Source organism: Sphingomonas sp. T1, assembly GCF_902506585.1.
GTDB classification, from domain to species: domain Bacteria; phylum Pseudomonadota; class Alphaproteobacteria; order Sphingomonadales; family Sphingomonadaceae; genus Sphingomonas; species Sphingomonas aerolata.
Genome location: NZ_LR733875.1, coordinates 2,961,331 through 3,016,197 on the forward strand (window position 1 = coordinate 2,961,331; position 54,867 = coordinate 3,016,197).

Annotated in this window: 57 protein-coding genes and 2 tRNA genes (2 of these 59 cut by a window edge); 26 read left to right on the forward strand and 33 right to left on the reverse strand. The window is 66.1% G+C overall.

Going from position 1 to position 54,867, the window contains the following annotated elements; translation table 11 throughout:
- Window positions 1–730 carry the 3' portion of a metalloprotease TldD gene (gene tldD / locus GV027_RS13445; protein WP_056673054.1) on the forward strand. It extends 701 nt beyond the left edge of the window, so only the last 730 of its 1,431 coding nucleotides appear in the window; its start codon lies off the left edge, out of view; it ends in the stop codon at window positions 728–730.
- A 24-nt stretch (window positions 731–754) separates the two neighbouring features.
- On the opposite strand, the gene GV027_RS13450 is transcribed toward tldD, so the two are convergent.
- Window positions 755–1,957: a phospholipase D-like domain-containing protein gene (locus tag GV027_RS13450; protein ID WP_159512916.1), complete on the reverse strand. Its 1,203-nt coding sequence runs from the start codon at window positions 1,955–1,957 to the stop codon at window positions 755–757.
- A gap of 164 nt (window positions 1,958–2,121) precedes the next feature.
- Between GV027_RS13450 and rpoZ the strand changes: the two genes are divergently transcribed.
- The gene (gene rpoZ / locus GV027_RS13455) at window positions 2,122–2,466 is read left to right on the forward strand and encodes a DNA-directed RNA polymerase subunit omega (protein WP_031439727.1); all 345 of its coding nucleotides are present in this window, start codon (window positions 2,122–2,124) and stop codon (window positions 2,464–2,466) included.
- Window positions 2,467–3,000: 534 nt separating this feature from the next.
- Here rpoZ and GV027_RS13460 read toward each other — a convergent pair.
- Both GV027_RS13460 and GV027_RS13465 read right to left on the reverse strand, forming a co-directional pair.
- Window positions 3,001–3,681 (reverse strand): RlmE family RNA methyltransferase, encoded by a 681-nt coding sequence (locus GV027_RS13460; RefSeq protein WP_031393473.1) that lies wholly within the window; start codon window positions 3,679–3,681, stop codon window positions 3,001–3,003.
- The gene (locus GV027_RS13465) at window positions 3,678–4,697 is read right to left on the reverse strand and encodes a Ppx/GppA phosphatase family protein (RefSeq protein ID WP_159512184.1); all 1,020 of its coding nucleotides are present in this window, start codon (window positions 4,695–4,697) and stop codon (window positions 3,678–3,680) included. Before GV027_RS13465 ends, GV027_RS13460 begins: the two co-directional genes overlap by 4 nt.
- A gap of 185 nt (window positions 4,698–4,882) precedes the next feature.
- Between GV027_RS13465 and GV027_RS13470 the strand changes: the two genes are divergently transcribed.
- Window positions 4,883–4,956, forward strand: a tRNA-Gln gene (locus tag GV027_RS13470).
- A gap of 445 nt (window positions 4,957–5,401) precedes the next feature.
- On the opposite strand, the gene GV027_RS13475 is transcribed toward GV027_RS13470, so the two are convergent.
- Complete coding sequence (locus tag GV027_RS13475; protein ID WP_159512185.1) at window positions 5,402–5,872, reverse strand: GFA family protein; 471 nt, start codon at window positions 5,870–5,872, stop codon at window positions 5,402–5,404.
- Between the two features lie 241 nt (window positions 5,873–6,113).
- On the opposite strand from GV027_RS13475, the gene GV027_RS13480 reads away from it, so the two are divergent.
- The 4 genes from GV027_RS13480 to hisN all read left to right on the forward strand — a co-directional run bounded on the left by GV027_RS13480 (window position 6,114) and on the right by hisN (window position 9,443).
- On the forward strand, window positions 6,114–6,548 hold the full coding sequence (locus tag GV027_RS13480; protein ID WP_159512186.1) for a VOC family protein: 435 nt from the start codon (window positions 6,114–6,116) through the stop codon (window positions 6,546–6,548).
- A gap of 171 nt (window positions 6,549–6,719) precedes the next feature.
- Window positions 6,720–7,511 (forward strand): DeoR/GlpR family DNA-binding transcription regulator, encoded by a 792-nt coding sequence (locus GV027_RS13485; RefSeq protein WP_159512187.1) that lies wholly within the window; start codon window positions 6,720–6,722, stop codon window positions 7,509–7,511.
- 22 nt (window positions 7,512–7,533) lie between these two features.
- Complete coding sequence (locus tag GV027_RS13490; protein ID WP_159512917.1) at window positions 7,534–8,670, forward strand: MFS transporter; 1,137 nt, start codon at window positions 7,534–7,536, stop codon at window positions 8,668–8,670.
- Complete coding sequence (hisN, locus tag GV027_RS13495) at window positions 8,667–9,443, forward strand: histidinol-phosphatase (RefSeq protein WP_159512188.1); 777 nt, start codon at window positions 8,667–8,669, stop codon at window positions 9,441–9,443. Before GV027_RS13490 ends, hisN begins: the two co-directional genes overlap by 4 nt.
- A gap of 23 nt (window positions 9,444–9,466) precedes the next feature.
- On the opposite strand, the gene GV027_RS13500 is transcribed toward hisN, so the two are convergent.
- Complete coding sequence (locus tag GV027_RS13500; RefSeq protein WP_159512189.1) at window positions 9,467–10,357, reverse strand: SDR family oxidoreductase; 891 nt, start codon at window positions 10,355–10,357, stop codon at window positions 9,467–9,469.
- A gap of 95 nt (window positions 10,358–10,452) precedes the next feature.
- Here GV027_RS13500 and GV027_RS13505 point away from each other — a divergent pair, with 95 nt between their 5' ends.
- The gene (locus GV027_RS13505; protein ID WP_159512190.1) at window positions 10,453–11,274 is read left to right on the forward strand and encodes a helix-turn-helix transcriptional regulator; all 822 of its coding nucleotides are present in this window, start codon (window positions 10,453–10,455) and stop codon (window positions 11,272–11,274) included.
- A gap of 192 nt (window positions 11,275–11,466) precedes the next feature.
- Here the strand turns inward: GV027_RS13505 and GV027_RS13510 are convergent, their stop codons facing one another.
- Complete coding sequence (locus GV027_RS13510) at window positions 11,467–12,102, reverse strand: TlpA family protein disulfide reductase (protein WP_236559217.1); 636 nt, start codon at window positions 12,100–12,102, stop codon at window positions 11,467–11,469.
- Window positions 12,103–12,118: 16 nt separating this feature from the next.
- On the opposite strand from GV027_RS13510, the gene argH reads away from it, so the two are divergent.
- The 5 genes from argH to GV027_RS13535 are packed head-to-tail and all read left to right on the forward strand — an operon-like array spanning window position 12,119 to window position 16,726.
- Entirely contained in the window at window positions 12,119–13,486 is a 1,368-nt protein-coding gene (gene argH / locus GV027_RS13515; RefSeq protein ID WP_159512918.1) for an argininosuccinate lyase, read from the forward strand.
- Entirely contained in the window at window positions 13,483–13,734 is a 252-nt protein-coding gene (locus tag GV027_RS13520) for a hypothetical protein (RefSeq protein WP_031394336.1), read from the forward strand. The genes argH and GV027_RS13520 overlap by 4 nt, the downstream gene beginning before the upstream one ends.
- A gap of 12 nt (window positions 13,735–13,746) precedes the next feature.
- Window positions 13,747–15,009: a diaminopimelate decarboxylase gene (gene lysA, locus GV027_RS13525; protein WP_159512192.1), complete on the forward strand. Its 1,263-nt coding sequence runs from the start codon at window positions 13,747–13,749 to the stop codon at window positions 15,007–15,009.
- Window positions 15,006–15,776 (forward strand): precorrin-2 dehydrogenase/sirohydrochlorin ferrochelatase family protein, encoded by a 771-nt coding sequence (locus GV027_RS13530; protein ID WP_159512919.1) that lies wholly within the window; start codon window positions 15,006–15,008, stop codon window positions 15,774–15,776. The genes lysA and GV027_RS13530 overlap by 4 nt, the downstream gene beginning before the upstream one ends.
- On the forward strand, window positions 15,773–16,726 hold the full coding sequence (locus GV027_RS13535; protein WP_159512193.1) for a zinc transporter ZntB: 954 nt from the start codon (window positions 15,773–15,775) through the stop codon (window positions 16,724–16,726). Before GV027_RS13530 ends, GV027_RS13535 begins: the two co-directional genes overlap by 4 nt.
- Window positions 16,727–16,730: 4 nt before the next feature.
- Here GV027_RS13535 and GV027_RS13540 read toward each other — a convergent pair whose 3' ends face one another.
- From GV027_RS13540 to GV027_RS13590, 11 genes are all read right to left on the reverse strand, one after another.
- A complete protein-coding gene (locus GV027_RS13540) occupies window positions 16,731–17,123 on the reverse strand; it encodes a flagellar export chaperone FliS (RefSeq protein WP_037528697.1) in 393 nt (130 codons plus the stop codon).
- Window positions 17,123–18,637 carry a flagellar filament capping protein FliD gene (gene fliD / locus GV027_RS13545; protein WP_159512194.1) on the reverse strand — a complete coding sequence of 505 codons (1,515 nt, stop codon included), beginning with the start codon at window positions 18,635–18,637 and terminating at the stop codon, window positions 17,123–17,125. Before fliD ends, GV027_RS13540 begins: the two co-directional genes overlap by 1 nt.
- A gap of 51 nt (window positions 18,638–18,688) precedes the next feature.
- Window positions 18,689–19,828: a flagellar type III secretion system protein FlhB gene (gene flhB / locus GV027_RS13550; RefSeq protein WP_159512195.1), complete on the reverse strand. Its 1,140-nt coding sequence runs from the start codon at window positions 19,826–19,828 to the stop codon at window positions 18,689–18,691.
- A complete protein-coding gene (fliR, locus tag GV027_RS13555) occupies window positions 19,828–20,601 on the reverse strand; it encodes a flagellar biosynthetic protein FliR (protein ID WP_159512196.1) in 774 nt (257 codons plus the stop codon). Before fliR ends, flhB begins: the two co-directional genes overlap by 1 nt.
- Before the next feature lie 4 nt (window positions 20,602–20,605).
- Window positions 20,606–20,875, reverse strand: a complete 270-nt coding sequence (fliQ, locus tag GV027_RS13560; RefSeq protein ID WP_031395965.1) for a flagellar biosynthesis protein FliQ — start codon at window positions 20,873–20,875, stop codon at window positions 20,606–20,608.
- Between the two features lie 103 nt (window positions 20,876–20,978).
- Window positions 20,979–21,854 (reverse strand): flagellar type III secretion system pore protein FliP, encoded by an 876-nt coding sequence (gene fliP / locus GV027_RS13565; RefSeq protein WP_159512197.1) that lies wholly within the window; start codon window positions 21,852–21,854, stop codon window positions 20,979–20,981.
- Window positions 21,851–22,105 carry a flagellar biosynthetic protein FliO gene (locus tag GV027_RS13570; protein WP_031394023.1) on the reverse strand — a complete coding sequence of 85 codons (255 nt, stop codon included), beginning with the start codon at window positions 22,103–22,105 and terminating at the stop codon, window positions 21,851–21,853. The genes fliP and GV027_RS13570 overlap by 4 nt, the downstream gene beginning before the upstream one ends.
- A gap of 4 nt (window positions 22,106–22,109) precedes the next feature.
- Window positions 22,110–22,412: a flagellar motor switch protein FliN gene (gene fliN / locus GV027_RS13575; RefSeq protein WP_031394024.1), complete on the reverse strand. Its 303-nt coding sequence runs from the start codon at window positions 22,410–22,412 to the stop codon at window positions 22,110–22,112.
- Window positions 22,409–23,359, reverse strand: a complete 951-nt coding sequence (locus GV027_RS13580; RefSeq protein ID WP_031441299.1) for a flagellar motor switch protein FliM — start codon at window positions 23,357–23,359, stop codon at window positions 22,409–22,411. Before GV027_RS13580 ends, fliN begins: the two co-directional genes overlap by 4 nt.
- Window positions 23,360–23,362: 3 nt before the next feature.
- Window positions 23,363–23,989, reverse strand: coding sequence for a flagellar basal body-associated FliL family protein (locus GV027_RS13585; RefSeq protein ID WP_159512198.1), 627 nt, complete (start codon window positions 23,987–23,989; stop codon window positions 23,363–23,365).
- A 17-nt stretch (window positions 23,990–24,006) separates the two neighbouring features.
- Entirely contained in the window at window positions 24,007–24,807 is an 801-nt protein-coding gene (locus tag GV027_RS13590; RefSeq protein ID WP_159512199.1) for a flagellar hook-length control protein FliK, read from the reverse strand.
- 68 nt (window positions 24,808–24,875) lie between these two features.
- Here GV027_RS13590 and GV027_RS13595 point away from each other — a divergent pair, with 68 nt between their 5' ends.
- From GV027_RS13595 to GV027_RS13605, 3 genes are all read left to right on the forward strand, one after another.
- Window positions 24,876–25,985, forward strand: a complete 1,110-nt coding sequence (locus GV027_RS13595; protein WP_201302684.1) for a sensor histidine kinase — start codon at window positions 24,876–24,878, stop codon at window positions 25,983–25,985.
- Window positions 25,982–26,779: a LytR/AlgR family response regulator transcription factor gene (locus GV027_RS13600; protein WP_031393111.1), complete on the forward strand. Its 798-nt coding sequence runs from the start codon at window positions 25,982–25,984 to the stop codon at window positions 26,777–26,779. The genes GV027_RS13595 and GV027_RS13600 overlap by 4 nt, the downstream gene beginning before the upstream one ends.
- Before the next feature lie 163 nt (window positions 26,780–26,942).
- Window positions 26,943–28,811 carry an ABC-F family ATP-binding cassette domain-containing protein gene (locus tag GV027_RS13605; protein ID WP_159512920.1) on the forward strand — a complete coding sequence of 623 codons (1,869 nt, stop codon included), beginning with the start codon at window positions 26,943–26,945 and terminating at the stop codon, window positions 28,809–28,811.
- A gap of 122 nt (window positions 28,812–28,933) precedes the next feature.
- Here GV027_RS13605 and GV027_RS13610 read toward each other — a convergent pair whose 3' ends face one another.
- From GV027_RS13610 to GV027_RS13625, 4 genes are all read right to left on the reverse strand, one after another.
- The gene (locus GV027_RS13610) at window positions 28,934–29,212 is read right to left on the reverse strand and encodes a DUF3297 family protein (RefSeq protein ID WP_159512200.1); all 279 of its coding nucleotides are present in this window, start codon (window positions 29,210–29,212) and stop codon (window positions 28,934–28,936) included.
- Between the two features lie 89 nt (window positions 29,213–29,301).
- Window positions 29,302–29,676, reverse strand: coding sequence for a hypothetical protein (locus tag GV027_RS13615; RefSeq protein WP_031393114.1), 375 nt, complete (start codon window positions 29,674–29,676; stop codon window positions 29,302–29,304).
- A gap of 155 nt (window positions 29,677–29,831) precedes the next feature.
- A complete protein-coding gene (locus GV027_RS13620) occupies window positions 29,832–30,545 on the reverse strand; it encodes a hypothetical protein (RefSeq protein ID WP_159512201.1) in 714 nt (237 codons plus the stop codon).
- Between the two features lie 3 nt (window positions 30,546–30,548).
- Entirely contained in the window at window positions 30,549–31,760 is a 1,212-nt protein-coding gene (locus GV027_RS13625) for a toxic anion resistance protein (protein ID WP_031441242.1), read from the reverse strand.
- A gap of 260 nt (window positions 31,761–32,020) precedes the next feature.
- Between GV027_RS13625 and typA the strand changes: the two genes are divergently transcribed.
- On the forward strand, window positions 32,021–33,865 hold the full coding sequence (typA, locus tag GV027_RS13630; protein ID WP_056674093.1) for a translational GTPase TypA: 1,845 nt from the start codon (window positions 32,021–32,023) through the stop codon (window positions 33,863–33,865).
- Window positions 33,866–34,016: 151 nt separating this feature from the next.
- On the opposite strand, the gene GV027_RS13635 is transcribed toward typA, so the two are convergent.
- The 3 genes from GV027_RS13635 to ubiA are packed head-to-tail and all read right to left on the reverse strand — an operon-like array spanning window position 34,017 to window position 37,092.
- Window positions 34,017–34,814: a 3'(2'),5'-bisphosphate nucleotidase CysQ gene (locus GV027_RS13635; RefSeq protein ID WP_268893568.1), complete on the reverse strand. Its 798-nt coding sequence runs from the start codon at window positions 34,812–34,814 to the stop codon at window positions 34,017–34,019.
- Complete coding sequence (locus GV027_RS13640; protein ID WP_159512202.1) at window positions 34,807–36,153, reverse strand: TldD/PmbA family protein; 1,347 nt, start codon at window positions 36,151–36,153, stop codon at window positions 34,807–34,809. Before GV027_RS13640 ends, GV027_RS13635 begins: the two co-directional genes overlap by 8 nt.
- A gap of 15 nt (window positions 36,154–36,168) precedes the next feature.
- Window positions 36,169–37,092 (reverse strand): 4-hydroxybenzoate octaprenyltransferase, encoded by a 924-nt coding sequence (gene ubiA, locus GV027_RS13645; RefSeq protein ID WP_159512203.1) that lies wholly within the window; start codon window positions 37,090–37,092, stop codon window positions 36,169–36,171.
- Window positions 37,093–37,176: 84 nt separating this feature from the next.
- Here ubiA and GV027_RS21280 point away from each other — a divergent pair, with 84 nt between their 5' ends.
- From GV027_RS21280 to GV027_RS13655, 3 genes are all read left to right on the forward strand, one after another.
- Window positions 37,177–37,332, forward strand: coding sequence for a hypothetical protein (locus GV027_RS21280; RefSeq protein ID WP_166746254.1), 156 nt, complete (start codon window positions 37,177–37,179; stop codon window positions 37,330–37,332).
- A gap of 79 nt (window positions 37,333–37,411) precedes the next feature.
- Window positions 37,412–38,185 carry a 16S rRNA (uracil(1498)-N(3))-methyltransferase gene (locus tag GV027_RS13650; protein ID WP_159512204.1) on the forward strand — a complete coding sequence of 258 codons (774 nt, stop codon included), beginning with the start codon at window positions 37,412–37,414 and terminating at the stop codon, window positions 38,183–38,185.
- Between the two features lie 64 nt (window positions 38,186–38,249).
- Window positions 38,250–39,638 (forward strand): glutamate--cysteine ligase, encoded by a 1,389-nt coding sequence (locus tag GV027_RS13655; protein WP_159512205.1) that lies wholly within the window; start codon window positions 38,250–38,252, stop codon window positions 39,636–39,638.
- On the opposite strand, the gene GV027_RS13660 is transcribed toward GV027_RS13655, so the two are convergent.
- Window positions 39,635–40,954, reverse strand: a complete 1,320-nt coding sequence (locus GV027_RS13660) for a methyltransferase family protein (protein WP_159512206.1) — start codon at window positions 40,952–40,954, stop codon at window positions 39,635–39,637. The two genes, GV027_RS13655 and GV027_RS13660, sit on opposite strands and share 4 nt — an antisense overlap.
- A 160-nt stretch (window positions 40,955–41,114) precedes the next feature.
- Between GV027_RS13660 and GV027_RS13665 the strand changes: the two genes are divergently transcribed.
- Window positions 41,115–41,188 (forward strand) — tRNA-Gly (locus tag GV027_RS13665).
- A gap of 515 nt (window positions 41,189–41,703) precedes the next feature.
- On the forward strand, window positions 41,704–42,546 hold the full coding sequence (locus GV027_RS13670) for a glycosyltransferase family 4 protein (protein WP_159512207.1): 843 nt from the start codon (window positions 41,704–41,706) through the stop codon (window positions 42,544–42,546).
- 169 nt (window positions 42,547–42,715) lie between these two features.
- On the opposite strand, the gene mqo is transcribed toward GV027_RS13670, so the two are convergent.
- From mqo to GV027_RS13700, 6 genes are all read right to left on the reverse strand, one after another.
- Entirely contained in the window at window positions 42,716–44,449 is a 1,734-nt protein-coding gene (mqo, locus tag GV027_RS13675) for a malate dehydrogenase (quinone) (protein ID WP_236559219.1), read from the reverse strand.
- Window positions 44,450–44,853: 404 nt separating this feature from the next.
- A complete protein-coding gene (locus GV027_RS13680; RefSeq protein ID WP_042467029.1) occupies window positions 44,854–45,246 on the reverse strand; it encodes a hypothetical protein in 393 nt (130 codons plus the stop codon).
- A 41-nt stretch (window positions 45,247–45,287) separates the two neighbouring features.
- Window positions 45,288–45,746, reverse strand: a complete 459-nt coding sequence (locus tag GV027_RS13685; RefSeq protein WP_042467030.1) for a hypothetical protein — start codon at window positions 45,744–45,746, stop codon at window positions 45,288–45,290.
- Window positions 45,747–45,779: 33 nt separating this feature from the next.
- A complete protein-coding gene (locus tag GV027_RS13690) occupies window positions 45,780–46,793 on the reverse strand; it encodes a sigma factor-like helix-turn-helix DNA-binding protein (protein WP_159512208.1) in 1,014 nt (337 codons plus the stop codon).
- A gap of 285 nt (window positions 46,794–47,078) precedes the next feature.
- Complete coding sequence (locus GV027_RS13695; protein WP_159512209.1) at window positions 47,079–47,327, reverse strand: helix-turn-helix transcriptional regulator; 249 nt, start codon at window positions 47,325–47,327, stop codon at window positions 47,079–47,081.
- Complete coding sequence (locus GV027_RS13700) at window positions 47,324–48,145, reverse strand: baseplate assembly protein (RefSeq protein WP_159512210.1); 822 nt, start codon at window positions 48,143–48,145, stop codon at window positions 47,324–47,326. The genes GV027_RS13695 and GV027_RS13700 overlap by 4 nt, the downstream gene beginning before the upstream one ends.
- Window positions 48,146–48,551: 406 nt before the next feature.
- On the opposite strand from GV027_RS13700, the gene GV027_RS13705 reads away from it, so the two are divergent.
- Together GV027_RS13705 and GV027_RS13710 are read left to right on the forward strand one after the other, a co-directional pair.
- Window positions 48,552–49,649: a biotin carboxylase gene (locus GV027_RS13705; protein ID WP_159512211.1), complete on the forward strand. Its 1,098-nt coding sequence runs from the start codon at window positions 48,552–48,554 to the stop codon at window positions 49,647–49,649.
- 276 nt (window positions 49,650–49,925) lie between these two features.
- Window positions 49,926–51,167, forward strand: coding sequence for a multidrug effflux MFS transporter (locus GV027_RS13710; protein WP_236559220.1), 1,242 nt, complete (start codon window positions 49,926–49,928; stop codon window positions 51,165–51,167).
- A 43-nt stretch (window positions 51,168–51,210) separates the two neighbouring features.
- On the opposite strand, the gene GV027_RS13715 is transcribed toward GV027_RS13710, so the two are convergent.
- Together GV027_RS13715 and GV027_RS13720 are read right to left on the reverse strand one after the other, a co-directional pair.
- Complete coding sequence (locus tag GV027_RS13715) at window positions 51,211–52,188, reverse strand: glycoside hydrolase family 43 protein (RefSeq protein WP_051916219.1); 978 nt, start codon at window positions 52,186–52,188, stop codon at window positions 51,211–51,213.
- Between the two features lie 125 nt (window positions 52,189–52,313).
- Window positions 52,314–52,901, reverse strand: a complete 588-nt coding sequence (locus GV027_RS13720; protein ID WP_031393126.1) for a PEPxxWA-CTERM sorting domain-containing protein — start codon at window positions 52,899–52,901, stop codon at window positions 52,314–52,316.
- 585 nt (window positions 52,902–53,486) lie between these two features.
- On the opposite strand from GV027_RS13720, the gene GV027_RS13725 reads away from it, so the two are divergent.
- Both GV027_RS13725 and GV027_RS13730 read left to right on the forward strand, forming a co-directional pair.
- Window positions 53,487–53,720 (forward strand): hypothetical protein, encoded by a 234-nt coding sequence (locus tag GV027_RS13725; protein ID WP_159512212.1) that lies wholly within the window; start codon window positions 53,487–53,489, stop codon window positions 53,718–53,720.
- Window positions 53,721–54,086: 366 nt separating this feature from the next.
- Window positions 54,087–54,867, forward strand: partial view of an alpha/beta hydrolase gene (locus tag GV027_RS13730; protein ID WP_107045535.1) — the 5' portion only. 83 nt of this gene lie beyond the right edge of the window; the window shows 781 of its 864 coding nt (coding positions 1–781); its start codon is at window positions 54,087–54,089; its stop codon lies beyond the right edge, outside the window.

Genomic DNA, 54,867 nt, shown 5'->3' on the forward strand with positions numbered 1-54,867 from the left:
CGCAGCGCCCGCCGGCGAGATGACCGTGCTGCTCGGCAATGGCTGGCCCGGCATTCTGTTGCACGAAGCAATCGGCCACGGGCTCGAGGGCGATTTCAACCGCAAGGGCACGTCGGCCTTTTCGGGCCGGATCGGCGAGCGCGTCGCGGCCGAGGGCGTGACCGTGGTCGACGACGGATCTCTTCAAGATCGCCGCGGCTCGCTGACGATCGACGACGAGGGCACGCCGACGCGCGAAACCGTGCTGATCGAGGACGGCATCCTCAAGGGTTATATGCAGGACAGGCTCAACGCGCGGCTGATGGGCGTCGAGGCGACCGGCAATGGCCGCCGCGAAAGCTATGCGCACGCGCCGATGCCGCGGATGACCAACACCTTCATGAAGGCGGGCAATGACGATCCCGCCGAGCTGTTGAGCCGCGTCAAGAAGGGCATCTTTGCCAAGGCGTTCGGCGGCGGGCAGGTCGATATCGTGTCGGGCAAGTTCGTGTTCAGCTGCACCGAGGCGTATCTGGTCGAGGACGGCAAGCTGGGCGCGCCGATCAAGGGCGCGACGCTGATCGGCGACGGCCCCAGCTCGCTGACCAAGGTGCGCGGGATCGGCAACGACTTCGCGCTCGACGAGGGCATCGGCATGTGCGGCAAGGGCGGGCAGTCGGTGCCGGCGGGTGTCGGCCAGCCGACGCTGCTGGTCGACGGGCTGACGGTCGGCGGCACGGCGGCGCAGTAACGGGCGTCGCCGTTTAGCGGCGTCCTAGTCCTCGATCCCGAAGTTCAATCCGCGCGAGACATTGGGGTCGACGACCGCGACCAAAAAATAGGCGCCGAACTGCTTCACGCGCTGCAGCCAACCGGTCTTTGCTTTGTAGAGCGCCGGCGTGATCTCGGTCGAGGCGGCGATTTCGGCGTCGACATAGCGGCGGACATGCGCGGCGAAACCGGGATCCTCGATCCGGATCATCAGCTCCATGTTGATGAACAGGCTGCGCATGTCGAAATTGGCGGAGCCGATATGGACCGCGTCGTCGATGACATACAGTTTGGTGTGCAGCTTGGTCGGCTGATATTCGAAGACGTGCACGCCCTTGCGCAACAGTCCGGCATAGGTGAACCGCGCGGCGGCGATTGTCGCGTTGTTGTCCGATTTCGCGGCGGTGACGATGCGCACGCGGTCGGTGCGGCGCCCGGCACGATCGAGCCTGCGCAACATTGTCGGGCTCGGCGTGAAATAGCCGGCGATGATGTCGATCCGCGTCGCGCGGCGCATGTCGTCGCGGACCGCCCGCGCCCAGGGTGACAGCCGTCGCGTCGGTCCGCCGATCAGCCAGCGTGTCGGCCCCTGCGTCTCGCTATAGCGGCGCAGCGCGTGGTTCAGTTTGCGCAGCTTGCCCTTGGGCTGGTGGATCCAGTTGCTCAGCGCATCGAAATAGCCCGTCAGCCGCCCCGCGGCCGGGCCTTCGATCAACAGGCCGAGATCGCGCCAGGCATTGTCGGCGACGGTGCCGAAATAGTCATCCTCGACGTTGAAGCCGCCGACGATGATCCGCGCGTCGTCCTGTTCGCCGTCCGCCAGCGCGAGCTTCTGGTGATTGCGCAGCAGATATCGCCGGCCGAATCGCGCGGAGAACCGGCACACCGCGATTCCCGCGGCTTCGAGCGGGTCGAAGAAATCGGCGCTCGCCGCATCGTCGCTGCCAAAGCCGTCGACGATCAGCGCGACCGTCACGCCGCGTTTCGCCGCCGCGATCATCGCCGCGTTCACGCGCTGGCCGGCATCGTCGTCGGCATAGATGTAATAGAGGATGCGCAGCGACTGCCGCGCGCCGTCGATCAGCCCGATCAGTGCCGTCAGGCGTTCAGGGCCCGCCTCGAGCAGCGTCAGCCGGTTGCCATCGACGGTGAAGACCGACTCCGCCGCCTGCGGGGTCGTGATGCGATCGAGCTCGGGGGCGGGCATGGTCATGGCCGGGGGTAGTGGACATAGCATCGGGCCGATGCAACCTCGTGGCGGCGCGACACGGGGTGGCGCGCGACGCCCCGCCGGCAAAATCTTGACTTTGTGGTAGGGTGTGGGTAGGCGCCCATGTTCTCCCTATCGGTGTTTGTTGCGAAGGAAGCGTCATGGCGCGCGTTACCGTCGAAGATTGTGTCGACAAGATCCCCAACCGGTTCGACCTGGTGCTGTTCGCAGCGCAGCGTGCGCGGCAGATCTCGGGCGGCGCCGAACTGACGCTCGACCGCGATCGCGACAAGAACCCGGTGGTCGCGCTGCGCGAGATCGCGGACGAGAACGTCAAGCCGGCGCATCTCAAGGAATCGGTCATTCAGGGCCTGCAGAAGGTTCGTGTCGACGATGACGACGAGGTCGATGCCGTCGGCAGCCTCGCGGCATCGGCAGAGGCGCTGCGCCTCACCGCCGCCGCCCCGCCGCGCAACCAGAATCTGGGTGCCGATTACGAGGGTTGATCGCACGCATGTGGTGTGGCGCGAGCCGGACCATATTGTGATCCGACCCTGATCGGTTTCCGGCGAACGATGCTGCGGCATCGCTTTGCTGGTGTGATTGAAAGGCTCGTGGACCTGAAGGTCCGCGGGCCTTTTCTTTGCTTGGGTGTCGTTGGGGGTGAGGCGGGGGGTAGCGGGGGCGGTTCGCATTCGCCGTCACGGTGGCCACCGGACGCTACCCTCATACCGGCCGCCACCCCGACACCGGTCGCCATCCCACACCGTGCGTCACCCCCACGCCGTTCAACACCCGCACACCGTTCGCCACCGCCGTACCGTTCGCCCTGAGCGTAGTCGAAGGGCATGGGACTAAAGGTGCTTCGACTGCGCTCAGCACGAACGGGGGGAGGGGGCGGGCTACCGGGCTTAGTCTGAAGGGCTCAACGCAAGCGCGCCCCCGGCCATGCCGCGGCCATCATGCCTAAAACCACCCCTCCGCGGCAAAGCCGCGTCGTCAGGAGCTGCACAGCGGCGTTGGCCGCGTCGATCGGTGGATCAGCGCTCCCGATCGACCGATCGCCCCTTGAACCCCTGCGCCACCACGAACCACTCGACCGACCCCTTGCGGCTCGCCGGCGGCTTGGCGTGCTTCACGCTGGTGAAGTTGCGCTTCATCTCGGCGACCAGCGCGGAATCGGCGCCCCCCGCGAACACCTTCGACACGAAGGTCCCGCCCTTTTCCAGCACGTCGCAGGCGAAATCGAGTGCCGCCTCGACCAGCGCCATCGTGCGAAGCGCATCGGTCTGTGGATGGCCGACGGTGTTCGCGGCCATGTCCGACAGCACCAGATCGGGCGCGCCGCCGAGCGCGTCGATCAGCATCGCGGGCGCCGCGTCGTCCATGAAATCCATCTGGAAGATCGTCACGCCGTCGATCGGATCGACCGGCAACAGGTCGATCCCGACCACCGCCGCCTTGGGCAGGCGCCGTTTGATTACCTGTGCCCAGCCACCCGGCGCGATGCCGAGATCGATGACGCGCTTTGACCCCTTGATGACCTCGAACCGTTCGTCGAGCTCGGTCAGCTTGTACGCCGCGCGGCTGCGATAGCCCTCCGCCTTGGCGCGCTTGACGTACGGGTCGTTCAGCTGGCGTTCGAGCCAGCGCGTCGACTGCGCGGTCCGCTTGCGTGCGGTGAGGACGCGGGTGTGCCCGCCCGAGCCGCCGCGACTCATGGCCTGGGGCTCCCCATCAGGCGGCGCAATATGCCCTCGCGAATGCCGCGGTCGGCGATGCCGAGCCGTTCGGCGGGCCAGATGTCCATGATCGTCTCCAATATCGCGCAGCCCGCGACCACCAGGTCGGCACGCTCGTTTCCGATGCAGGCGAGCTTTGCCCGCTCCTCGATCGCCATGTGCGACAGGCCCGCGCTGATCCGCCGCATCGCGCTGGCGGGCACGATCAGCCCGTCGACTTCCGACCGGTCGTAATGGCTGAGCCCCAGATGCACACTGCCCAGCGTCGTCACGGTGCCGCTGGTACCAAGCAGCCGGGGGCGCTCGACGTTGAGCGGCAGCCGCGCGGCGAACGGCGCGATGCTGTCCGCGACGACCTGGCGCATCCGTGCATAGGCCGCGCGTCGGCCCGCCTCGCCCTTGCCGCCGCCCGCATGTTCGGTCAGCGACACGACGCCCCAGGGGGCGGAATGCCAGTCGAGCACGGTCGGGATCGGCGTCGACGTATCGACCAGCACGAGCTCGGTCGAACCGCCGCCGATGTCGAAGATCAGTGCGGGGTCGTTCCCAGGTTCGATCAGCGCATGGCAGCCGAGCACGGCCAGCCGCGCCTCTTCCTCCGCGGTGATGATGTCGAGATGGATGCCCGTTTCGGCAAGCGCGCGGGCGATGAAGGCGGGGCCGTTGCGCGCCTGGCGACAGGCTTCGGTTGCGACCGAGCGCGCCAGCGTGACGTTGCGGCGCTTCAGCTTGTCCGAACACACGCGCAGCGCGGCGATCGTGCGCTCGATCGCGGCGTCGCTCAGCTGCCCGGTGGATGCGAGCCCTTCGCCGAGCCGGACGATCCGCGAGAACGCGTCGATCACCGCGAATCCGCCGGCCTGCGGGCGCGCGATCAGCAATCTGCAATTGTTGGTGCCGAGATCCAGCGCGGCAAACGCCTGCGCATCGGCCCACCGCCCTCGACCGGGCCGGGTCGCCGCCGGACGGGCAGGACCAGCCTGCCGGGACGGCATTCGGGCGGAAACATCCCCCATCGCCGTAAAACTCACTATCTATATCTGCCGCCGCGGGAAAATACCCGCCCGGTGCTTGGCGACGAATGTAGCGCAGCGCGGCGATTACGCAAGCGACGTGGCGAATTGGCACCATCAGGGCGTTGACACGGCGCAAACCCCCGCTTAGATCGCGCCCTCGCTGATGCCCCGTCGTCTAATGGTAAGACTGCGGTTTCTGATACCGCCTATTGAGGTTCGAATCCTCACGGGGCATCCAGCGCTTCACCCTTCGACGCCGAGACCGAACCTCTATGACAGAGGTATGCGACGGCGTGCCGTCCTTTGGGATCGGCCGGGTGCAGTTCTGCCGCATAGTTGCTGATGCCCCATTTGTGGGTTTGGACCATCGCTGCGGACTCAGCGGTGGTCTGGCTTTGCAGTCTTTGGGCGTTCCGTAGCGGCTCTGTCGGTGTTCGGGCGACACAGGCGGGTCAGAGGCTGGCACGCTATGCCCGGGCTCGAGCAACGCTGCTTGCCATCGGTCGTCGTGCAGGCGCGGCATTCGCGGCGTGTATCGATGCATCCTTGCGGTGCTGCGAGCAGGAGCGCGAACATGAGAACCATCATCTTGTCCTTACATCGCGGGAAGTGTCAGCAGATTGCAGGCGCATGCTCTGCTGCGTCAAGCGACGGATCGGAGCCGCAAGAAAGTGGACTGCGGTCTATGTCTTCGGTGGCCACGCAACGGTATCATGGTCAGGATGCTGAAGGGATCTAATTCCTGCCAGATGCTCCGCCGCTCGTGGCTCATCTAGCGGGTGTTCGGGGAGATTCGCCAATGCCTGAACGTCGGCGATGCGCTCGGACGACGCGAGCTGTTCGGTCAGATGAACCAGGCGTGGTTCGTCCATGGCACCGAGCGTGAAACAGATGCTTCCCTCACCATATTCGAAGGTGAGCGGCGTGCCACAATCCCGGCAAAACCCGCGACGAGCCTTGTTCGAACTCTGAAAATGACCGGGCTGACCGCGGGTCCAGGTCACGGCAGACAAGGGCGCTCCGACATAAGGCCCGAACAGTCCGCCCGTTGCCTTCTGACACATTCGACAATGGCAGATGGAGGCGTCTTCCAGATCAGCGTCAATCCGGAACCGCACCGCGCCACACTGACATCCTCCAGTGCTGGTCATCATCGCTCGAGAATTCCATATCGGCCGACCATTCGCAATGGGGACGACGCGGAATATTCGGGGCGGGGCGGCAAGCGGAACGGCAGCATCTGAGGGGGCGTAGCTAGTCACACCGAATGCGGCGTCTTTGCCGACTATCAAGGCACTTTGGGAGGCGCGACGAACCCAGTCGAGCTTGCGGAGCGACGATTTTGCCGGGCATGATCTGATAAGACAACGAGCAGCAATCTGGTGGAGAGATCCGATGGCAGACGCTTCCAATTGGCTCCTTGATCATACCGGCATCGGTGTCACTGACATCGTTCGATCCGCGCGGTTCTACGAAGCAGCACTTCGCCCCCTCGGGGCTAAAGTCGTCATGCGGATCAACGCGACTATGGGGCCGGCGGACGAGGGCGACGCCGACCTGGCAGGTGTTGCGTTCGGTACCGAATATCCCGCGTTCTGGCTGGACGTTTTCCATCCAACCGGCGCGAGGCAACACACGGCGTTCCGCGCTACATCGCGCGAAGCTGTCGAAGACTTTCACCGCCACGGGCTGGCTGCGGGAGGGGTGGATAACGGCGCACCCGGTCTGCGTTCGGATGGCTATCCCGAGGGCTATTATGCAGCCTTCATGTATGATCCCGACGGCAACAATATTGAGGCCGTGTACCGTGAGTCGAGGGGGGCGACCTGAGGCGCTTACCCCGTCCCGATCGGAAGCCCCTGACAGGGCTTCCCGATCTCCCGTCCGCGAGATGGAACATGGGGAGTAATCAGTCTCAACAATGTGGACATGATGCACGATCATGCATGATTGATGGATAACCATCTTGTTTATGCACGATGTGAGGGCTAGGAACAGCGGATGCCCAATGACATCCCGTCCAGCCGTCGCGATACGATCCTTGCCCGTCTATCCCTGGGCGAACCGGTTCATGCTGGTGCGCTTGCCAAGGAGTTCGGCGTTTCCGAGGATGCAATCCGGCGGGATCTGCGGGGTCTTGCCGCGGAGGGCCTGTGTCGCCGCGTCTATGGCGGCGCCTTGCCCGTCGTCGAAGGGGCGAGGCCGATGGCCGAGCGCGTCGGCGAAGATGTGCACAGGAAGCGGGCGCTGGCTGACGCCGCCGTTCGGGTCATCGAACCGAGCAGCCTTGTTTTCATGGACAATGGCAGTTCCAACCTCGCCCTTGTTGAGACGCTGCCGTCCTATCTCAATCTGACCATCGCGACGAGTTCGGTGACGATCGCCGCGGCACTCCAGCATCGCGACGACATCGATCTGCTGGTGGTGGGGGGCATGATCGACCGGATGGTCGGCGGCGCCGTCGATGGTACGGCGATCGAGGCGATCGCGCGGCTCAACATCGACCTGTGTGTCCTCGGCGCGTGCGCGGTCTCCGCCGAGGGGGGCGTCAGCGCCTATGACCCGGCCGATGCCAGTTTCAAACGCGCGCTGAACGCGCACAGCCGCAGCACGATCGTCCTCGCGACGAACGAAAAGCTCGGCCAGCACGCCCCGCACCGGGTCCTCGGCGTCGATGCCCTTACGCAGATCGTCGTCGAGCACGACGCCGATGCCGACCTTGTGCGCGATCTGACGAAAGCCGGCGCCACCATCGCGCGTGCCGACCCGCAAGACCCGCGCGGCCAGCGCTGATCCAAGGATATCCGCAGTGACGATGCAACATTCCGGGGCGCGCCTCGCGACGCGTCTGGCCTTTCTCGTATCGGGCTTCGGGCTCGCCTGTTGGGCGCCGCTCGTTCCACTTGCCAAGCAGAGGCTGGCGATCGGGGACGGATCGCTCGGGCTGCTGCTGCTGTGTCTCGGTCTCGGCTCGGTGGGCGCGATGCAGCTTGCGGGGCCGCTGACATCGAAGCTGGGCGCGCGACCGGCGATCCTCGTCGGCGGCATCGGGCAGGCGATCCTGCTGCCCTTCCTTGCCTTTGCGCCCACGGTGCCGACCATGGCGGTCGCGCTGCTGCTGTTCGGCGCATTCCTCGGCGTGATCGAAGTCGGCATGAACGTGCACGCGGTCGAAGTGGAGAAGCAGGCCGGCACGCCGCTGATGTCCGGGTTCCACGGGTTGTTCAGCGTCGGCGGCTTCGTCGGATCGGCGCTGTTGACTGCCGTCCTGTCGTTGAAGATCAGTCCGGTCGCCGGGGCCGTCGCAGCGTCGGTCCTGATGATCGCGGCGCTGGCACTGGCCGCGCCCCGGCTCATCCCGACCCCCAGGACCGAGGAGGCCCCGCTGGTCGTGATCCCGCGCGGGATCGTGGTGCTGCTAGCGGCGCTCGCGGCGATCACCTTCCTGACCGAAGGCGCGATGCTCGACTGGGGGGCGTTGCTGCTGAGTGGCAAGGGCCTGTTGCCGGTCACGCAGGCGGGACTGGGCTACAGCGTCTTTGCGGTGGCGATGACCGCCGGCCGCCTGACCGGCGACGCGATCGTCGCCAGGCTCGGGGATCGGCGGACGATGCTGTGGGGCGGGCTGCTCTCGCTGCTCGGCTATGGCGTCATGCTGCTCGCGCCGGTCGCACCGGTCGCGCTCCTGGGGTTCCTGCTGATCGGTCTCGGTTCGTCGAACGTCGTGCCCATCCTGTTCCGCCAGGCTGGCAAGCAGACCGTCATGCCCGCGGGCCTCGCGATCGCCGCGGTCACGACGATCGGTTACGCGGGCATCCTCGCCGGTCCCGCCGCGATCGGCTTTGTCGCGCAGGGCATCGGCCTGCCCGCCGCCTTCTGGCTGCTCACAGCCCTTCTGTGTCTCGTGCCGCTGTGCGCGAAGGCCGCCACCGCCAACGGGCGTCGATCATGATCCTTCCCGACGCCGCGTTCCTGCATCGCCTTGCCGACCTTGCCGATGCCGAGACGATGCCCCGCTACCGCACCGACATCGCGGTCGATACCAAGGTGAAGGAGGGGTACAGCTTCGACCCCGTGACCGAGGCGGACCGGGAGGCGGAGGTCGCGATCCGCGCCGAGATCGGTGCGCATTTCCCCGGCCATGCCATCCTCGGCGAGGAATTCGGGCTGACGGGCAGCGGGCGTGTTCGATGGGTGCTCGATCCGGTCGACGGGACTCGCCCGTTCATCTGTGGCCTGCCCGTCTGGGGGACGTTGATCGGGCTGACGCTCGACGGCCGGGCCGAGCTGGGAATGATGAGCCAGCCCTTCACGCGCGAACGCTTCTGGGCGGATCGCGACGGTGCCTGGACCGAGCGGGACGGTGTGCGCCGACCGCTGGCGACGCGCGACGTCGGCAGCCTCGATCGCGCGATCCTGCACACTACCTCGCCCGAGCATTTCGGCGACGACCTCGCGCCCGGTTTCGCACGGTTTAAGGCGGCTGTGCGGATGATCCGCTATGGCGGCGAATGCTATGCGATGGCGATGATCGCGGCAGGCCGGATCGACCTCGCGATCGAGCCCTCGCTCCAGCCCTATGACATCGTCGCGCTGATCCCGATCATCGAGCGCGCGGGCGGTGTCGTCACGCGGCTCGACGGCGGCCGGGCCGAGGAAGGCGGCGCAGTGCTGGTCGCCGCGACTCCGGCACTCCATGCCGAAGCATTGCGGATCCTGGGATGACCGCTTCCTCGCCGCCCGTGGCGTCACGTGCTGCCCGTCATCGCGCGGATGTCGGCCTGCAGCGTCGGCCCGTCGGGGTTCCAGCCCAGCCGCTCGCGGGTCAGCGCGCTCGACACCGACATGTCCTTCGACACGAAGGCGGCGAGCCAGCCGAAATGCGCGCCGGCTTCGTCTGCGCTTACCGACGTCACGGGCAGGCCGAAGGTTTCGCCGATCGTCTCGGCAATCGCGCGGAAGGGAATAGCTGTCTCGTCGGTGGCGTGGTAGCGCGCGCCGATCGCGTTACGCTCCAGCGCCAGCCGGTATAGCCGGGCCGTGTCGGAGACGTGCGCGGCCGACCAGCTGTTGGCACCCTCGCCGACATAGGCCGACACGCCCTTTTCCCAGGCAAGCGCAATCACCTCGCTGACAAGGCCCTGTTTGCGCGTGTCGTGGATCTGCGAGTTGCGCAGCGCGATGACGTGGATGCCGCGCTCGAGGAGGGCCTGCCCTGCCAGTTCGGACGCGACCCGAGGATTGGGGCTGTGCGCTGCGAAAACGTCTTCCGACGCCGGGTCACCGGGCGCTGCCGATCCCATGGCGGTGCCGGACGTGATGACGAGCGGCTTGCTGGTTCCCGCCAGTCCGCTGCCCAGCGCCGCGATCGCGCGGGCGTCCTTCTGGCAATTGGCGACGAAGTTCGTGAAGTCATGATCGAACGCCGTATGGATCACGCCATCGCACGACGCTGCACCCCGCGTCAGGCCCTCGAGATCGTCGATGTCGCCCCGGTACGGCTCGGCGCCCGCCGCAACCAGGGCCGCGGCACCGGCGTCGGAACGGGTCAGGCCGACCACCTGGTGGCCAGCCGCCAGCAATTCGGGAATGATGTGCGAGCCGATGAAGCCGGTCGCACCGGTCAGAAATACACGCATCGATGTTCTCCATTGAAGATCGATGCCTGATCGGCGCATTCGTTATCCGGGAACAGCAGTGACCTCTTCCTAGTATAATTGCTGACAGGCTGGTGATGACGACGACCCCCGATAACCCCCTCGGCCTGTATCTCCGCGATCGCCGCACCCGGCTCGACCCCGGCGCGTTCGGCTTTCCGATCCAGCGGCGGCGCACGCCGGGACTGCGCCGCGAGGAGGTCGCGCAACGCGCCAACATCAGTCCGACCTGGTACACCTGGCTCGAACAGGGCCGTGGCGGCGCGCCATCCCCCGATGTGCTGAACCGCATCGCTGGCGGCTTGATGCTGACCGAGGCCGAGCGCGAGCATCTGTTCATGCTCGCGCTCGGTCGTCCGCCGGAGGTGCGCTACCGCGCCGCGGACAGCGTGACGCCGCGGCTCCAGCGCCTGCTCGACGGGATGCCCGCCAGCCCCGCGATCATCAAGACCGCGACCTGGGACGTCGTGGCGTGGAACCGCGCAGCCGCGCTCGTGCTCACCGATTACGGCGCGCTGCTACCCAGGGAGCGCAACATCCTGCGGCTGGTGTTCGGCAATGACCGGGTGCGGCGCGCGCAGGAGGATTGGGAAAGCACCGCCCGCTTCGTGGTCGGCGCATTCCGGGCCGACGCGGTCCGCGCGGGTGCCGTGTCCGAGGTTGGCCAGCTCGTCACCGAGCTGTGCGCAACCAGTCCCGAATTCGCGGCTCTATGGGCGGACAACGACGTGCGCTTCCACGGCGAGGGCACCAAGCGGCTGCACCACCCCGTTCTGGGCGCGATGGAGCTGGAATATTCGGGCTTTGCGGTCGATGGTCGCCCAGACCTGGGGATGATCGTCTACAACCCGGTCGATCCCGATATGGCCGATCGCATCCGATCGATACTTGCGGGCTAGTCAGCAAGCAGGCAGCAGGAGTTTTCGTGTCTGGCGTCGGATGTTCCTTAGGATCCCGATGGGGAAATGAGGCGCACGGACGAGATGCAGAACAAGCGACACGCGTGATACAGAAGGGTGCGCTTACCCTGAATGCCGATGACGCGCCCGTCCTGCTTTCGCGGCGGAGCGGCGCGTCGTCGTGCGGGGCGTTCAGCGGGCCTCGGCGATCAGCTTTGCGGCGGCGGGGGTGTTCCATTCATAGCCACCCAGCATCCGCCAGACTTCGCGCCCGTCCGAATCGTAGAGGATCGTGGTCGGCAGGTTCGCCTGATAGGCGATGCTGAGCGAGGCCTTGGCGTCGAGATAGGGTTTCAGCGTCGTGAACGCCTTTTGCGCGAAGAACGGCGTGACCTTCTCGGCGCCCTGAAGGTCCTGGCTGACCGCGACGACCTGGACCTTGTCCTTCAAGCTTCCCGCGACCGCATCGAGCGTCGGCATCTCGGCGACGCAGGGCGCGCACCAGGTCGCCCACAGGTTGAGCAGCAGCGGCTTGCCCTTGAAGCTGGCGAGCGTGACGGACTTTCCATCGGGGGCGGTGAAGCTGGTCGTCGGCCCCGTCTCGCCCTTGTGGCTGCGGTCGATCTTGTCGACCGGGGCGGTGGGGGTGCCGGTCGCTTCGTCGGGCGAGGCCGCGACTTCATCCGATGCGGCGCCATTGCCCAGCGCGGCGCCTGCCGCGTTTGCTTGCTCCGGAGCCGGCGATTTCCTATCGCAGCCCGCAATCAGCATTGCGCTACCCAGGAGACAGACGATCGACGCCCTTGAGAGCAGAGAAGGGGAGGACATGGACGGCTCCAATGCGATGTGGGGTGGACGCTTCGCCGAGGGTCCGGCCGCGGTCATGCGGGAGATAAACGCCTCTATCCCCTTCGACAAGCGACTGTGGAAGCAGGACATCGCCGGCTCCAAGGCGCATGTCGCGATGCTCGGCGCGCAGGGTATCGTCTCGCCCGACGACGCCGCGACGATCGCCGCGGGACTCGACCGGGTCGCCGAGCACTATGCCGCCAATGGCGTCGCCGAGGACCTCGTCCTCGAGGATATCCATATGCAGACTGAGGCGCGGCTGGCCGAGGCGATCGGTCCGGTCGCGGGGCGTCTGCACACCGCGCGCTCGCGCAACGATCAGGTCGCGACCGATTTCCGGCTTTGGGTTCGCGATGCGATCGATCAGGTGCTCGCGGCACTCGGCGGGTTCCAGGCGGCGTTGCTGACGCGTGCCGAGGAGCATGCGGCGAGCGTGATGCCGGGGTTCACGCATCTGCAATCCGCGCAGCCGGTGACGCTCGGCCATCACCTGATGGCGTATCACGCGATGATCGCGCGCGACGTCAGCCGGTTCGCCGATGCGCGCGTGCGGATGAACCGCTCGCCACTCGGCTCGGCGGCGCTGGCGGGGACGGGGTTCCCGATCGACCGCGAGATGACCGCGCATGCGCTCGGGTTCGACGGGCCGATGACCAACTCCCTGGACGGGGTCAGCGACCGCGACTTTGCGCTCGATTACCTCGTCGCGGCCACCCAGTGCGCGTTGCATCTGTCGCGGCTGGCGGAGGAATTCGTGCTCTGGGCGTCGCAGCCCTTCGGCTTCGTCGCGCTCAGCGACCAGTGGTCGACGGGCAGCTCGATCATGCCGCAGAAGCGCAATCCCGATGCCGCCGAGCTCGTCCGCGGGCATTCGGGGCGGATCATGGGGTGCATGACCGCGCTGATGGTGACGATGAAGGGCCTGCCGCTCGCCTATTCGAAGGATATGCAGGACGACAAGCCGCCGGTGTTCGAGGCGCACGACCTGCTCGCGCTGTCGATCGCGGCGATGACCGGGATGGTCGAGAGCGCGACGTTCCGGACCGAGCGAATGCGCGCGGTGGCCGAGGCGGGCTTTGCGACCGCGACGGACCTTGCCGACTGGCTGGTGCGCGAGGCGGGGCTGCCTTTCCGTGAGGCGCACCATGTGACCGGGCGTGCGGTGAAACGCGCGGAGGATCTGGGCATCGCGCTCGACGCGCTGTCGATCGAGGATCTGCAGGCGATCGATGCGCGGATCGACGACCGGGTGTACGGCGTCTTGTCGGTCGACGCGTCGGTCGCCAGCCGGACCAGCTTCGGTGGCACCGCGCCCGACAATGTACGCGCCGCGATCCGCGCCGCACGGGAGACGAGCGAATGACACGCCTGATCCTTCTCGCCGGGCTGACCCTGTCGGGCCTGTCGCTGACCGCCTGCGGGGCGGCCGACGGGCTCGAGCCCGCGCCCGGCAAATCGCTGCCGGTCGCGCCTTACGGCGCGAAGACGACACCGACGCCGACCGCGCTGCTGACACCGACGCCGCAGCAGCGCCCCGAACGCAGTGATGAATTGCTCACCAGCTCGCGTGAGCGGCGGAGCGACGAATTCAACCTGCCGCCTTCCAACTGATCACAGGCCAGCATGGACCATTTCCACTATCGCGACGGCGTCCTTCATGTCGAGGACGTCGCGCTTCCCGCGATCGCCGAGGCGGTCGGGACGCCCGTCTATGTCTATTCGACCGCGACGTTCCGCCGTCACGCGCAGGTGTTCCGCGACGCGCTGAAAGGCGCGGGGCGTGTGCATCTGGCCTATGCGATCAAGGCCAATCCGAACGTCGCGGTGCTGCGCGTCCTCGCCGATGAGGGTTACGGCGCGGACGTGGTGTCGGCGGGCGAGATGGCGCGCGCGCTGGCGGCGGGCATCCCCGCGTCGGACATCGTGTTTTCGGGTGTCGGCAAGACCCGCGACGAACTGGCCCGCGCGCTCGATGCCGGGATCGGCCAGTTCAACCTCGAGCTCGAGGAAGAGGGCGAGGTGCTCGCCGCACTCGCGCGCGATCGCGGGATCCGCGCGCCCGCGGTGCTGCGCGTGAACCCCGATGTCGATGCCGGCACGCACGCCAAGATCTCGACCGGGCGCAAGGAGAACAAGTTCGGCGTGCCGATCGACCAGGCGCCGGCGATGTTCGACCGGTTGTCGAAGCATGACGGGCTCGATCTGCGCGGGGTGGCGATCCATATCGGCAGCCAGCTCGCGGATCTCGCCCCGCTCAAGGCGGCCTATGCGCGGATCGGCGAACTCGTCGCCGAACTGCGCGCGGCGGGGCACGTCATCAGCCGGGTCGATCTGGGCGGCGGTCTCGGCGTACCGTACAAGCCCGACGACGTGCTGCCGAGCCCGGCCGACTATGGCGCGATGGTCGCGCGCGCGACCGCGGGCTGGGACGTCGAACTGATGTTCGAGCCCGGGCGCGTGATCGCGGGCAATGCGGGCGTGCTGCTGACCAAGGTCATCTGGGTAAAGCCGGGGGTCACCAACCCCTATGTGATCGTCGATGCGGCGATGAACGACCTCGCGCGTGTCGCGATGTACGATGCCTATCACGACTTCGTCGCGGTGGAGCCGGGCGGCGAGCGGATGACCGCGAACATCGCCGGGCCGGTGTGCGAGACCGGCGACACCTTCGCGATGGGGCGCGACATCGACGTCGTGAAGTCGGGCGATCTGGGCGTGTTCCGCACCGCAGGCGCGTACGGCGCGACGATGGCGTCGACCTATAACAGCCGCGCATTGGTGCCCGAGGTGCTGGTCGATGGCGACCGGTTCGCGGTGGTCGCAGACCGGATTGAGCCCGAGACGATTCTGGCGGCCGAGCGCGTTCCCGAATGGCTCAAGCGGTGAGCCTGCACAGCCTGCCGCTGTTCGTGCGGCTGGCGGGTCGCCCGGTCATCCTGCTGGGCGAGGGCGAGGCGGCGGATGCGAAACGCCGGCTGCTCGACCGCGCCGGCGCGCACGTCGTCACCGATGAGGCCGCGGTCGCGGCGCTGGCGATCGTCGCGATCGACGACGAGGCAGAGGCGCTCGCGGCGGTCGCGCGGCTGAAGGCGCGCGGTGTGCTCGTCAACGCGGTCGACCGGTCCGAGCATTGCGACTTCACGCTGCCCGCGATCGTCGACCGCGAGCCGGTGCTGATCGCGATCGGGACCGGCGGCGCGTCGGCCGGGCTGGCGGCGGCACTGCGGCAGCGGCTCGAGGCGCTGGTGCCGGCGGATCTGGGCGGGCTGGCAAGCGCACTGCAGCGCGCACGCGGGGCGATGCGCGCGCGCTTCCCCGATGGCGGTGCCAGACGGCGTGCGCTGGCCGATGCGCTCGCGCCGGGGGGCGTGCTCGATCCACTCGGATCGTCGCGCGACGTGGCCGGCTGGCTCGACCGGGGATCGGTGCAGGACGGGGCGATCGTGCGAATGACGCTCGCGTCGCGCGACCCCGACGATCTGACATTGCGACAGGCGCGGGCGCTCGCCAGCGCCGACCGGGTCTATCACCGTAGCGACGTGCCGCCGGCGATCCTCGATCGTGCGCGCGCGGATGCCGCCCGGATCCTGTGCGACGCGCCGCCCGATGCGCGGGGATCGGGGCTGGTCGTCGATGTGGCGATGCGCGCGTGAGCGGGTTCGGGTTCAAGGTCGCTGACGGAGTCGCGTCGCGGCTCGCGGTCGAGGCGGCGCCCGCCGCGAGCGGCGATCTGGTCTGGGTGCATCTGTCGACCACCGAGGACGAGGCGCAGGCCTGGCTCCGTGACGAGGCCGGGCTCGAATCCTATGTGATCGACGCACTGACCGCGACCGAGACGCGGCCGCGTTGCGAGGCAGTCGGCGAGGGGGCGTTCCTCAACCTGCGCGGGCGGACGAACGAGGAGATGGATTCGTCCGACCTGCTCGCGTCGCTGCGCATCTGGGTGGTCAAGGGACGCGTCTATTCGCTGACGCGCAAGCCGCTGATCGCGATTCCGCTGGTCGAGAAGGAGGTCGAGGCGGGGCGGGTGCGCGATCCCGGCGACCTGATCACCGCGTTCGCGACCGCGATCACCACCGATCTTGACCCCGAGGTGGCGGCGCTGGGCGACGAGCTCGACGATTGCGAGGAGCGGCTCGACGCCAAGCATGTCTTCGCCCTGCGCCGCACCGTCAGTGAGGTCCGCGTGGCGGCGATCAGCTATCGCCGGTTTCTCAATCCGCAGCGTGCCGCGCTCGAGAAACTGGCCGCGTTGCCCGGCGACTGGCTGCGCGACGACGACCGGCTGCATCTGGCGGCGGCGGCGGACCGCGCGGCGCGGATGGCCGAGGAGCTCGAATCGATCCGCGAGCGATCCGCGCTGACGCACGAGGCGCTGACCGACCTGCGCGCGGAACAGATCGACAATCGCTCGCTGATCATCTCGGTAGCGGCGATGGTGTTCCTGCCGCTGACGTTCCTGACCGGGCTGTACGGGATGAACGTGAAGGGGCTGCCCTTTGCCGAGGAGCCCTGGGCGTTCGATGCGATCGCGGGCGGCTGCCTGGTGATTGCGCTGGGTATCGTGATCTACTTCGTCCAGCGGCACTGGTTCGAACGGTAGCGGCTCAGGCCGCGCTGGCGGTGCGCCAGGCCTGCGCGATCTCGTCGAGCGTGTCCGCGGTCGTGCGGAAGACCGAGCCGTCCTGGCCGACCGAGGCGTCGACGATCGTCCGGCGCGCGCCTGCATAGAGCCGCGCGAGCGTTTCCGACACCGCGCCGCCGCGGTCGAAATCGAGCCCCGCCTCGAGCGCGAACAGGATCGCGGTCGCGCGTGTCACGCGGTCGCTCTTGGTCGCATATTGGCGGTTGTCGGAGGCCCAGGCGGCGGCACGCAGCGCCGCGACCAGTTCCTTGTAGAGCAGCTGGACGAGGCCCGGGCCATCGGTCGTGGTGCGGCCGACCGCGTCGATCTGGCGATAGGTGGCGAACGGGTCGCGCGTGAGGGTGGTTGCGTACATCACGAGTCGCTCTTGTTCCAGGCGGCGATCTGGTTGGTGAGGAAACTCTGGATCGACTTGTACGACGACACGCGCGCATTCATGCTCGAGAATTGCTGGGTCAGGCGGGTCGTCATCGCCGCGGACTGATCCGCGATCTTGGCCTCGGCATCGGCGATCGCGGACTGTGCCGCGGTGTAGCGCGTCTGCGAGGCGCCGAGCCCGATTGTCGTATTGGTCGCGCTGGTCGTGATCGCGTTCAGCACCGCGCCAAGCCCGGCCTTGCCGTCCGCCGAGCCGTTCAGCATCGTCTCGATCGCTGTCGAATTGGTCAACATCGCGTTCGACAGCGCGGCGGCATCGACGCGCAACGTGCCGTCACGATTGGTCGCGACGCCGATCTGCGCGAGCGTCGTCGGGCTGCCGCCACCGGTGTCGCCCGACAGCGGCGCCAGCGTCAGCGCCTTGAGCGACGACAACAGCGTCTTTGCCGCCGGGTCCGCACGCAGCACGCCGGTCACCGGGTCGGTCTGCTCGGTGAGCGTCGCCATGACCTGGTTATAGGTCTCGACGACGTCGGATACCGCCTGCGACAGCGCGCTGGTCGGCGTCGTGCTGCCCAGCGTGACCGGGCCGGTCGACACGGCGTTGAGCTGCAGTTTGACGCCCGTCACCAGGTTGTTGATCGTGTTGCTCGCGCGCTCGACCGCGATCCCGTCGACGGTCAGCTTGGCATTCTGAGCAGCCGCCGTGACGCTGGTGTTGGTGGCGCCGGGACCGACATTATAGGCCGCCAGCTTGCCGCTTGTATCGGTCGTCGCCGTCATCGTGAACGCCTGCGACGCGCCGGTCGCGCCCTTCATCGACAGATAGGCGCTGCCGTTCGAATCGGTTACGACCGAGGCGGTAACCCCTGCGCCCTTCGCGTTGATCGCCGCGGCGATCCCGTCGAGGCTGGCGTCGGTGACGTCGATCGTCACCGCGGTGCCGCCGCCCGCGGTGAAGCCGGTCATCGTCGTCCCCGCCGCGTCATAGGTGGCGCTGCCGAAGTTGAGCGTGAAGCTGCCCGAGCCGATCACCGCGGTGCGATCGGCGACCGCGGCGGTGGTGCGGATGGTCTGCGCGGCGGCGAGCTGGTTGACCGAGATGGTCGACGACAGCCCCGAGACCTTCGCGCCCGCCAGCGCGCTGACGCCGAGTGCCGCGGTGTTGGAGCTGGTCGGCTGGCTGGTCAGCGTGCCGCCCTTCACCAGCGCGGCATAGGCGGTCGAGAAGCCCGAGATCGCGCTTTTCAGCGTTGCCAGCCCCGAGATCTGCGTGGTGATCGTCTTCGACTTGGCGGTCAGCTGCGCGGTCTTGGCGGCGAACTGCGCCTCGACAAGCGAGGGTACCAGGCTTGCGGTGTCGATCCCCGAGCCGGCATTGAGCGAGGTCAGCAGCGACTGCGCCGCGTTTTTCGTCACGCTCGCCGCGGTCGGCGTCGGCGTTGCCGCCGGGGTCGGCGTCGCAGTGCTGCTCGTCGTCGAAATTGCCATGCCGGAATCCTTGCGCGCTCGAATGGAATAACGACCGCGGCCGCCGGATCTTTAGGGAAGTTTCACACCGTTTTCGTCGAACCGCGCATCGACCGGCACGGTGATCGCGGGCTGCGGCATCGGCGTGCCGCCCGCCGCCGCGTTCAGCCCGAACACGAAGGCGAGGACGGTCGCGATCGCCATGTACAGGTCGTCGCGCACCTCCTGGTTCTCCTTGCTGGTGTAATAGACCGCACGCGCGAGCAGCGGATATTCGAGCACCGGCACGCGGGTCTCCGCGGCGAGTTCGCGGATCGCCAGCGCGGTCGCGCCGCGGCCCTTGGCGACGACGACGGGCACCTGGTCCTTGCCGCGATCATAGCGCAGCGCGACCGCGAAATGCGTCGGGTTGGTCAGGATGACGTGCGCCTCGCCGACCGCCTTGCGCATGTTGCCGCTGGCCATCGCACGCATCTTGGCACGCTGCTGGCCCTTGGCCTCGGCATTGCCCTCATTGTCCTTGTGCTCGTCCTTCACCTCCTGTTTCGACATGCGCATCTTGCCGAGGCGGCGGATGATCTGGATCGGCACGTCGATCCCGGCGATCGCGACAAGCCCGAACGCCATCGCGATCAGGATCGACGAGAAGGTCCCACCGAGCGTCGTCAGCGCCTGGTTGAGATCGGCGGACGAGGCGAGCCCCATCGTCGTGTGCGACGCCTGCCACAGCATCCAGCCGCCGATCGTGCCGAGCAGTGCGACCTTGAGCAGCGACTTGCCGAGCTCGATCCAGCCGGTCGGGCCGAAGATCCGCTTGAGCCCCGAGGCGGGGTTGATGCGGGTGAACTTGGGCGCGAGCAGCTTGCCGTTGAAGCCGAGCGAGCCGAGCCCTGCCTGGCTGAGCACCGCGGCGACCAAGCTGACCACGAACAGGGTGACCAGCGAGGGCGCGAGCTTCCACCCCGCTTCCTGGAGCGGGCGCCAGGGCGAGAAATCCTCGACATCGGCGCGGCCGAACTGGAAGCTCGACGCCATCACCGCCTTGCACGCGGCGATCAGCGAGGGGCCGGCATAGATCAGCCAGGCGACGCCCGCGAGCATGCTGAGCGCGGTGGCAAAGTCGCGCGAGCGGAGGATGTCGCCCTTCTCGATCGCATCCTTCTTGCGCTTGTCGGTCGGGGCTTCTGTCTTTTCGCCGAATTCGTCCGCCATCAGCCGAGCACCAGGCTCTGCGTGGCTTCGAGGCCTTCGCGGATGATCACGACCATATAGTCGCCCATCGCCGGGAAGCCGACCGCGAGCGCGACGACGCCGACCGCGAGGCTCGCGGGCAGGCCGACCGAGAACAGGTTGAGCGCGGGTGCGGCGCGGCTGATCATGCCGACGACGATGTTGAGGCACAGCAGCAGGAAGCCGACCGGCAGCGCGAGCAGCAGCCCGGCGAGAAACGCATAGCCGCCGAAGAACGCGATTCCGCGCAACCGGTCGACGCCGAGCCACGCGGCGCCGGGCGGCATCACGTCATAGCTTTTAACGAGCATCTCGACGAGCACGAGGTGGCCGTCCATCGACAGGAACAGCAAGGTCAGCATGATCGAGAAGAACTGGCCGAGCGCGGGGCTCGACCGGCCGTTCTGCGGATCGACCGACGAGGCGAAGCCGAGGCCCATCGACCCGCCGATGATCTCGGCGGCAATCACCGGCGCGGCGAACGCGATCTGCAGCACGAAGCCGAGCGCGAGCCCGACCAGCGCCTCGGCGGCGACCGCGAGCACGGTCGCCGTCGCGAAGATCTGCTGTGGCGGCTGGACCGGGTGCGCGGCGAGCACGAGGAAACCGATCGCGCCCGACAGCGTGACGCGCACCGTGACGGGTACCGACACGTTGCCGAACACCGGCGCGGCGATGAACGTCGCGCCGATCCGCACCATGACGAAGATCAGCGCCCAGAGCTGCGGCTCGATCGAGAGGCCGAAGCCCAGCACCTGCCTATTTCACCAGATCGGGGATGCGTTCGAAGATGCTGACGGTGAAGTCGCTCAACAGCCCGAGGATCAGGCTGCCGAAGATCATGATCGACACCGCGACGACGAGCAGCTTCGGCACGAACGACAGCGTCTGTTCGTTGATCGACGTCGCCGCCTGGATCATGCCGAGGATCAGCCCTGCCAGCAGCGCCGGGATCAGGATGGGCGCGCTGGCGAGCGCCAGCACCCACATCGTCTGATTGGCGATGGTTAGGAAATATTGCGCGTCCATGGCTTATAGTGCTTCCGTTCGCCCTGAGCAAAGTCGAAGGGCCTGGGGCTCATGTGCTTCGACTGCGCTCAGCACGAACGGGAGTGTGGGTGCATCCACCGGGTCAGGTCGCGAACGAGTTGGCGAGGCTACCCATCGTCAGCGCCCAGCCGTCGACGAGCACGAACAGCAGCAGCTTGAACGGCATCGAGATGATCGTCGGCGACAGCATCGCCATGCCGAGCGACATCAGCACGGTCGCGACGACGAGATCGATGACGATGAACGGCAGGAAGATCAGGAAGCCGATCTGGAACGCGGTCTTGAGCTCCGAGGTGACGAACGCCGGGAGGAGCACCGAGAAGGGGATGTCGCGCGGCGACGCATAGGGGCCCGACTTCGCCATCTCGGCGAACATCGTGACGTCCTTGATCCGCGTCTGCTTGACCATGAACGCGTGGAGCGGGACGCCCGCGGTCGTGATCATCTGCGTCCCCGCGAGCTGGCCGGCGGCATAGGGCTGGATCGCGGTCGTGTTGATCTGGGTGATCGTCGGCGCCATGATGAAGAAGCTGAGGAACAGCGACAGGCCGAGCAGCACCTGGTTGGGCGGCGTCTGCTGCAAACCGAGCGCCTGGCGCAGGATTGCCAGCACGATGATGATCCGCGTGAAGCTGGTCATCATCAGCAGGATGCCCGGCAGGACCGTGAGCAGCCCCATGATGATGAGGACCTGCAGCGACAGCGACAGCGAGCCGCTCTGCCCGCTATTGCCCGCCGCCTGGCCGCCGAGCTGGCCGAGCGCGCGGTCGACCGCGTCGCCGACCGCGGGGCTGGCAGGGGCGGGGACGGCCTGCGCGAAGGCCGGCATGGCGAGGAACAGGGCGACCAGCAGCGCGAGGCCGACCCACAGCCACACAGCGCCACGCGACTGCGTCCTGGCCTGTACAGCGGTAATCAGCGCCGGGCCCGACCCCTTGCGCGTAACGATCAGGCTCATGCGTCGACCTTGTCGATCAGGTGCACGCCACCGCGACCGACCGAGACGAGCAGCCGCCGGCCCTCGAAATCGATCACCGCGAGGCGCAGGCCCGGCGAGATCATCATCGTTTCCTTGACGCCGATCAGCCGCGACGTGGGCTTGCCGGGCATGCGGCTCTCGAACTTGCGCCACAGCAGCAGACAGCCGACCATCAGCCCGCAGACGAGCGGCAGGAGGATGACGAGCTTCAGGATATAGGACCAGAGCATCGGATCAGCCGCGCGCCGCGAGCGACTTGTCGGGGCTGACCAGCTCGGTCATCCGCACCCCGAACCGCTCCCCGACGGTGACGACCTCGCCGCGGCCGATCAGCGTGCCGTTGACGAACACGTCGAGCAGCTCGTTGGCCTGGCGATCGAGCTCGATCACGCTGCTTTCGCTCAGCGCGAGCAGTTCGCGCAGCGTCAGGCTGGTCGAGCCGATCTCGACGGTCAGCTTGACGTCGACGTCCTGCAGCAGCCTGAAATTGGCGGCCACGGCGGCGTCGACCGGAAAAGTACCGGCCATGTCGGTCATGCTGCGAATCCTTCGTCGATACGGGTAATGGAGGTGAGCTGGATGGCGGCGAAGCCGTTGGACGTGCCGACCGTGCCGCAGCCGAGCCGGTCGTTGCCGACCATCACGGGGACGTCGCCCGAGATCGTGATCGGGATCACGTCGCCGGGTTTCAGGTCCATCAGCATCTGCAGCGACACGACGGGTTCGGCGAGCACCGAGCGGATCGGGAAGCGGATGTTCATCGCCGCGCGGGTCAGCTCGTTGCGCCAGGCCGGATCGGGCTCGGCGGTCTTGCCGAGCACCTTGGTGGTGAGCGACGGGGCGTGCGGCTTGAGCGCGGTGACCGGATAGACGAGGTCGAGAAAGACCGGCTTGCCCGCCCCCGTCGCCAGCCCGAAGCGGGTGACGATCATCGCATCCTCGCCGTCGAGCTCGGCGATCATCGCCGGGTTCACCTCGACACGGGTCGGCTGGAACTCGAACCGCGCCATCGGCTCCCATGCGGTCTTGAGCGGCGTCGCGATCAGCTGGCCGATCCGCGCGATCATCGCCTCGCCCGCGGGCGAGAATTCGGCCGGCAGCACCGGTGGCACCGCGCCCGTCCCGCCGAAGAACAGGTCGAGCAGCTCGAGGATGAACCGCCCGTCCATCACGCACAGCGCCTGCGCGGCGCCCGGCGTCATCACCATCGGCAGCCAGGCGATCAGCCCGTCGCCGCGCTCCGCCCGGTAATCGGCAAAGCGCTGGACGACGAGCGGCTCGGCCCAGCTGCGCACTTCCTGGCGCAGCATCGGCTCGAACACGCCGCGCAACGTCCGCGCGAACCGGGCGGACAGATGCTGCAGCGTGTGCAGGTCACCGAAGGGATTGAGCTTGGCCGACCCCAGCATGCCCGAATGGGCCGCCTGGGGACGATCGCGCTCGCGCCGCTCGCGCATCGTCGTGTCTGGGGGGGCGTTAACCATGCCTCACTGAACGACGAAACTGGTAAAGTAAACGTTACCGATCCCCCCGAAACCTTCCTTCTGCTTGAGCGTCGCGTTGATCGCCTTGGCCAGTTCACCCTGCAATTTCCGCTTGCCCTGCGCGGTGAAGACCTCGTCTTCGGTCGCCTCGCCGAGCGCCATCAGGATCGCGGAGCGGACCGCGATCTCGTTGGTCTTGAGATGGTCGATGACGCTGTTGTCATAGGGCGTCGAGACGGCGACGCCGACCTGGATGAAATGCGCACTGTCCTGGAGGTTGGCGGTAAATTCCTTCTCCAGCGCATAATAGGTCGACGCATAGCGGTCGCCGCCCTCGCCCGCAGGCGGCGCCATGCCGTGATTCTCGGGTGCGGCATCCTCGCCGCCGCCATGCCCGCCGCCTACGCCGTCCCCTTCGGCCCCGGCGGACTTCTGCTCGCTTTTCGGAATGAGCTTGGGCTTGCCGTCATCGGCCGCGGCATGGCCGCCACCGATCAGCCCCGCGCTCGAGGCATAGACGCCAGCCCCCACGCCGCCGCCCACCAGGACGAGCAGCGCGACGCCGCCGATGATCATCTTGCCCATCTTCCCCTTCTTCTTGGGCACGGGGGCTTCGATCTTGTCGCTCATCTACGTAGTCCTTCGGGTCAGGCGAGTCGGGTGTCGGTGGAATCGGTATCGGCGGCGGTCGCGGTTCCGGCGCGGGCGCGCGCAGGCGCCGAGGGCTGGTGCGGCGTCGCAGCGCGCTGCTGCTGCTGGCCGGTGCCGGTATCGACGCTGCCCTGCGACAGCTTCAGCCCACGGGCATCGGCGAGTTCGGCGAGCCGGGGTTGCGCTTCCTGCAACAGGCTGCGCGTGGCGGCCTGTTCGGCGGCGAAATGCACATGGACGGTATCGCCGTCCCGACGGACCGAGACGTCGATCGTGCCAAGCGCGTCGGGAATCAGGCGGATCCGCGTGTCGGTCGCGTTGGCCGCATCGCGCAGGATATCGATCCGCTCGATCATCGCGCTCGGCCAGCGCTCCTGCCGCATGTCGAGCGGCGGCTGTGTCGAGACGGCCGGGGTGGCGGTCATGACCGGGGCGAACGCTCCGAGGGCCGGCGCGCCCCCGGGCTCGCCCGGGTCGTCACGCCGCCGCGACGCGGCCTGAATCGCCGCGCCGAATACCTGCGCCGCCGAGGCGATGGTGCCGGGCTGGAGCGGCGGCTGGGCCTGAGGCTGGCCCTGCGGTTGCTGCGGCACGTTGGCCGTTGTGGTCCCGCGCGCGTCCTCGACCGAACGGGCGAGCGCATCCGCGTCGATCATCGTCGGCACGGCGGTCGTGGGGGGCGCGACGGGTGCAGACGTACCGGGCGCAAGAATGGTGCCGATCGACACGGCTGGCGGGGCCGGAGCGGTGTCGGCTCGCAGCGGCGCGGCGTCGGTGATGCGCGGCGGCGCCGCCATCGGTGCGGGTGCGCGCGGGGCGATGGGGATTGCGGGGGGCGTGATGACGACACGCCGCGCAGCATCAGATAGCCGCTCCAGCCGACCGCCTGCCCTTTTCCGCTCGGCCGTTCTTCGAGAACAAGGCGCGCGCGTTCTGGACGCTGCAGGCGGTCGGCTGGAGCGGCTATCTGATGCTGCGCGGCGTGTCGTCGGTGTCGAATGGCCTCACGCTCACCTCGATCATCCCGGTCATCATCGAGGCGATCGTCGGCTATTGCATCACGCTGCTGCTCTCGACGCTTTATGGCTATTACCGCCGCATCCCGCGCGTGATCGGACTGTTCCTGACGATCGCGACGCTGGCAGCGGCGACGTTTCTCTATGCGGTGCTCGACGCCTTTTCCTTCTCGTTCATCCAGACCGCGACGCCGGGGATCACGATCACCCGCATGCTCGGCTTCGTGTTCCTCAACTTCGTAACGCTGGCGGGCTGGTCAGCGCTGTATTTCGGGATCAACTTCTACCTGATCGTCGAGGAGCAGATCGATCAGATGCAGCATCTGGAGAATCAGGCCTCCTCGGCGCAGCTGGCGATGCTGCGCTATCAGCTGAACCCGCATTTCCTGTTCAACACGCTGAACTCGATCTCGACGCTCGTGCTGCTCAAACAGACCGAGCGGGCGAACGCGATGCTGTCGCGGCTGTCGTCGTTCCTGCGCTACACGCTGGCGAACGAGCCGACCGCGCACGTCACCGTCGCGCAGGAGATGGAAACGCTCAAGCTGTATCTCGAGATCGAGAAGATGCGGTTCGAGGACCGGATGCGGCCCAAATTCGACATCGACCCCCGCGCCGAACGCGCCCGCCTGCCCTCGCTTCTGCTGCAACCGCTGGTCGAGAATGCGATCAAATATGCGGTCACGCCGCAGGAAGAAGGCGCCGAAATCTGCGTCACGGTGCGGCTGGCCGGGGAACGGGTGCAGATCGCCGTATCCGATACCGGACCGGGCTTGATCGAGGGGCGGATCAGTCCAAGCCTTTCAACAGGCGTCGGGCTCGCTAATATTAGAGACAGGTTGGCGCAGGCATATGGCCCCGACCATCGTTTTGAAACCCGCTCCACGCCCGCTGGCGGCTTCTCGGTCGAGATCGAGATTCCCTACCAGCTTGAAGACGTGAACAGAGAGGCCGCATGACCATCCGTACCATTCTCGTCGACGACGAGCCGCTGGCGATCCAGGGGCTCGAACTCCGCCTCCAGGCGCATGAAGACGTCGAGATCATCGAAAAATGCTCGAACGGCCGCGAGGCGATTCGCGCGATCAAGACGCACAAGCCCGATCTCGTCTTCCTCGATATTCAGATGCCCGGCTTTGACGGCTTCTCCGTCGTCCAGGGGCTGATGGAGGTCGAACCGCCGCTGTTCGTGTTCGTCACCGCCTATTCGGACCACGCGCTGCGCGCGTTCGAGGCGCAGGCGGTTGATTATCTGATGAAGCCGGTCGAGGAGTCGCGGCTCGCCGATACGATCGAACGCGTCCGCCAGCGCCTGTCGGAAAAGCGCGGCGTCGAGGAGGTCGACCGGTTGCGCGAAGTGCTCGCCGACGTCGCCCCCGATGCCGCCGCCGACATGCCCGATGGCGATGCGGTGTCCGCCAACCGCTTCGAAAAGCTCATCAACATCAAGGATCGCGGCCAGATCTTCCGCGTCGACGTCGACACGATCGAGCGGATCGACGCAGCCGGCGACTATATGTGCATCTACACCGGCGACAACACGCTGATCCTGCGCGAGACGATGAAGGATCTGGAGAAGCGCCTAGACCCGCGCCGGTTCCAGCGCGTGCATCGCTCGACAATCGTCAACCTCGACCTCGTCAAGCAGGTGAAGCCGCACACCAATGGCGAATGCTTCCTGGTGCTTAATTCGGGTGCCAGCGTGAAGGTGTCGCGCTCCTATCGCGACGTGGTGGCGCGCTTCGTCCACTAGTACGCGGCGGGTCGTCTCCCGCCGCTCCATAATCCCCGCCGTCATCCTGAGGAAAGTCAGGATGACGGGAGGGCGAGAGGCGCCGCCCCACGATCGGCGCTGCGCTGCCCCGCCTCGCCCGCCCTCTCGCAAAACCATGCTGCATCTGCTAACGCCCGCGGCCATGCTGAACCTGAACAATATCACGGTGCGCCTCGGCGGACGCGTTATCCTCGACGGCGCCAGTGCGGCGCTGCCGCCGGGCAGCCGCGTCGGGCTGATCGGCCGCAACGGCGCGGGCAAGTCGACGATGGTGCGCGTGATCGCAGGGCAGCTGGAGCCCGATGACGGCTCCGCCGACATGCCCAAGGGTGCGCGCATCGGCTATCTCGCGCAGGAAGCCCCGCACGGGGTGAAGACCCCGTTCGAGACCGTGCTCGAGGCCGATCTCGAGCGCGCCGCGTTGATGCTCGAGAGCGAGACCAGCGAGGATCCCGACCGGCTCGGCGACGTGTACGAGCGGCTGATCGCGATCGACGCCTATACCGCGCCCGCGCGTGCGGCGCAGATCCTGCTCGGCCTCGGCTTTGACGAGGAGATGCAGGCACGCACGCTCGACAGCTTCTCGGGTGGCTGGAAGATGCGCGTCGCGCTCGCCGCGCTGCTGTTCTCGCAGCCCGACCTGCTGCTGCTCGACGAGCCGTCGAACCATCTCGATCTCGAAGCGGTGATGTGGCTCGAAGACTTCCTCAAGAGCTACAAGGCGACGATCGTGGTCGTCAGCCACGAACGCGATTTCCTTAACAACGTCGTCGATCACATCCTGCATCTGCAGGGCGGCAAGATCACGCTGTATCCCGGCGGCTATGACGCGTTCGAGCGTCAGCGTGCCGAGCGTCTGGCGCAGATCGAGGCGGCACGCGCGAACCAGGCGGTGCAGCGCGAGAAGCTGCAGGAATATATCGCCAAGAACAGCGCCCGCGCCTCGACCGCCAAGCAGGCCCAGTCGCGCCAGAAGATGCTCGCGAAGATGCAGCCGATCGCCGAGAGCTACAATGATCCGACGCTCTCGTTCGGCTTCCCCAACCCCACCGAGCTGCGTCCGCCGCTGATCACGCTCGACATGGCGACGGTCGGCTATGCGGACGTGCCGATCCTGAAGCGGCTCAACATGCGGCTCGACCCCGACGACCGGGTCGCGCTGCTCGGGCGCAACGGCAACGGCAAGACCACGCTCGCTCGGCTGCTCGCGGCGCAGCTGACGCCGATGGACGGCGACATGGCGTCGTCGAACAAGATGAAGGTCGGCTATTTCACCCAGTATCAGGTCGAGGAACTCGATCCGCACGATACGCCGATCGAGCATATGACGCATCTGATGAAGGGCGCGACGCCCGCCGCGGTGCGCGGCCAGCTCGGCCGGTTTGGTTTCTCCGGCGACAAGGCGACGACCAAGGTCGGCAAGCTGTCGGGTGGCGAACGCGCCCGGCTCGCGCTCGCGCTGATCACCCGCGATGCGCCGCATTTGCTGATCCTCGACGAGCCGACCAACCATCTCGACGTCGACGCGCGCGAGGCGCTCGTGCAGGCGCTCAACGCCTATACCGGCGCCGTCGTGCTGGTCAGCCATGACCGTCACATGCTCGAGCTGACCGCCGACCGGCTCGTGCTGGTCGATGGCGGCACGGCGAAGGAATTCGACGGCAGCCTCGACGATTACATCGCGTTCGTCCTGAAGGGCGATGCGGGCAAGGGCGATGCGGCGTCGAAGGCCGACAAGAAGGCGGGCAAGAAAGCCGCGGCGGAGGCCAAGAGCAACGACGCGGCGCTGCGCAAGACACTGCGCGAGGTCGAGGAACAGACCGCGAAGTTCACCAAGGAACGCAACGCGATCGATCGTGCGATGGTCGACCTGGCCAACGCCGAGCCGCGCTTCTCGCGGATGTCGATGGGCGATCTCAGCAAGCGTCGTGCCGAGGTGAATGCGAAGCTCGAGGCAAGCGAAGCCAAGTGGCTGGAGGCGAGCGAGGCTTTGGAGGGCGTGGCGGCTTAAGCCACGCCCCTTCCCCGTCATCCTGACGAAAGTCAGGATCCAGAGTTACGCAGGGTGGCGCCTGTGACTCTGGATCCTGGGTCAAGCCCAGGATGACGGGGTAGGTTTCGTGAACGCGAGGCTTAAACCTCGTCGGCGTCGTCCGTAGCCCCGTCCGAAGCCGCAGGCCGCTCGAACCATGCCTCGACCGGCCCCGACAGCTTCAGCGTCAGCGGGTTGCCGTTGCGATCGACCTTCTTGCCGAGCGCGACGCGGATCCAGCCTTCGGAGATGCAATATTCCTCGACGTCGTGGCGCACGCCATCCTTGAAGCGGATGCCGATCCCGCGCTCCAGCAGCTCCTGCTGGAAGAACGGGCTGCGATGGTTGGTCGAAAGGCGATCTGGGGGGGTGTCGGTCATCGCGCGCGCTTAGCCGCAAGCGGGCGGGTGGCGCCACAAAAAAACGGCGCCGGGATTGCTCCCGACGCCGCGTTTTCCGTCAGACCAGATCAGCTGCAGACCTGCACCTGGACCTGATCGCCATAATAGGGATCGACCCGCCACTCGCTCCAGCACCGCGGGCGATAATCCTGGCGGTAATAGGTTCGTACCGGCGGACCATCGTAATAGCCGCCATTATAATAGCCGCGGTCGACATAGCGGTCGCGGTTGCTGCTCGCGATCGCCGCACCGACACCGAGCCCAAGGATACCGCCCAGCACCGCCGCACCCGCGACATTGCCGCCGCCGCGATGGTGATACCCACCCCAGCCACCGCCACGATAGCCGCGACCCCAACGCTGCGCATCGGCCGGCGCCGCCGCGGTCAGCGCGGTCGCTGCAAGTGCGATGCCGAGACCTGCCTTCTTCATCAATCCGTTCATCGGGAACCTCCTCTACGTCCGGTCCGCAAGAAGCAAACGCATGAACCGCGACCGTGGTCCCGCTCTATCCGAGTCGGGCTGAACCGAAGCGGAATGTGCTGTTAAGCTGAGGTTTAACGGCGTGGAGAGCATCCCCGCCCCGCCATGACGGCCTGCTAGGTCTCGTCGCGATATTTCATCTCCAGGAAGCGACCGCGCGTCGCCAGCGTGTCGAGATCGTCCTGCGCGAGCCTTTGCGTCATCTCGCCAATCTCCTGCTCGATCAGCGACAGTCCCGCGACGAGTTCGGCATCGGGCGTGCGGCCATTACGCGGCGTCGTGCGCAGCGCCTGGGGCACGCGTTCGTAATCTTTGACGAACGCGGGCAGCTGCTCGCCGACCAGCTTGCGCACCTCGATCGCCTCGGGCGCGTCGTCGGCGAACCGCGCGAGCTGCGGCGCAAGCGTTTCGAGCCGCAAGCCGATCCGGTCGACCAGGGTCACCGCGGGCGCGGGCAAGGCGGGGCGCTGCGCCTCCAGCCAGCGTTCGGTCTGCAGCGGCAGCGCCTTGATATCGACCGATGCGAGCCGCTCGGGCGTCGGCGCGCGCTCGGCGGGCCACACCGCGAACAGCAATGTCGCCGCGACCAGCAACGCCATCACCAGCATCGCCCCGCCGATCCCGAGCGGCACCACCCAGCCGATCACCATGGCGGCAATCAGGATCACCGCATCCGCCACGACGATCCGCGTCAGCCGCTTGCCGATCGCCTGCGTATTGCGCGCACGGGCCCGCGTCGGCAGCCGGGCCGCGCCGACGGCGCCGCGGTCGTCCGATATCCGCGACCAGGAGGCGCGCGCGCTGGCGATGGCGTCGTCGACTTCGCTCACGCCCTACATCGCCTCCAGCTTGAACGCGCTTGGCGACGGGCCGCCCAGCTGCCCCTGCGTCGCGCCCTCCGCCCGCGCTATATAGCCGCGCGACTTGTCGACCTCGTTCGACAGCGCGCCGACCGTGGTCTTCATGCTGTCGAGCGCCTTCAACTTGAACACGTCGATCGCGTCCATCGTGTCGTAGATATTCTGGAACGCGCGCTGCAGCGTCTCCAGCGGGATCGTCGCCGATGCGGCCTGTTCATGGATCTGCGCGGTCTGCGACTTGAGCAGCTTGCCGGTCGAATCGATGATGTTCGCGGTCGTCGTGTTGAGCGCGGTGATCTGTTCGAGCACCAGCTTCTGGTTGGTCAGCGCCTGCGCGACCGTCACCGCGGTGCGCAGCGCGGACACGGTCGTGGTCGAGGCGCGGTCGACGCCCTTCACCAGCTCGACATTATTCTTCTTGACCAGATCGAGCGCGAGATAGCCCTGCACGGTGACCGCCATCTGCGTCAGCAGGTCCTGCGTGCGCTGGCGCGTGTAGAACAGCGCCGTCTCGCGGATCGCCTTGGCCTTGGCCGGATCGCTGTGGTCGAGATCGTTCGCGACGTCCTCGAGCTTCGCATCCATCGTCTTCGACAGATGGATCATCTGTTCGAGCCGCCCCATCGCCGCCCACAGATTGGCGCGCTCGGTATCGATCGCGGCATTGTCCATCAGCAGCTCGTCCTTGCCCGACGACAGGCTCTTCAGGATCTGCGCGATATGGGTCTGCGACGATTTGTAGCCGTCGAAATAATTGCGCATCTTGCCGCCGAACGGGATGATCCCGAACAGCTTCTGCGGCGCGGTCAGGTTACCCTTCTTGCCGGGATCGAGATCCTCGACGACGCGGCGCAGCTCGGCCAGATCCTTGCCGACGCCGGTTTCCTGATCCATCGCGCGGACCGGGCGGTCGAGGAACCGGTTCGACTGGCCCGCCGCCTCGCGGATTTCCTTCGCCCCCATCGCGGTGATCGCATCGACGCGCTTGCCGAATTCGGGGCTGTTGACGTCCTGCGCGACCAGATCGGTGACAAAGCCCGCGACGCGATCGTCGAGCTGTGACTTCACCCCCGCATCGACCGGGACGAGTCCCGCGGCCTTCGTCGCGGAGACAGTCGGCACGGGGTCGGGCGGCGTCAGGACCAGGCCGGGCTCGGTCGTCAGCGTCTCGGGTGTCGTCGCCATGCAATCCTCCAATCGGTGCCGCATCCTAGGGGAACGACACCCGCATTCAACTGTGGTGTCTAGATAATACACGCAAGCCACGCAATCGTCTTGGCGGCTCGCCCGGAGACTGGCGCGGGCCACCCCGAAACAGGCTCGCGATCGGCGATTTTTCCGGCAGCGGGGAACCATTCGGGCGGCAATCGAAACGCCAAACTTGCCGCATCGCGGAATAAACGCTAAGCGCGCCTGCAAATTCCGTCCAAACCGAAAGCATTCCCATGAGCCTCCGCAACGTGGCGATCATTGCGCACGTCGATCACGGCAAGACGACGCTGGTCGACCAGCTCTTCCGCCAGTCCGGCACCTTCCGCGACAACCAGCGTGTCGAAGAGCGCGCAATGGATTCCAACGACCTCGAAAAGGAGCGCGGGATCACGATTCTCGCCAAGCCGACCTCGGTCGACTGGACGCCCCCGGGCGAGAGCGAGAGCATCCGCATCAACATCGTCGACACGCCCGGCCACGCCGATTTCGGCGGCGAAGTCGAGCGCATCCTGTCGATGGTCGACGGCGTCGTGCTGCTGGTCGATTCGTCGGAAGGCGCGATGCCGCAGACCAAGTTCGTCACCGGCAAGGCGCTGGCACTCGGCCTCAAGCCGATCGTCGTCGTCAACAAGGTCGATCGCAACGACGCGCGCATCCAGGAAGTGCTCGACGAAGTGTTCGATCTGTTCGTGTCGCTCGACGCGAACGACGACCAGCTCGATTTCCCCGTGCTCTACGCCTCGGGCCGCAACGGCTATGCCTCGACCGACATGGATGCGCGCGAAGGCACGCTGATCCCGATGTTCGAGACGATCGTGAAGCACGTGCCGCCTCCGGCCGTGGAAGTCGCCGGCGTGCCGTTCACCTTCCTCGTCACGTTGCTCGACCGCGATCCGTTCCTCGGCCGCGTCCTCACCGGTCGCGTCAATTCGGGCACCGTGAAGACCAACCAGGCGATCCACGCGCTCGATAACGACGGCAAGATCATCGAGACGGGTCGTGCGTCCAAGATCATGTCGTTCCGCGGTCTCGACCGCGTGCCAGTCGACGAAGCCAAGGCCGGCGACATCATCTCGCTCGCAGGGCTTTCGGTTGCGACCGTCGCCGACACGATCGCCGACATCACGGTGACCGAGCCGCTGCACGCGCAGCCGATCGATCCCCCCACGCTGTCGATGCGCTTTGCCGTGAACGACTCGCCGATGGCGGGCCGCGAGGGTACCAAGGTGACGTCGCGCATGATCCGCGAGCGTCTGTTCCGCGAAGCCGAGTCGAACGTCGCCGTGAAGGTGACCGAGGCGGCCGACAAGGACAGCTTCGAAGTCGCCGGTCGTGGCGAGCTTCAGCTGGGCGTGCTGATCGAGACGATGCGCCGCGAGGGCTTCGAGCTCGGCATCTCGCGTCCGCGCGTGCTGTTCGGCGAGGACGAGGACGGCAAGAAGACCGAGCCGTACGAGACCGTCATCATCGACGTCGACGAGGAGCATTCGGGCACCGTCGTCGAGAAGATGAACATCCGTAAGGCCGAGATGACCGACATGCGTCCGTCGACCGGTGGCAAGACCCGCATCACCTTCTCGGCGCCGAGCCGCGGGATGATCGGCTATCATGGTGAATTCCTGTCCGACACGCGCGGCACGGGCATCATGAACCGGCTGTTCGAGAAGTATGGTCCGCACAAGGGCCAGATCGAAGGCCGCAAGAACGGCGTGCTGATCTCGAACGGCTCGGGCGAAGCGAACAACTACGCACTGGGTCCGCTCGAAGAGCGCGGCATCCTGTTCGTGGGCCACGGCGAGGCTCTCTATGAGGGCATGATCGTCGGCGAGAACGCGAAGCCGGACGACCTCGAGGTCAACCCGATGAAGACCAAGGCGCTGACCAACTTCCGCGCAAGCGGCGGCAAGGACGACCAGGTCCGCCTGTCCCCGCCGAAGCGTGCGACGCTGGAGCAGGCGATCGCGTACATCGACGACGACGAGATGGTCGAAGTCACGCCGAAGTCGATCCGTCTGCGCAAGCGCTTCCTCGACGCGAACGAGCGCAAGCGCGCGAGCCGGGCTAAGCAGAGCGCGTAAGCCTGACACGGCGAAGCCGGCCAGGCTTACAAGCTCGGCCGGCCTCGCTCACGCGAGGTCCGACGACGCGGCTTAGCCGCGGCGCTCCCCAAAACGAAAAAGGCCGGAGGGAAACCTCCGGCCTTTTTCGTGTCCAGCGAAGCGCCCAGCCCTACCCCAGAATAGCCGCCGCCCGATCCGCCAGCCGCGCGATCGCCGCGCGGTGGATCCCGCGCGTGCTCGCGACGACCCCGAACGCCTGCGGGCGCGGCTTGTTGAACACCAGCGGGATCCCGACCGCGTCGGTCACTGCGGCGCCCGCCTCGCTCGCGACCAGCGCGGCGGCGGCGATGTCCCACTCATTTCCCCAGCGCAGCGTCGCGACCAGATCCGCCCGATCCGCCGCGACCATCGCGATCCTGAGCGCGATAGAATTGGGTTTCTCGACCACCACGAGATCGCGGTCCGCCTTGGGCAGCGCATCGGTCGGCACGCGCGATCCGGGAAAGTCAGTGCGGGATCCGGCGCGCAGCACTGCACCGTTGAGCGTCGCGCCTTCGCCCAGCGCCGCCGACCAGATCTCGCCCCGTGCCGGCGCATCGAGCACGCCGATCACCACCCGCCCGCGCTCGACCAGCGCGATCGACACGCACCAGCCCGGACGTGCCCGGATATAGTCGCGCGTGCCGTCGATCGGGTCGACGACCCAGAGCCGGTCGCGCGCGAGCCGCGCGGGATTGTCGGCGGTTTCCTCCGACAGCCAGCCGGCATCGGGCAAGAGTGCGGACAGCCGCACCTTCAACATCCGGTCGATATCGATATCAACCTCGCACACCGGGCTGCCCGGCGTCTTTTCCCAGCGGTGGAAATCGGTCCCGAACCGCGCGAGCGCCATCTGCCCGGCTTCGGCAGCGATCGATTCGACCGCCTCGCGCAACGTCGTGACGGGACCCGGGGGCGGTTCAGCCACTCGCCACCGTCATCCCCTCCACGCGCAACGTCGGCACGTTGATGCCGTAGCGGAATTCGAGATCGTTGGCGGGGGTCATCGCCAGGAACATGTCCTTCGCATTCCCCGCGATCGTGAATTCGGCGACCGGCCCGGTGATGACGCCATTCTCGATTCTGAAGCCCGCCGCGCCGCGGCTGTAGTCGCCCGTGACGCCATTCGCGCCGCCGCCCATCAGTTCGGTGACATAGACGCCCGACACGATATCCTCGATCAGCGTCTCGGGGGGCATCGTGCCCGCCTCCATGAACACATTGCTCGTCGACACACCCGGCGCGCCGTTGACGCCGCGCGCGGCATGGCCGGTTGGCTCAAGCCCCAATTGGCGTGCCGAGGCCGAATCGAGCAGCCAGCTTTCGAGCATGCCGTGCTCGATGATCGCGGTCGGCGAGACCGGGAGGCCTTCGCCATCGAACGGCCGCGACCGCAATCCGTAAGGCCGATGCGGATCGTCGCGGATCGTTATGCCATGCGCAAACACCTGCTGGCCCAGCGAATCGAGCAGGAAGCTGGTCTTGCGCGTGATCGCCTGCCCCGCGATCGCCGCGATCAGGTGCCCGAGCAGCGAGCTGCCGACACGCGGATCGTACACCACGGTCATCGGCCCGCTCGCGAGCCGCCCCGGATTGAGCCGCGCGACCGCCTGCTCGCCCGCGCGCTGCCCGATCGCCTCGGGCGATTCGAGATGCTGGCGGTGCCGCACGCTGTGATAGGCATAGTCGCGCTGCATCGCGCCGCCCTCGCCCGCCAGCACGCTCGCCGACACGCCATAGGCGGTCGAGGCATAGGCGCCCGCGAAGCCATGGCTCGTGGCAAGCGCCCAGACACTGCTCGATGCGCTCGCGCCACCGCCTTCGCTGTTCGTCACGCCGGGCACCGCGCGCGCCGCATCCTCCGCCGCGGTCGCCGCATCGCGCAGCTGCTCGGGCGAGACCCCACCGTGATCGGCAAGCCCGAGCATCGGCGGTACGCCGTGCAACAGGCGGTTTTCGGGGGCGAGGCCGGCCCAGGCATCCTCGGGCGCCTCGCGCGCCATCGCCACCGCGCGCGCCGCGAGTGCGTCCATCGCCGCGGACGACAGGTCGGAGGTCGAGACGCTCGCGGATCGCTTGCCGACGAACACGCGCAGGCCCAGGTCCTCGCTTTCCGACCGGCCGATATCCTCGAGCTTGCCGAGGCGGATCGAAACGTCGAGCGAGGCATCGGCGGCGAAGACCGCATCGGCGGCATCCGCGCCGGCGGCCTTGGCTCGCGCTACGATGTCATGGGCGCGGTCGCGGGCTTGATCGGGTGTGAGCATGTCGCCGATCTAGGGTCACAGGCTCGTGCCGACAACCACGCAGGCAAGGAAGATCAGCAACCCCGTGAAGCGGTTGGCGCGGAATCGGGCGAGCGCGCCGGCGCCGTCGTCCGCGTGCAGCGTGACGACCTGCCACCCCAGATGCAGCGCGGCGGGCGCCAGCGCGGCGATCGCAAGCGGATCGGGCCGCATCGTCCAGAACGCCGCCGCCCAGAACCCGACCGCGATCGCATAGAAAATCCCGACCCCCGCCTTTACATGCCGCCCCATGCGCAGCGCTGACGACCGGACGCCGATCATCGCATCGTCCTCGCGGTCCTGCAGCGCATAGATCGTGTCATAGCCGATCACCCAGGCGATCGACCCCGCATAGAGCAGCCACATCGGCAACGTCAGCGCGCCGGCGATGTCGCTCCACCCGACCAGCAACGCCCAGCTGAACACCAGCCCGAGCCATGCCTGCGGCCACCAGGTGATGCGCTTCATGAACGGATAGGCGGCGACCGGCGCGAGGCTCGCCAGCGCGACGATCGCGGCGAGCGGCGTCAGCTGCAGCAGCACGACCAGCCCGACGAGCGCCAGCACGCCGAGCCAGATCCACGCCAGCCGCAACGAGACGAGCCCGCTCGGGATCGGTCTCGCGCGCGTCCGCGCGACCTGCGCGTCGAGATCGCGATCGACGATGTCGTTGAACACGCAGCCTGCGCCGCGCATCGCGATGCTGCCGAGCAGGAACCACGCGATCAGATCCCAGCGCGCCCACGCCCCGCCCGCCAGCGCGATCCCCCAGGCGCCGGGCCAGAACAACAGCCACCAGCCGATCGGCCGGTCGAACCGCGCGAGCAGCGCCAGCCCGCGCAGCGTCGGCGGCAGCCGCGCGACCAGGCCGCGATGTTCGCTGTCGGGGACGATGTCCAACGGGCTCGGTGTGGTCTGCATGACGCGGGGCGTAGGAAGACGGCGTTTGGCGCGCAAGCCCGCAGCGGCTAGGATAGCGTCAGTGTCGCGTTCGAGCCCCTTTGCATGATCGGCCTGTCGGTCGCGGTCGGCCGTTTCGTCGAGGCGCTCTTCTGGGGCATCTTCCGCGTCGCCGGCGCGGTCGCGGGCGCGCTGATCCTCGGCATCGCGGTCGCGATCATCGTGTGGATCGTCGCCCGCAAACTCTGGAACCGCCGCTAACCAATCCTCCGGACGGCGGAGGATCGCGAACGAGCGAAACGCCCTCCCCGCATGCGGCGGGATTTGCTAGGCCCCCGCAATGCCTGCAACCCCAGCCTGGCCGCCGCAATCCACGCCGCGGCTGTTCGTCGACACGCCGCTAAGCTCCGGTCCACTCCCGGTCGACGGCCCCGCCGCGCATTATCTCGCGGGCGTCATGCGGCTGAAGATCGGCGACCCGGTCAAGCTGTTCGACGACCGCACCGGCGAATGGCTCGCCACCGCGGCCAGCGTCGGCAAGCGCGACCTCGTCCTCGACGTGACCGAACGGCTCCGCGAACGCGAGGCGGTGCCCGATCTGTGGCTCTGTGCCGCGCCTATCAAGAAGGGCCGGGTCGACTGGTTGGCGGAGAAGGCGTGCGAGCTCGGCGTCGACCGGCTCGTCCCGGTCGTCACGCGCCGCACCGTGGTCGACAAGCCCAATACCGACCGTCTGCGCACGCACATGATCGAGGCGGCCGAGCAATGCGGGCGCACCGCGCTGCCGCAGGTCGCCGAACCGGTGAAGCTCGCAGCTTTGCTCCGCGACTGGCCCGCCGATCGCACGCTGTTCTTTGCGGACGAGACGGGCGGCGCGCCCGCGCTCGCGGCAATGCACGCGCATGCCGGTCCCGCGGCGATCCTGATCGGCCCCGAAGGCGGTTTCGACGCCGACGAGCGTGTGGCGATTCGCGCGCACCCGCAGGCGGTCGGCATTGGCCTCGGCCCGCGCATCCTCCGCGCGGAAACCGCAGCGGCGGCGGCGGTCGCGCTGTGGATGGCCGCAGCGGGCGATTGGGCGGCCGAACCGCCCGTCCCGTCACCCGTCGCGTGACATTGCTACCGACCGGTCCGAATCCCCTCTAGCACCCTCGTTCATCGCCGCGTAAGGCGCGGCGATGACGAGCAAGACCGCCCCTGCAAAGACCAGCCCGACGATCGAGTCGCGCGACCAGTTGATCGCCAGCTTCGCGCGCGGTGAAAAGCCCAAGGACCGCTGGCGGATCGGCACCGAGCACGAGAAATTCGTGTATGCGAAGGACGACCATCGCGCGCCTTCGTACACCGAGGCGGGCGGCATCCGCGCGCTGCTCGGCGACCTCGAGCAATATGGCTGGGCCCCCGTGTTCGAGCGCGGCCCCGACGGTACCGAGAACGTCATCGCGATGACCGGTGCGGACGGGAGCATCAGCCTCGAGCCCGCGGGCCAGTTCGAACTCTCGGGCGCGCCGCTCGAGACCCTCCATGAAACCTGCGCCGAGACCGGCCGCCATCTCGAACAGGTCAAGGCCGCGGGCGAGAAGCTCGGCATCGGCTTCCTCGGCCTGGGCATGTGGCCCGACAAGACCCGCGCCGAGCTGCCGATCATGCCCAAGGGGCGCTATGCGATCATGCTGCGGCACATGCCGCGCGTCGGCAGCATGGGGCTCGACATGATGCTGCGGACCTGCACGATCCAGGTGAACCTGGATTACGCATCGGAAGCCGACATGGTGAAGAAATTCCGCGTCGGCCTCGCGCTTCAGCCGCTCGCGACCGCGCTGTTCGCCAATTCGCCGTTCACCGAGGGCAAGCCCAACGGCATGCTGTCCTATCGCAGCCATATCTGGTCCGACACCGACCCGCACCGCACCGGCATGCTGCCCTTCGTGTTCGAGGACGGCTTCGGCTATGACCGCTACACCGACTATGCGCTCGATGTGCCGATGTACTTCGTCTACCGCGACGGCAAATATATCGACGCGGCGGGGCTCAGCTTCCGCGACTTCCTGAAGGGCGAGCTCAGCGTCCTGCCCGGCGAAAAGCCGACGCTCGACGACTGGACCGATCATCTCTCGACCGCCTTTCCCGAGGTGCGGCTGAAGACCTTCCTCGAGATGCGCGGCGCCGATGGCGGACCGTGGAACCGGATCTGCGCGCTGCCCGCGCTCTGGGTCGGGCTGCTCTACGATCAGGGTGCGCTCGATGCGGCATGGGATCTGGTCAAGGACTGGACGATCGACGAACGCCAGTCATTGCGCGATTCGGTGCCCAAGCTCGGGCTGAATGCGCCGATCGCAGGTGGCGGCCAGTTGCGCGACATCGCTGCACAGGTGCTTGATATCGCGGGTGCCGGCCTGTCGTCGCGCGCGCGGCTGAACAAGGCGGGCGACAACGAGACCGGCTTCCTCGATCCGCTGCGCGAGATCGTCCGTTCGGGCAAGGTCCCCGCCGAGCTGCTGCTCGACAAGTATAACGGCGCCTGGGGCGGCGATATCGCCAAGGTTTACGGCGTGGAAAGCTTCTAGGCGCCTGACGCGCGGCGCGACCCGGCCACCCACGCCAGGAGGCGCGGTACCGGTCCGTTGCGCGCCATCCAGTCGCTATAGGCGCGGTAATCGGGGTCGAGGCCCAGATGCCGCTCCTCGGTCCGCGCACGCCAGTAATAGACCCCGCTGACCGCCGTGAGCAGCAGGGTCGCGCGCACCGCGTCGATCGGCGTCCCCGTCGTCAGCACGGGGATCGTCGACAGCCACCAGAACAGGTTTTTCGACAGATAGGCGGGGTGCCGGGACCAGGCATAGGGCCCGTGCGTCAGGATCCCGCGGTTGGTGAGATTCGAGAATCGCAGGCCGAACGCCATCGTCGCCCACGCATAGATCGCGGTCAGCGCGACCAGCACCGCGCCGATCAGCACCAGCAGGACGGGGTGATACTGGAACCAGACGTCCCATTCCTGCGTGCCCGGGTGATAGTCCATCGGCCCGCCGTCACTCATCAGGATGATCGGCGGATAGCACATCAACGCCGCCATCCACGCCGCCGCAAACGGATTGGCGCTGCGGATATGCGAATCGAGCGGTCGCAGCGTCAGGACATAGCCGACCGTCGCAAAGGCGACGTCGATCAGGAACATGAAGGTGATCAGCCACCTGGCGAGCGCGACAGGGTCGCGCAGGATCGCGCTTGTGTCGCCGCGGATGAACTCGCCGAACCCGCCCGGCACGATCGCGAGCATGAAGGCCAAGAAGAACGCCTTCACTCCCCAGCTGCGCAGGTGGTTGTGAAGCGCAGCACGGTCGACCCCCGGCTGCCCGGTCAGCCATGCCCCGAGCGACCACGCGCCGTCCTTCGGCGCGACCAGATAGCGGTCGAGCCAAAGGACATAGGGGATCGACACGAGGACGAGGATCGGCGCGGCGTTGGTGAAGCACCACATCGCAAAGGCGAAATTTCCCTCCCAATAGAATCGCCCGGTGCCATAGATCACCGCGATCCCCGCCCAGGTCACCCAGAAGGCGGCGAGCTTTGTCAGGCTGACGTCGATCGTCTCGCGCCATGGCCGGGGCCGCGACCAGTCCAGCCCGGTGCTCGGCCGGCGATGGACCTTGTCGACCAGCACCGACCACAGGATCATCGGGACCGCGCAGGCGAGCAGGTTGACCAGCGCGGCATAGGGCCCGTCCATTCCCCAGCCGCGCGCGCACGCCACCCAGCCGAGCACGCCCGCCAGCCCCGCCAGCCCGGCGCCGTGACTGACCGCGGACGCGGGGCGCGGATCCGCGGCGCGGCGGCGCTGCAGGGTCAGGCTCGTCGTCTCGGGAAGCACGGGCGCGTCGGACATGGCGCCAGGGGTAGCCGATTTTCGTCAGCAAACCATGAACCATCCTGCCCCGGCTTGCACCACCCCACGACCCGCGCTATCGCGACCCTACACCTTCTGCCACCCGTCTCGCCTTCGCGACGGTCAGAGCGGGGGCGCAGGCCGCGGCAACGCCGGCTTCGCGGGTATAGTACAATGGTAGTACAGCAGCCTTCCAAGCTGAATACACGGGTTCGATTCCCGTTACCCGCTCCATCGTTTCCAATCTTGTCAGCCAGTCCCGACGGGCATGACCCGGTCATCGGCTAATGATGGCGTAAGACGCGCCACCACAAGTAATTACTTCTGGCTTAACTAATACTGCGCCTTAGATAACACGACCCCTTGTCTTCGGATTGGTTCAAATTGAGGACTTGTTTCAGGTTTCGACGTGACCGATCTGTATATTGCTGTTAATTATTTTATCTAAATTGTTGATCGATTTTGGATGAAATACTATTAGCAAGCATTTTCAACGATGGGACGTCGACTTCACCCTTTCACTTCATAATCGAACTGGAAAGTATTTTATCGGCAGGGACATTATCGACACGCTCCCGGAGGTATTTCGCAGCGTGAAGATATGGAGACTTGCCGAAAGGGTCGGCATCAATGCCTTGTCCCGCAAAGTCATCGGTCGATTATGGGCCGAAGAGGATCGCCTCAGAGCCCGGTATCCCAAGCGGCTGCCGCGACAGCGGAGCCGACGCGCGGTCCTTCATCTCGATCCGATGACCGTGCTGGGCTGGCACGTCACGTCGCATGATGCCGTGCTGTGCCACGATCTCGGCCCCCTGACGCATCCCGAACTCTTCGCCCCGTCCGTCACCGCGCTCTACGAGCGGGTCTATGCACGCATCGCCGAACGCCAGCCCCGCATGGCCTTTGTCAGCCAGGCATCGCGGACAGCATTTCAGCGGCTCTATGGCACCGGGTCCCCCGCCACCGTGATCTATCCACCGATCCGCACCGGCGTGGCGGGTGGCGCGCAACACGCCGTGGACGGCGTCGAAGGCCTGTTTCTGCTGACCGTGGGCAGCATCGGGCGCCGCAAGAACCAGCTGGCCAGCATCCGCGCATTCGCGCATGCGGGCCTCGCCGATGCGGGCTATCACTATGTCATCTGCGGCAGTCGCGAGCCGGGATCCGAGGCCGTCATCGCCGAGGCCGAGCAAACCCCCGGCGTCATCCTCCTGCCCTATGTCTCGGACGAGCAGTTGCGCTGGCTCTATGCGCATGCGCGGGGGTTCGTGCTGGTGAGCCTTCTCGAAGGATTTGGCGTCCCCGTCGCAGAAGCGATGCGTAACGGACTGGTGCCGCTGATCAGCGCCGACAGCGTCCTCGAAGAGGTCGCGGGACCAAGCGCGATCGCGGTGGATCCGCACTCCGTCGAGGCCATCGCCGCGGGGATGATACAGCTTGCCGAACTCCGCCCGGACCAGATCGCGGCACGGCGGGTCGATCTCGAGGCGCGTCTCGACGCGTTCTCGATGCCGACCTTTGTCGATGCGTGGAGGGCCTTTCTGAGTGCCGAGGCCGAGTGTCACCCCGCGCCGTCGGCCGTTTCGGTTTAGCGGACCGGGACGACACGGCGCTGGAGGAGCAGCTGAGCCCCCAGACCGGCGAGCATCGGCGTCTCGACGAAGCGACGAACTCCGCTACGACAAGCGCAGCCCCGCCATATCGTCCGTCGCCCGACGGTCTCCCCGGCAATGCCGGGGAGGGCGCGATCGAGGACAGAGGTCAGAGGGCGAGGTCGGGGCTGCGGTCCGGCTTGACGCGCATCGCGGCGGGCCGGGGCTTGGTCGCGACGTGGACCGCCGGCGAGGCGATGGCGAGTTGCAGCGTCTCGGCGGTATTGCCCCAGTGATCGGCGAGCAGTTCGGGATGCTCATTGAGCTTGATGCCGTAGCTCGGGACGATCTCGCGGATCTTGGCCTGCCAGCCGGCGGTCGACAGCCGGTTCGGAAACACCTTCTTGAGCAGGTCGAGCATGATCGACGGCGCGGTAGACGCACCGGGCGACGCGCCGAGCAGCGCCGCGATCGAGCCGTCCTTCGACGCGACGATCTCGGTGCCCAGCTTGAGCACCCCGCCCTTTTCAGGGTCGCGCTTGATGATCTGCACGCGCTGGCCCGCCTGCCACAAGCGCCAGTCGCCGTCCTTGGCGCCGGGGAAATATTCGCGCAGCGCCTCCATCCGGTCGGCATCCGACATGATCAGCTGCCCCGCGAGATATTCGACCAGCGCGAAATCGTCCCAGCCGACTGCGACCATCGGCCGGAAATTGTCGATCGTCACCGATGCAGGCAGATCGAAATAGGACCCCTGCTTCAGGAACTTGGTCGAGAAGGTCGCGAACGGTCCAAACAGCAGCGCCTGCTTGCCGTCGAGATAGCGGGTGTCGAGATGCGGGACCGACATGGGCGGTGAGCCGACCGCGGCCTTGCCGTAGACCTTGGCGAGATGGCGATGCGTGATCTCCGGCTTGTCCGCGACCAGGAAGGAGCCGCCGACCGGGAAGCCGGCATAATCGTCCGCCTCGGGGATGCCCGACTTCTGCAGGATCGGCAGTGCGCCGCCACCCGCGCCGGCAAAGACGAAGCGCGCATTGATGACCTGCTTGTCGTCGGTCTTCATGTCGCGCGCGGTGACTTCCCAGCCGCCCTTGGCGTTGCGCTCGAGCGACCGGACCTCATGCCCCGTCGTCAGCGTGAAGTTCGCCTGCTTGTCGAGCGCGGCGATATATTGCCGAGTCACCGCACCCCAGTCGCAATCCGTGCCGAGCGGCGAGCGGGTCGCTGCAAGCGGCAGCGACGCGTCGCGGCCCTGCATCATCAGCGGCACCCATTTGGCGATCTGGGCGCGGTCGGTGGAGAATTCCATGCCGGAGAAGAGCGGGCTGGCGCTCAGAGCTTCCCAGCGCTTGCGCAGGAAGGCGACATTTGCGTCGCCCCAGACGAGGTTCATGTGCGGAGTAGAGTTGATGAACGTCCGCGGTGCGCCGAGCATGCCGGCCTTGACCTGGTGGCTGAGAAACTGGCGCGTGACCTGGAACTGCTCGTTGATCTCGACCGCCTTGGCGATCTCGACACGGCCGTCGGCCGCGTTGACCGGCGTGTAGTTGAGTTCGCACAGCGCCGAATGGCCGGTGCCCGCGTTGTTCCAGCCGCCCGAGCTCTCTTCGGCGACCTTGTCGAGCCGCTCGACCAGCTCGATCGTCCAGCTCGGCTCGAGCTGGCGCAGCAACACGGCGAGCGTCGCGCTCATGATGCCGCCGCCGATCAGCAGCACGTCGACCGAGCGTTCCGTCGTCGCGGCCTGCGCCGACGACAGGGGGACCATGGCGGAGGACCCCGCGACGCCCGCAACGATCGCCGAGCCTAGAAGATTGCGGCGCGTTACGCCCGTGCCGGCCGCCGGAGCGTCGCCTGACTGCTCGGCGGTCCGCGTGTCGTCGTTCGATCCAATTCGCACTATGATGCCTTTTTCGTTACCGCCTGCCCGCCCCCGATCCCGGCCCCCGAGGGGCGGAGACGGCTAAGGGCGCATCGCCGGATGATGGATGGGCTGCGCAGGATCGGCCGAAAGACGCAAAGAAGCGATCGACCGAGCACAACCGTTGCTCAAAGTCCTCGCCCATTTGCCGGAATTTATTGGGAGGCCCGCAAACCAGTAAAATTGACGGGTATCCGAGACTTACATGCCATCGCAGGCGCAATTTTTCAAGCTTTGGATGGCGGATGGCCGGATCGGGGCCCGCCATGCGCGCCGGATCGAGCCGTGCGGCAGCGGCCGCGAAGACGCCCGGTCGGCGCCGGCCGCAGGCATCTTGTTCGTTCGTCCGTCAAGCTCGACCGGTCACCCGGCCGGCATGAGGATCAGCAATCCACCAGACCCGCGAGCAGATCGCTCATCCGCTGACGCCCGACGACCGACAGCTGGATATGCGATCGTCGACCGTCATTCTTGTCGCGGGTCCGCAGGACGAGACCCGCCTCCTGCAGGATCGCAAGGTAGCGCAGCGCCGTCGCCGAGGGCGCCCGCGCGCCGATGCACACCGCGGACACGCTGAGCTGACGCCCCTCGTGATGCGAGATGAACAGGTCGAGCAGCATGTCCCAGGCGGGTTCGGAGAACAGGTCCGCACCGAATGCCGCGTCGCGCTGGCGACGCAGTTCGTACAGATGCTTGGCAGCGCTCACCAGGCGGGCGGGATCGACGGCGGCGGGTGCAAGAGCCGGCCCGGGCCGTGCGCCGTTCAAGAGTCGCATGAAAGGAATGGCATAAGACATTTAAAGCCTCAGATGCAGGGCTAAGGAAGGGTCGGGTCCTGGCGGCTCCAGTCGAGATCCCAGCCTCGCGACCGGACCCGTCTGGCATGCCGCATCGTTCCGACGGCGAGCAGCAGGACGATGGGGTAGCTCCACATGACCGACAGGACCGCATAAGCGAGCCGGATCACGTCGGGGTTGATCGCCCGGGCCAGATGCGCCCCGGTCCCCAGTGCATGGAGCGCGGTGACCCAGGCCGGCCAGAACCGATCGGCGTGCAGCGTGATGGCGATCATCACGCCGAGCAGGACGATGTCGACGGTCATGATACCGATCTCGACGTCGACGAACTCGCCTGCGCCAAGCTGGTGAAACATCCGCGTGGCCAGTGCCGCGAGCAGCAGGGCAAGCCCGGTCAGCCGCTCGGGGGCACCGCCACGCCAGAATGCATAGCCGGTCGCCGCCAGTTGCAGCGCGTTGAAGATCCAGACGCGGTCCACGTTATCGGGTCAAGCGATCCACCGGCCGCGTCGTCAGGCGGCAACGACGAGGTGCAGTCGCGCATCGTCGCGCAAAGCCCCTTCGTTGGGCGGACACTCGCCCTCGTCACCATAGGCATAAAAGGCACCGAGGCCGATTTCGCTGCGTACCGCGACCAGCGCCCGGTGCGCGTCGACGAAGCGCTGGCGGGCCTTGATCAGATCGGACGATGCATCCGCGACGAGTTGCAGCGCGGCGATCCCGGTCGCGACCGGCAATCTTGCCGCCGCACGCTGCTGCAACAAGGTCGCGACGCAGGAAGCAGCGAGCGACGCGGCCTGGTCGACCGCTGCCTCTGCCTTCAGAAAGTCCGCGGTAACCCTGTCGGTTGCCTGACGACGTTCCTTCAACATGTCGAATTTCCCACCCCAGCGCGACGAATGCTCAACCCGGGGAGAGGCGGCGCTGCCGCGAACCTGCCTGAACAGGCTCGTCATGGTCATCGTCATTGTCACCAGCGCCACCGTGGTGATCGCCAGCAACGCCATGAGCCCGACCAGCCGGATCAGCCTGTCCCCCTTGGACAGGCGGTTCCGCGCCGCTCCCTCCGGTCCGCCTCCGGGCGTCATCCCCATGAAGCGGCGGACGAGCCCCCATGGATCGTCCTGGCCGACCTGTGGCGGATGCGACGGCGCGCGCGCTACGTCGATTGGTTCGGATGGGAGCCGATCATACGTCGCGACCAGCAGGTCGGACGACGGCATTGGCGACGTCCCGTCCTCCGTCCTGTCGTTCGCGGCGCGGGGCGCGGGCGTGGCGGAGGGCGTGACGCGGGGCTCTGCGGGCACATCGAAATCCCCGGCGGTTTCGTGCCGTTGCAACAGCCGCGCAGCCTCGAACCGCGACCCCGCACCCAGCATCTGAACCGCGCGTTCGATCCGCTTGTCGATCGCCGACGGCGACACGCCGAGCAGCGCTGCGATCTCCTTCGAATTGTGATGCGTCAGGACCAGTCGAAGACAGGCCCGTTGCGCTTCGGTCAGGAGATCAATGCGGCTGGCAGACATAGACCTACATTAACCGCAATTCCGCGGTTAGGCATCCCTGTTTGAAGCGCGCCGAATGCCGTCGCGGGACGCGTTTTCGCGCACAATGTCCGCACGACATCCCGGCACAGATCTGAAGGTTGTGAGGTTCGCGCCTGGCCTTGCTACCGGCGAAGGACCAAAGCTTGGGCGGTGATACCGCAAAGCTTTGGTGGACAGGGCTGCTACTGTGCTGGTCATTCTATATACCTGTAAAGGTTGCTTTTTCTTGATTGTACTCTCATCGGGTGCCCCCTTCCGTGCCCCCTATATATTGGCTCGCTCGTGAATGGAAATCGTGGCCATGCGCGCACGCAGCCAAGAATCTACGTCCGATTGCCACCAGCCGATGCAGCGCTTCGTCAGCAGATGCTGAGGCGGGAATTCCTCGTTCGCAATCATCCGGTAGATCGTCGAGCGGCTTAGGCCCGTACTCGCGATCACGTCATCGATGCGCATGAAGCGGCCGCCTGCGCTGGCGTGGCCGGCCTGCTTCGCCTGAGCGACGTTCTTCATGCTGCTTCCTTGCGATATTCGACGTCGTACAGTGCGGCGATGCGGTCGCGGATCTGCACGGGTGGGCGGGAACGGGGCATCCAGGCCGGCGATCGGCGCCCACACCGCTGCGGTCTCAACCAAGCCAATGATCGCGGTTGACGCTGCAACGAGTGTGCAGGCGATCCATCGCAGCGAGCAACGGTCGTGATTGACGCGGGGACTGCAGGTCGCGCGGTCTGAACGGACTGATCGGTGAGCGGACGGCTCGTTTCAGCTGTGACATAGGCGAGCACCGTGTTGAGCAGTGTCGGCGCTCCCGTGCTTTTGCGGACCCGCGACAGGACGGTGATCCGGACCTCGCCTGCCGTCGGAATGGTCGCGCTAGCGTCGAGCAGGTCAAAGGCAGCGGACAGCGCTTGGAAGATATACGCGCCCTCGGGGCGGGTACCCGAATAGCCCTCTAGGGCGCGGTGCTGGCAGCGCCGGAATTCCGCGTCGCCTGCACAGACCGGAGGCGCATTCGCATGCATGTTTCCTGGGGTGATGAGCAGGAGCTTGGCGCTCATGAGTGCGGCAAGGTTGTCGAGATCGGCACCGATTGCGCAGGCTGGCATGACGGCGCGAGCAGCGGCGTTCACGCGGGCGGGCGGGAGCATCTTGCGATAGGCGGCGAACTTGAGCAATTTGACGACGGACTCGGATTCGGCTGGCCCATCGGATGTCGGCAAGAGCGCCTGTAGCTGGCCGTATAATGTATCTAGATTGAGGGTCTCGCCGATCGTCGGCGCCGGAAGGCGCAACAGGTCGACAGCGGTGAAGGTGGACGGCTCGGTCATTTGACCATGTCGTCGATTAGGTCATTGCAGCGCCATCATGCTCGAGTGTGAAATCCGATTTCACACTCGAGCATGATGGTTTGGCCTAAATCGGTTCGCGAAGGTTCGTCTCAGGCGACCTTGGTTCGAACGACTAAATGGATCGCGTTGGGAGAGATCGATCACTCGCGAATTTGTCGCGTAATCCGCCATTCTCGCCCCTCCCCCGCTTCCCAACCTCAGACACTCCTTCAGCTCCGCGCTGACCGTTTTTGGCGTCCAATAGTCCGTCATGAACGTCGTGGCCGGACAGGGAAGTGGGCCGGCAGCCGATGAGAGCGACCGGCTCGCACGCCACAGCAAGTACTGCAGCCATTTGCTCTGGCGTGCAGCTCCGGGCTAGTGCGCAACGCGCAGGAGATCATTCATGAAAACAGCGCCGGTCGCCATTCTCTACCAAGCGCTTCCGCCACCGTTGATCGACGGATTGCGAAAGGACGCAAAACCGGGCGGATATTCAGATGGCGGCGCGGATATCGCTTTTGCATTGCGGACGGCAGGCGTGACTGTGGTCACGCCCACCTGTTTGCCAGACCCCTCCAAGGCGCTCGACTGGGTATTCCCGGACACGGCCGAGGGCATCCGTAGCGCAGGCGCAGCCGGCGCATCGGTCCTGTGGGCGAACACGGTCTTGTTCGAAGGGCATCCGCTCGAGACGGCAATGGTCAACTTCGACATCGTCGGGCAGCTTCCCGCGGCGATGCAGGCGTTCGACGACAAGTTCGAGACCAACCACCTCCTAGCCGGGGCTGGCCTGCCGGTAGCGCGATCGTTTCTGTTGTCCGGCACGGGCAAGGAGAATGTCTGTGCGCTAGCGGACGTAGAAGACGCGTGTACTTCCCGCGGCATGTCCTTTCCGATGATCGTCAAGCCGGTGCGCGGACGTGGCAGCCAGGGCGTAACCCTGGTGGAAAGCCTCGGCGACTTGCGCGCTGCCGCGGCTGCGTTGATCGAGGCAGCCACCTTCGGCGACATGCTGATGGTGGAGGAGTTTCTTGGCGGTGACGAGATGACCGTCACCGTCATGCCGCCCGCGTCTCCGCGTTCAGACGGTTCGCGGGCATCGACGCACTGGGCCTTGCCGCCCGTATACCGCTTCGATCAGCGCGGCGGAGTAGCACCGTATAACGGCGACGTTCCGGTTACCGCCAACAGCATCGCAATCAGCCCCGAGCAGCTCCGCAATCCCGCGATCGCGGCCATGATCGACAGCTGCGTATCGGCAGCCGCGCTGGTCGACGCCCGCACCACAATCCGAATAGACTGCCGGGCCGATCGCCATGGTACGTTCAAATTGTTCGACCTTAACATGAAACCCAACATGACGGGGCCGGGCCGCCCGGGGCGCGAAGATCAGGATTGCCTCTCGGCAATCGCCGCCCGAGCCAAGGGCTGGAGCTACGTCGATCTTCTGCTAGCAATGTTTTCTGCCAAATGGACGTTTGAGCCATCGGACAGAGTTTAGCTGCACAGGCCCTTTACTTGGCGAACACGCTCCTGGCTTACGGCTTCCGGCAAGACTTACAATTAGGACGTTCAGCGTGTCCTTGGTGCTCTGCAACTTCAAACGCTTGTTCAGGCAGCCTACGGTCACTGCCGGCGAACGAGATTTGCCCGTGATTGATCGAACGCTGTCTGCGGGTCAAAAAGCCAATCTCCCCATAATTCACCTCTCGTGAGCCGACGTTTGTGCGTGCCGGCAGGCATGGTCACCAGCAGATTGTCGACCTAGATGGCGGCGATGATCGATAAGCAGACTTCCTCCTCCATGAGTCCCGGTGAGTTTGTCGCGTTCGTCGCCGCGCTGATGGCGGTCAACGCCTTGGGCGTGGACCTGATGCTGCCTGCGCTCGCCGACATCGGCCATCAGCTTGCCATCACGACGGCCAACCACCGACAGTGGATCATCACGGTCTACATGCTGGGCTTCGGTGCGGGACAGCTCGTCTACGGGCCTCTAGCGGACAGATATGGCCGCAGGCCGATCCTGCTTGTCACCCTTGCCGGCTTCGTCGCAGCCAGCATCTTCGCCGCAGGGTCGCAGACGTTCCCCGCCCTTCTCGGCGCGCGCGTGCTCCAGGGCCTCATGTCGGCATCGACCCGTGTACTTGCGGTCGCGATCGTGCGGGACCGCTATTCGGGTCGCCAGATGGCGCGCACGCTCTCGGTCGCCCAGATGATCTTCTTCCTGGTACCGATCATGGCGCCCAGCCTCGGCCAGGTCCTGCTGGCCTTCGGGCCCTGGCGCTTCATCTTCTACGCGCTGGCGACCTTTGCGGCCGTCGTCCTTACCTGGTCCGCGCTCCGCCTGCAAGAATCCCTGCCGGTGGAACGTCGTTCTCCCTTGTCGCGGGCTTCGCTCGGCCGCGCCTACCGGTTGACGCTGACGAACCGCTTCTCCGCCGGCTATGCCGTGGCGGCGTCGATGACGTTTGGCGGCATCATCGCCTTCGTCTCTTCCGCCCAGCAGATCTTCGTCGATGAGTTCCATGCCGGTGAACGCTTCACGATGCTGTTCGCCGTCTGCGCCTTCTCAATGGGCTGTGCATCCTTTGCCAACAGCCGCCTCGTCGAGCGGCTTGGCACCCGGCTCATCTCCCAGTCCGCCTTGCTCGCCCTGATCGCGCTGTCACTGCTTCACCTCGTCGTGATCGGCGTCGGACGGGAATCGCTGGAGACGTACATGCTGTTCCAGGCACTCAGCATGACCTGCATAGGCCTGTGCGGGTCGAACTTCGGTGCCATGGCGATGGAACCGGTAGGGCACATCGCCGGTACGGCGTCCTCGATACAAGGCTTTATCACCAGTGTCGGTGCGGTGGTCGTCGGCTCCATTATCGGGCAGGCCTATGACGGAACAACCTATCCGCTGGCCCTCGGTTATCTCGCGATCGGCGTTGCAGTTCTGGGTGTCGTTTTCTTCACGGAAGGACGAAGCCTATTTCGGGCGCGGCATGCGGGTGACAAGTCAGGGCACGTCTAGACCCAAATCAGGGCATTCAGGCGTTTCAAGAGGTCGAGGTCGTTCAGCGTGGCGCCGGCAACGAGACACCTGCCTGTGTCTGAACAACCGGCCCCATTGTTCCATCCGGGTTGTAGAACAGCCGCTCCACGGTCACCGCACGCCGACCAATTGCTCCACTCATGTCGCCGATTGCGAGCATAGCATTGTGCAGAAACAAGTAGGACTGCCCCTTGAAGTCGACGATACCGGGATGGATAGTGAAACTGTACTTGCCGGATCCGGTCAGCTCGCCGTGATATTTCCATGGCCCGCGCGGGCTGGTCGCTGTCGCATAGGACACGCGTTCGTCCCGGTGCTTAGATCGATTGAGCGAGGCATATGTGAGATACCAGAGCGCACCGCGCTTGTGCAGCCACGGCCCTTCCTCGAAATTCGGTGGCGTAATCTCAGTGATCGGACCATCGATCTCGATCATGTTAGCCTTCAGCTTGGCGATATACGCCTGCCGGTTACCCCACGCGATCCAAGTCGTGCCCGTCTCGTCCGTATAAACGGTCGGGTCGATATCCTCCCAACTATGCGTACCCTTTGGGGTCATTTGGTTGGTAATGAGCGCTGCGCCCTTCGCATCAACGAACGGCCCGGTCGGCGTGTCCGCCACCGCCACTGCGATCGCCTTTCCCGGGTGTGTAGCATCATGCTCCACCGCAGCATAAAACCAGTATTTCCCGTTCTTCGCGATCGTCTGTGATGCCCATGCATCCTGCTTGGCCCAACGGAAATCACTGACCTTCATGATCGGCCCATGATCCTGCCAATGCGTCATGTCCGTGGTCGAATAAACGAGCCATTCTCGCATGTTGAACATTTCGTCCCGTTGCGCTTGGTCATGTCCGACATACAGATACAACCGGTCGCCAACGACCATCGGCGCGGGATCCGCGGTGAACTTGTCGCGGATGATCGGGTTCGATCCGGGCACGGCGTTTGTTGCGACCGAGCCGGTCTGGCAGAAGCCCGCGGCCCCCATGCCGGCCATGCAAAGCGCGCCTGCCAATTTGCTTATCGCGTATCGCACACAAGATCTCCGTGTTGTGCGCCCAGATTAAAGCACGGTTATAAGGTCTCGTCACCCGACCCGTACTTGTCACCCCTGCAGTGCCGTCAGGCGAAGCGGACATTCGCGCGCTGGCGGCGACGCATGACACCGCCGAGCAGACCGAAGCCAACGATGAACATGGCCCAGGTGGCAGGTTCGGGAACCGCTGCCACGACGGCAACGGGTGTGACGATGGCATCGGTCGCGATGAACGGCGTCGCATTGCCTGCGGCGGTGAAGCTCAGCATCGCACGGGTCGGACCAGCAGCGCTGGCATCGAACGTGAAATAGAAATCGTCGGTGCGGTTCAACAGCGTGTTGCCGCCGTTAAGCGCGCCGCCCACGCCCAGGCGGGGGAAGGTCGCCATCGGACCTGCTGCCGGAAAATAGCCAAAGATCGGCGCCGCCGCGAATGGCCCGGCATTGGGCACACCATTGGTGATGCTGCTGAAACTGGTCGGCGCACCGACAAAGCCGCTCATGCTATCGTCATAAGTCAGCTGAAATGCCGCGCTCAAGGCCGTGATCGGCGACGGCGTGCCGTTGAAGTTTTGAAAGTTGCTCGCCGTCAGCGAGTATGCGCGCGTTACGATCACCGCGTTCGCTGGCGCGACGCCCATTAGTGCCAATATGGTTGCCAGAACGACCCGCATCTCTTCCCCCATTTAACTGTTGTTTCGCACGATCTTAACAGCGTGCTATTCCGACGCAATTGTCCTGTTGAAAGTGTGTCCGCGCGACGATGGCCTTGGGCGACGACGGAGCGTTGCGGCTACCATTGTCGCCTGGCCGACCATCCGCGTCAGTAAAAAGCAGACAGCCCGGGTCCGCCAGCAGGCCTTGGCGCCACCCCCCGCCGTGTCCATGGCCGCGATGCCAAATGTCCGCAATTAGACGATCATTATCCTTCAAGATCAGCGCCAGCCCATTGTCGCGGTGCCGCCTATCGTAGCGGGTTCACCCTTCGCTGCTGCCTTGAGCAACTCGAGCCGAAAAATCTATTTACTATGCTTCGATCATGCAGCGCGCGCCGTATCAATCACCTGATGCCCTTGATTAATCAGGTCAAGCAATGAGTTACGACGAAATGGCGACTATGACCTTCGGTGAAGAGACGGTATCCCGTTACATTAATTGTAAAAATATTGAAATAATTCTTGGGTCCTGCTTTGATCCAGAACTTAAGATCAGGCGTTACTCCGACGATCAGCCTCGCATATGGTTGCTGTGGAGTTGTCATGTCATCTATTTTGAATGAAAAGCGCCAGATTAGTCAATGGCTTTCAGAGGAAGCAGCGGCGCGGGATGCGTGCAGAAAAAGTACCAACCCGGTTGAGCAGGAACAGCATTTTATGCGCGCAGAACATTTTGCCGATTACGCCTGGAGCCTTGCTGAGACGAATAGTCACGCGTTTATCCCGTCGGAGATTTGGTATCCAAGCTCCGGCAAGCGCGAGAGAATGGCAGCATAGGACGCAGCTCAGTTCTTGCTATGTAGAACATGCTAAAAATCGTTGGACTATGGTAGCGCTATCGATATCCTTAAATAAGAACGATAAGATCGGGAGAGCGACCATGGGATACGGATCCCGCTTGAAAGCCACCCCTCGATGGGTTCGGCCCCTTTTTTCGTACCTCTCCTGCTTGACGATTTGCGCAATCTCCCTCGCGCTGGCGCAGACCGATGTCATGGCTCGTATCGCCACCGCGGCGCAGACGAGCCCGGCCGTCAGTGATACGGGTAATCTTGCAGGAGCAAGCGCACGCCCGGCTTCCATCCTGACCGCGCGCGCAGCAGTGGCCGCAATGGTACAAGCCAAGTGAAACGGGCCGTGCTCATGGCAGTTGCGCTGCTGGCGGCCGTTCCGCTCGGGGCGCAGGATCCCGCGCCCGAGCAACCGCCGCACTACACCGTGATTAAGCTCTGGCCCAACGGCGCGCCGGGATCGGCTTCGCACCACGGCGAGGCCGAGATCGCGCGCGATTATTGGGTTCGCAACATTCATGATCCATCGCTGATCGCCTTCCCCGCCGCGCCTGCGCACCGCAACGGGGCGGCGATGGTGATCATGCCTGGTGGCGGCCACAAACTGCTCGTGTGGACCAATGAAGGCACCAAGGTCGCGACCGCACTGAATCGCATGGGCGTCACCGCGTTTGTCCTCAAATACCGGCTCGCGAACGAGCCTGGATCGAAATACTCGGTCGAGGGCGATGCGGCGGACGATGCGCGGCGCGCGTTGCGCTGGGTTCGCGCGCATGCCACCGACTATGGCATCGACCCGAAGCGCGTCGGTGCGATGGGCTTTTCAGCCGGAGGCGAACTCGTGTCGCTGATCGCGGACAATCCAGAGCCGGCTCGGCGCAGCGCCCTCGATGCCGTCGACAAACAATCCGCACGCCCTGATTTCCAGGTGCTTGTCTTCCCCGGACCGCGTGGCATCCCAGCCACCGCCGTCAAGAACGCGCCGCCGGCCTTCCTGGTCGCCGGAAGCCGCGATCCCTGCTGTGCAGCACCCACCGTCGCGCTCTACGAACAGCTGAGGAAGAGCGGCGTGTCGGCTGAGTTGCACATGTATGCGGACAGCGGCCATGCGTTCAACCTCGACGAGTCGGATC

Bases quoted from the DNA above. Each gene is read 5' to 3' on its own strand.
- GV027_RS13670 (WP_159512207.1), top strand. From the start codon at position 41,704: ATGACCGTGCTGGGCTGGCACGTCACGTCGCATGATGCCGTGCTGTGC.
- GV027_RS13610 (WP_159512200.1), bottom strand. From the start codon at position 29,212: ATGACCGACACCCCCCCAGATCGCCTTTCGACCAACCATCGCAGCCCG.
- GV027_RS13655 (WP_159512205.1), top strand. From the start codon at position 38,250: ATGACGAGCAAGACCGCCCCTGCAAAGACCAGCCCGACGATCGAGTCG.
- GV027_RS13505 (WP_159512190.1), top strand. From the start codon at position 10,453: ATGACGACGACCCCCGATAACCCCCTCGGCCTGTATCTCCGCGATCGC.
- GV027_RS13615 (WP_031393114.1), bottom strand. From the start codon at position 29,676: ATGAACGGATTGATGAAGAAGGCAGGTCTCGGCATCGCACTTGCAGCG.
- GV027_RS13450 (WP_159512916.1), bottom strand. From the start codon at position 1,957: ATGCCCGCCCCCGAGCTCGATCGCATCACGACCCCGCAGGCGGCGGAG.
- GV027_RS13540 (WP_037528697.1), bottom strand. From the start codon at position 17,123: ATGTACGCAACCACCCTCACGCGCGACCCGTTCGCCACCTATCGCCAG.
- fliN (WP_031394024.1), bottom strand. From the start codon at position 22,412: ATGACCGACATGGCCGGTACTTTTCCGGTCGACGCCGCCGTGGCCGCC.
- GV027_RS21280 (WP_166746254.1), top strand. From the start codon at position 37,177: ATGATCGGCCTGTCGGTCGCGGTCGGCCGTTTCGTCGAGGCGCTCTTC.
- rpoZ (WP_031439727.1), top strand. From the start codon at position 2,122: ATGGCGCGCGTTACCGTCGAAGATTGTGTCGACAAGATCCCCAACCGG.
- GV027_RS13705 (WP_159512211.1), top strand. From the start codon at position 48,552: ATGAAAACAGCGCCGGTCGCCATTCTCTACCAAGCGCTTCCGCCACCG.
- GV027_RS13715 (WP_051916219.1), bottom strand. From the start codon at position 52,188: ATGGCCGGCATGGGGGCCGCGGGCTTCTGCCAGACCGGCTCGGTCGCA.
- GV027_RS13580 (WP_031441299.1), bottom strand. From the start codon at position 23,359: ATGGTTAACGCCCCCCCAGACACGACGATGCGCGAGCGGCGCGAGCGC.
- flhB (WP_159512195.1), bottom strand. From the start codon at position 19,828: ATGGCGGACGAATTCGGCGAAAAGACAGAAGCCCCGACCGACAAGCGC.
- GV027_RS13725 (WP_159512212.1), top strand. From the start codon at position 53,487: ATGTCATCTATTTTGAATGAAAAGCGCCAGATTAGTCAATGGCTTTCA.
- fliQ (WP_031395965.1), bottom strand. From the start codon at position 20,875: ATGGACGCGCAATATTTCCTAACCATCGCCAATCAGACGATGTGGGTG.
- GV027_RS13490 (WP_159512917.1), top strand. From the start codon at position 7,534: ATGCAACATTCCGGGGCGCGCCTCGCGACGCGTCTGGCCTTTCTCGTA.
- GV027_RS13460 (WP_031393473.1), bottom strand. From the start codon at position 3,681: ATGAGTCGCGGCGGCTCGGGCGGGCACACCCGCGTCCTCACCGCACGC.
- hisN (WP_159512188.1), top strand. From the start codon at position 8,667: ATGATCCTTCCCGACGCCGCGTTCCTGCATCGCCTTGCCGACCTTGCC.
- lysA (WP_159512192.1), top strand. From the start codon at position 13,747: ATGGACCATTTCCACTATCGCGACGGCGTCCTTCATGTCGAGGACGTC.
- GV027_RS13720 (WP_031393126.1), bottom strand. From the start codon at position 52,901: ATGCGGGTCGTTCTGGCAACCATATTGGCACTAATGGGCGTCGCGCCA.
- GV027_RS13650 (WP_159512204.1), top strand. From the start codon at position 37,412: ATGCCTGCAACCCCAGCCTGGCCGCCGCAATCCACGCCGCGGCTGTTC.
- GV027_RS13465 (WP_159512184.1), bottom strand. From the start codon at position 4,697: ATGCCGTCCCGGCAGGCTGGTCCTGCCCGTCCGGCGGCGACCCGGCCC.
- GV027_RS13510 (WP_236559217.1), bottom strand. From the start codon at position 12,102: ATGTCCTCCCCTTCTCTGCTCTCAAGGGCGTCGATCGTCTGTCTCCTG.
- GV027_RS13485 (WP_159512187.1), top strand. From the start codon at position 6,720: ATGCCCAATGACATCCCGTCCAGCCGTCGCGATACGATCCTTGCCCGT.
- GV027_RS13520 (WP_031394336.1), top strand. From the start codon at position 13,483: ATGACACGCCTGATCCTTCTCGCCGGGCTGACCCTGTCGGGCCTGTCG.
- GV027_RS13600 (WP_031393111.1), top strand. From the start codon at position 25,982: ATGACCATCCGTACCATTCTCGTCGACGACGAGCCGCTGGCGATCCAG.
- GV027_RS13660 (WP_159512206.1), bottom strand. From the start codon at position 40,954: ATGTCCGACGCGCCCGTGCTTCCCGAGACGACGAGCCTGACCCTGCAG.
- GV027_RS13640 (WP_159512202.1), bottom strand. From the start codon at position 36,153: ATGCTCACACCCGATCAAGCCCGCGACCGCGCCCATGACATCGTAGCG.
- typA (WP_056674093.1), top strand. From the start codon at position 32,021: ATGAGCCTCCGCAACGTGGCGATCATTGCGCACGTCGATCACGGCAAG.
- argH (WP_159512918.1), top strand. From the start codon at position 12,119: ATGTGGGGTGGACGCTTCGCCGAGGGTCCGGCCGCGGTCATGCGGGAG.
- fliP (WP_159512197.1), bottom strand. From the start codon at position 21,854: ATGAGCCTGATCGTTACGCGCAAGGGGTCGGGCCCGGCGCTGATTACC.
- GV027_RS13585 (WP_159512198.1), bottom strand. From the start codon at position 23,989: ATGAGCGACAAGATCGAAGCCCCCGTGCCCAAGAAGAAGGGGAAGATG.
- GV027_RS13475 (WP_159512185.1), bottom strand. From the start codon at position 5,872: ATGATGACCAGCACTGGAGGATGTCAGTGTGGCGCGGTGCGGTTCCGG.
- fliD (WP_159512194.1), bottom strand. From the start codon at position 18,637: ATGGCAATTTCGACGACGAGCAGCACTGCGACGCCGACCCCGGCGGCA.
- GV027_RS13690 (WP_159512208.1), bottom strand. From the start codon at position 46,793: ATGTCTGCCAGCCGCATTGATCTCCTGACCGAAGCGCAACGGGCCTGT.
- GV027_RS13605 (WP_159512920.1), top strand. From the start codon at position 26,943: ATGCTGAACCTGAACAATATCACGGTGCGCCTCGGCGGACGCGTTATC.
- GV027_RS13710 (WP_236559220.1), top strand. From the start codon at position 49,926: ATGATCGATAAGCAGACTTCCTCCTCCATGAGTCCCGGTGAGTTTGTC.
- ubiA (WP_159512203.1), bottom strand. From the start codon at position 37,092: ATGCAGACCACACCGAGCCCGTTGGACATCGTCCCCGACAGCGAACAT.
- GV027_RS13480 (WP_159512186.1), top strand. From the start codon at position 6,114: ATGGCAGACGCTTCCAATTGGCTCCTTGATCATACCGGCATCGGTGTC.
- GV027_RS13695 (WP_159512209.1), bottom strand. From the start codon at position 47,327: ATGAAGAACGTCGCTCAGGCGAAGCAGGCCGGCCACGCCAGCGCAGGC.
- GV027_RS13500 (WP_159512189.1), bottom strand. From the start codon at position 10,357: ATGCGTGTATTTCTGACCGGTGCGACCGGCTTCATCGGCTCGCACATC.
- GV027_RS13700 (WP_159512210.1), bottom strand. From the start codon at position 48,145: ATGACCGAGCCGTCCACCTTCACCGCTGTCGACCTGTTGCGCCTTCCG.
- GV027_RS13590 (WP_159512199.1), bottom strand. From the start codon at position 24,807: ATGGCGGCGCCGCCGCGCATCACCGACGCCGCGCCGCTGCGAGCCGAC.
- GV027_RS13625 (WP_031441242.1), bottom strand. From the start codon at position 31,760: ATGGCGACGACACCCGAGACGCTGACGACCGAGCCCGGCCTGGTCCTG.
- GV027_RS13570 (WP_031394023.1), bottom strand. From the start codon at position 22,105: ATGCTCTGGTCCTATATCCTGAAGCTCGTCATCCTCCTGCCGCTCGTC.
- GV027_RS13680 (WP_042467029.1), bottom strand. From the start codon at position 45,246: ATGCGACTCTTGAACGGCGCACGGCCCGGGCCGGCTCTTGCACCCGCC.